Raw genomic sequence first — 54,485 nt, 5'->3', positions numbered from 1 at the left:
GGGAGACCGTGGCGACCTTGCGGTCCTGGTCGATGGTGGTGACCCGGCCGGTGAGAACCTCCGCCTTGGGCAGCACACGTCGCAGCGGGACGACGACGTGGCGCGGGGAGATGTTGCCGGCGGCGGCTTCGGGGAGGAAGGGCTGGTAGGTCATGTACGACCGGGGGTCGACGACCGTGACGGTCGCCTCGCCGTAGCGCATCTTCTTCTGGATGCGCCGAGCTGCGTACAGGCCTACGTACCCACCGCCTACTACGAGGATCCTGGGACGCTCCGTGGTGCTCATGCCATCGAGTATCCACCCGTCTCAGGGGGGTGGCTCGTGCGCCCCTTCACAAGCTCTTGCAGGGTGTGTGCTATCCTCCGCGGCCCGCGTGATCCACGTCATGGTGACAACCGGGCTCCTTTATGCACCCCGGAGCGTTGTCAATGCCGCGTGAGCTGCCTCTCTGTACCCGAGAGGCCTCCGTGAGGGACGTCCCGCGCGCCGTTCCGGACACCTTCCCGGACCCCTCCATACCATGCTTCTGAACATGTTCAAAGGACTGTTCAGCCCCCGGACGGGTCAACGGGACCCTTCTCATCGCCCGGGAGGGCCGAATTCCTTGTGAAGAACTTCACGAACTTTTCCGACGGGCGGTCTCCGGGGAGTTCGTCCGAGCCCCCGGAGACGCTCATTCGTGATCCATGCCTGCTCAGAAGCGGGCTACGCGACCGACCACGCGATGCCGTCGAGCATTGCTCACATACGCGCATCGCTCCCCCACCTGCCATCGTCCGGCGGGTCCCAGACAAACAGCACGTCGGCGCGGGTCTCGTACCTGCTCGGCCGCGGGTAGACGCGCACGCAACGGATGATCTGTTTCAAGATCAGATTCCGCTGAATGTTGGTGAACGTCTTCCACTCTGGGAGCATGCCGACGATCAGCGGGCGCACCTCTTCGCGCGTCGGTTGTTCGTCCTCTTCGGCCTCGAGTTCGCCCTCGCCGCCGAGTTCGGCGATCCTGGCCGCGACCTTGTCACGGTCGTCTGTGAGCGTCGCGCACGCTTTGTCGTACGCGTCTGCCGGGTATCTCTGTGGGTTTCGTGCGTAATCCATGATGAGCCGCGACAGTGCGTCTTGCGCCTGTTCGTGCTCGAGGCGCAGCTGTGCGAGTTCCTGCTCGACGGTCGGCTCGAGGGCGGGCGCGTCCTCTTCCGTGGCGGGTAGGGCGTCGATGTCGTCGGCGACCTCTTGCAGCTTCTCCAACACGATGCGTTCGAGCTCGCTACCGGTGCCGCTTGTGCCTTCACAGCCGTCGCTTTGGTCGTGGAGGGCGCACCTCCAGATGACGTCCTTTTCGTTGCCGTGCCCGCTGCTTGAGCCGCGGCATAGTTGGCACCGCACCAGGGAGGTAAGGGCGTGCGCCACTGCGCGGGCCCGGATCGGTGTCCGGGCGACTGACGCGCGGCGGGTCCGGTACTCCTGCCACAGTTCGCCGGCCCTGCGGATGATCTGTTCCCGCCCGGTGTCGTCGAGGTTGGCGTAATCGATGTCCGGGTCGTATCCGATGATCGGCAGCTGTGCGCCGAGGAAGTATCGCCAGTGCCCGCAGCTCTTGTACGACTTGCCGTCTCCGACTTTGGGACAGTCGCACTCGTCGCGTACGCGGAGGTATCCGGCGGCGAACCCTGAGTCGAGGTACCGAAGCAGGGAGTCTTGCCGCCACAGGCCGCCGCGCATGGTGCGTAAACCGGCCGCGTTGAGCTGCTGAACGAGCCTCTTCGCGCCCGTGCCTGCTATGTACTGCGCGTAGCAGCTCGCCACGTGCGGGGCGACTTTCGGATCGATCTCGTACCGCTCCTCTTGGAGCCGGAATCCGCCGGGGGCGTTCGCGTCGGGCACGCGTCGTGGGAACCACGTGTACCCGAACCGGGGCCGGCCGCCGGACGGGAGTTGAGCGGCGAGCCTGTGTTCGTGAACCTCTTTCCACTGCTCGCCTGTCCGGTCACTCTCGAACGCCCCGAATTCGAGGATCATCCCGCGCTGAAAGCGGCCGATCGCGGTTGTGGCGTCGACGGGTTCCGTGGCTGACTCGAGCCGGCCGCCGATCGCCTCGAGCCGGGCGAGGTTGATCGCGTTGCCTACGCGGTCGCGGCCGAATCGGGAGTAGCGCCATACGGCGATCCCCTTTGCCTCGCGCTTCTCGACGCGCTCGATGGCGCCCATGATCTTGCGTTGGAAGTTCCTGCCGGTGGCGTCGAGGTCGACCACCCATGCGACGATCCGGCGCCCGTGCCGGCGTGCCCATTCGAGGATGGACGCTTTCTGGATGTCTGGGCTGATCTTCTCCTCTCGCCATGTGGAGACGCGTACGTAACCGATGTACGGGTCGCCGTCGAGGGCGGTTGTGCTGCGGAACGTGTCGGGTGCCTGAGTCATCCGGCGGCCCGCCCGTCGTCGGCGCGGTAGGTGTGAAGGTGGTGGATGTTCCGTGCGCCCTGGTCGTCGAGGCCGGTTCCGTCGGGTGCTGGGGCGCGGTGCTGGTCGAGCAGGCCGCGCGCTACGTGGTCGAGGGCGAGCGCGTAGCCGGCCGCGTGCGCGGCGGCGAGCTGGTCGTCGGTGACGTTCTGCTGTTTGCGCATGGCGCCGATGACGACGCCGGCCGCGGCGGGCACGGTGGCGAGGATGGCGCCCCGCATGATGTCGTCCCGGTCGACGATGAGTCCTATCCCCCCGATCAGGGTTGCAGCGATGAGCAGGGCGAGGCCGACGGCGATAATGGAACTAGCGTTCGAACGCCAAGACATGGGCTGGTGCCTCCGTACGTCGTCACTTCTGGTTTCGCTGTTCGTGGGGGGGTGGCGTTCGTTGCAGTGTCTCAACCATGGAGACGAACAGGCGTCGGGCCTGTGGATCTTGAATGCCTAGTTCGTCCGCGGCCTGCTCGGGCGTGATGGGCCGAGGGCCCGGGTCCGGGTTGGCGATCCTGCCGAGTTCTTCGTCGGTGGCAACGCCGGCCCGCACCAGGACTTCACCGAGCGGAACACGCAGGGCCGCGGCGAGTTGACCGAGGATGCGCGTGTCGTGCTGGGTGCCTTGGCCGCCAAGCATGCGGCTTACTGTGGCGCGCCCGATGCCGGACTCTTCGGCAAAGCGGGTCTGGCCGCCGCCGCGTGCGCTGAGGTCGTAGCCGCGCCGGGTGAGTTGTTCGCGGAGCCAGTCCGCGAAGGTCTGCGCTTCGTTTCGTTCCATGGATGGAACATACCGTCGCTGGAACAAGCGGGGCGGGTTCCCCCCTGTTCGTGACCGAAACGCATAGCCAGCACGTCAGTTCGACCCCCTTACTGCTGGTGCCCGAGTTACACGGGTGACCGATTGTTGTTACCCGCATGCACGCTGTCAACGGCAATGACGTGCTGCAACAGTTCGTTGATCTTCCCAAATGCGCACGACGACATATGCCGAACGCCCGTGCTATGTTCCATCCATGGACGGAAGCTATCCGGCCATGGAAGGAAAGAGCGCCGCCATGTATGACCGTTCTGCACTCGTCACGGCTGCCCGTAAAGCCGGAGACCTCACCCCCTCCGATGCAGCACGAACCCTCAAGGTCGCCCGCAATACCGCGTGGCGCCTGTGGCACGGCCGCACCGCGCCAAGTGCCCGAGTAGCCGCGGCTGTTGAGTCCGCCTACGGGCTCCCCGCCTCGCAGCTGATCACCCCCAACGTCGAGGCCGCGGCATGACCGACGCCGACGTGATCCCTCGCGAGCAGGCCCTCGCCAGCGCCCGCCGCGCCCTCGACCGGGCCCGCGCCGAACGCGACCACGCCCGGGCCGCCGGCCGACTTCCCGCCGAGCTCGAGCTCGCATGCCGCCGCCTCGAGCGCCAGCGCCCCCGCCCCGCCGCGCACCGCGCCGCGGCCTGAAAACAGGTGGGCCGCCCCGGATCGCACCCGGAACGGCCCCCACGCCACCACTCGAAAGGCACTGGACGTGTCCCCCGATCGTAAGACCCCGCACCGCCCCGACGGCCTCGCCGACGGCCTCGACGCCCTCGCCGACACGCTCGACGACCTCGCCGTCGCCTTCAACCAGGACCCGGACACCGTGGCCCGCCTGCTCACCACGCACGCCGCCCACGTGGCCGCCCTCGACCTCGCCGCCGTCAACTACGACGCCACCGACGCCACCCGCGCCATGCGCGCCGCGGAGGTCGCCAGCAGCCGCGAGGCCCTGCTCGAGCAGATCACCAGCGACCAGCTCGCCGACGTGATCCCCCTCGCCGCCGCCCGCACCGCCCAGAACGGACACAGCGCATGACCACGCCCACCCCTCACCTCGCCGCCGTCCCCAACACCGCGCCGCGCATCGAGACGGCCTACGTGCCCGCACCCGAGGGCGCGCCGGCCGACGCCCCCCGCGTGTTCGCCGTCGTCGCCGCAGTCATGGCCGACGCAATGCCCGTGGGGAAGGACCAGCGCAACCAGCAGCAGAACTACAACTTCCGCGGCATCGATGACGTCATGTCGGCCATGGCGGGCCCGATGCGCAGGCACGGCCTGTTCATCCTGCCGAGCATCGCCGAGCACCGGCAGGAACGTGACGGGAAGATGACCCGGACCCTGATCACGATGCGATACCGCATCTACGGGCCCGCGGGTGACTGCCTGCTCGCCGACGTGCCGGGCGAAGCATTCGACTTCGCCGACAAGGCCACCAACAAAGCACAGTCGGCCGCGCTCAAGTACCTGTTGTTCACGCTGTTCATGCTGCCTGTGGACGCCCGCAGCATCGACGACGGCGACCGCCACCACCCGGAGCCGCCGGCCGAGCAGGCGCAGCGCCAGCAGCGCCGTGGAGGCAACCAGCAGCGCGGGCGCCAGCAGGGCGAGGGCGGGCAGCAGCCGCGCCGCAGCAACCGCGCCGAGTCCGGCCCGTGGGAGCAGGAACCGCCGCAGCAGCAACGCCCGCCGCGCCGCGATTTCCTCGCCGAAGCGCGCCAGGCGCCCAACCGTGCCGCGTTCGACAAGGTGCGCGCCGCCGCCGTCAAGGCCGGCGCACCGGCCGACTACCTCGACCAGCTCGACGCGATCGCCCGCGACAAGGAGCAGGCCGGCCAGAAGTCGCAGCAGGGCAAGCAGCCGCCCGCCGAGCAGCAGCAGGGCACCGCGCCGCAGCAGGGCGAGCAGGCCGCGCCGCCGTCGAGTGTCGACCGCGCCGCCACCCTCGCCGCCATGTACGCCGCCGCCGCCGAGGCCGGAGTCGCCGACCGCGCCGAGGCCGACCAGCTGTTCACCTCCCGCCACAACGTGACGCCGGCCGAGGCCACCCTCGAGCAGCTGCGCGAGATGCGTACCGACCTGCTCGACGCCGCCAAGGGGGCCGCAGCGTGAGCACCAACGACACCACCGCGCCGACCGCCGAACAGGCCGAGCAGGTCGTCGAGTCGCTGCGCGACCTCGCCACGCAAGAGGCCGTGTTGAAGCTGCTCGCCGAGCGCGTCGCCGCCGCGCAGAAGGACGTGAAGGCCCGTACACAGCGCGCCCTCGACGCCGCCGCAGAGCGCGACGGAACCGAACGCGTCGTCGCGTCCCTGCCCACCGGCGAGCAGGTCGCCACGATCTCACTACGCCGCGGCGAGTCCGGGCCCGTCGTCGTCGACGAGGAAGCCCTCGCCCGATGGATACGCCAGACGTGGCCCGACGAGCAGTTCACCGAGACCCGTCTCGTGCGCACCGTCAAGCCGTGGAAGCTCGCCGAGCTGGTCGCCCAAATGGAAGCCGTCGGCGCCGCCAAGATCCCGGACCCAGCCACGGGCGAAGTGCTCGAGCCCCCGGGCGTCATGTGGAAGCCCACCCGCGCCCGCACGCACGCCCTCACGTGGCGTAAGGGCGGGAAGGACGCGACCGCCGAAGCGTGGCGCACGGGCGCCCTGGCCGCCGAGCTCGCCGCGATCACCGCGGGGGGTGAGGAGCAGTGACCGAGCTCGCCGTCGTCGCCGTCGCCGGACTGTCTACGCTCGCCGCCCTGGCCGTCGGCCTGTGGGCGATCGAGACCCGCCTCGCCGCCCTGTGGCGCGCCGAGCAGCGCCGCCACCGCCGCGCCAAGGGCGCCCAGTGAACGCCCGCCCCCGGGCCCGCCTCGCCGCCGCCCGGGCCCTGCTCGACACCCCGCCGACCGAGAACGTGCCCGGACAGGCCGCCCTCGAGGTCGCCACCGCGCCGGCCGTCGAGGACAAGCCGCCGCCCACGTGCGACACCGGCAACCCCCGTTGCGGCGAGCCGGCCCGTTTCTACCCCGCCGGGTGGAGATGCGACCGGCACCGCCCCAGAACCTACCGGCCCCAGTAGGCCGCCCTGATCGCCCCGGGGCGAGGACGAGCCGCGCGCCCCTCGCCCCGGGCGCCACACCCAGCAAGGAGCACCCCCCGTGCCATGGTTCAAAGTCGACGACACCGCGCACAGCCACCCGAAATTGATCAAGGCCGGTAACGCCGCCATCGGCCTATGGATGCGCGCGGGCGCCTACGCCGCCCAGCACCTCACCGAAGGCACCGTTCCGGGCGTCGTCGCCCAGCTGTACGGCACCGCGCCGCAGGCCCGGAAGTTGACCGCCGTCGGCCTGTGGCACGCCGCCGGCCACACGTGCCCGCGTTGCCCGCAGCCGGCCGCGGGTGACTTCCAGATCCACGACTATCACCAGTACAACCCGCGCCGGGCGAAGGTCGAGCGCGAGCGTGAGGCCGCCGCCGAGCGCCAGCAGCGGGCCCGCGAGCGCGCCGCCGAGCAGCGCACCGCACGCGGAAACGGCCCGCAATCGTCGACGAATCGCGCTCGAAAAGACGACGGATCGTCGCCGGAAAATCTCGAAAACGCTCCGAATCAGGGCGCGTTTGGGGAGGACTCCGCAGGTCACGGGGGTCCGTCACACCGTGACGCCCCCAACCCGTCACGGTCCCCCCGACCCGACCCGACCCCTAGTACCTCCTACGGAGGTACTACCCCCCAACCCCCCACGGACCGGCCCGGCACTCCAGGACCCGCCGAGCAGCTGCTCGCCCGATGGTGGGAGACCTACGGCCGCACGACCGCCCAGAGCCGGAACACGATCGGCCGGGCGATCGCCGACGCCCTCGCGAACGGCCTCGAGCCGGCCACCCTGTGGCCCGCCCTGGCCCGACTCGGCGACCTCAACAAGCCGATCACCGGCGGCACGTTGACGTTCGCCCTGTCCGAGCTGAAGCGCCCCGCCCCCGGCGGCGAGGTGATCCCGTTCGACCGCGCCGCCGCCCGCCCCTCGACCACCGATCAGCGCGTCGCCGCCGGTATGGACCTCGCGGCCCGACTGCGCGCACAGGAAGGCACCTCCGCATGACCCCCGCCGACGCCGCCGAGCTGTTGACCCTGTGCGCCGCGTTCGACCGCCGCACCGTCGGCGAGGCCGACGCCCGCGCATGGGCCGCCGCCCTCAACTCCGTGCCCCTCGACGACGATGCCCGGGCCGCCGTCGCCCGGCACTACGCCGAGACGGACCGATGGATTACCCCCGCGCATGTGTTGCAGCAGCGCGCCAAGATCCGCCGCGACCGCCTCGACCGGGCGAACGTGCTCTACGAGGGCCGCCCGGGCGAGACCGGCGCCGAGTCAATCGCCAGCCGCCGCGCCCTCGAGCGCGCCGTCGCCGACGGCCGGATCGCCCCGCAGTCCGCCGCACAGGCCGTCGGCCTCGCCCCGCGCACCGCGCCGCCCGAGCTCACCGGCGGGCCCGCCCCGGAGGTCGAGGCCGCCCTCGAGGGCATCGGCCGGCGCATCCCCGACGAGGCCGCCGTGTTGCTGCACGACTACCGGCCCGTTCGGGCCCAGCGCGAAGCCCTCGCCGCCTCGAGACTGCCCGACCCCCTCGCCGTGGCGTGCACGTGGTGCCAGGCCGCCCCCGGCAAGCCGTGCCGCATGGGCAAGAACAACGCCCGCGTACGCCAGGACCCCCACCCCTCCCGCCTCGACGACGCCCGCGCCCGCCACAACACCCGCCAGGAGCAGAGCGCATGAACCGCAGCAGCAAGCACCCCGACCGCCCGTACCGCCGCCGCGCCGTCCCGGGCGACCACACCCCCAACAGCCGCGGATTCCGCGTCACCGCGTCATGGGACGCCCGCCCCGACCGGCCGGCCATCCGCAACACCAGCGACAAGGCCAAGGCCCGCCGGATCGCCCGCGAGTACGCCGAACAGGGCGCGTACGTGATCCTCGAGGAGCACCGCGGGCGCGACCAGTGGCGCACGCTGCGCGAGCTCGACGGCCCCGCGATCGTCGCCGCCGCCCGCGCCGCCGCCGACGCCGAGCGCCGCGCCGCCGACCGCGCCGAGGCCGAGCGCGTCGAGCAGCTGCTCGCCGTCCGCCGCCGGCACCGCCTCGCCGCCGAGGCTGCCACGCACGCCCGCGCGCTCATGAGCCCGCCCGCGATCGTCCGGCCCGAACACCGCCAGCGCGCCCGCCACATCACGGGGGCCCAGCGATGACCCCGCCGCCGGCCGCCCTCGCCGTACTGCGCGCCGCACTGGTCGACACCCAACAGGCACCCCTCGAGCACGCCCAGGAAGCGGCACAGCGCGTCGTCGACGCCCTCGCCGCCGACGGGTGGACCCTCGCGCCGATCGAGGCCGAGAACGGCCGCGAGACGCTCGCACAAACGTTCGTCACGAACCGATAACGACCAGTCCGGGGGGTGCCCTCGATGAGACCAGCGCACCCTCTTAAGCGATATCGTCCACTCTTGGACGGAACAAGTCCGCACATGAACGGAACGGTACGGGGGCCCGGATGCCGAGCAGTAGCGCCGAACGGTTCGCCGCCAAGGTCGACCGCAACGGGCCCGCCAGCCTCTACCGCGACGCCCCCGGGCCCTGCCACCTGTGGACCGGCGGAGCCCGCAGCAAGCGCGAGCACGACCGCGGGCAATTCGGCGAGTTCTACGGGGCGTTCTGGGACGGCGAACGCATGGTTCGCGCCCACACCCACGCATGGGAGCAGGAACACGGCCCCGTGCCCGACGGCCTCGAGCTCGACCACAAGTGCCGGCGCCGCAACTGCGTCAACACCGCACACCTCGAGGTCGTCGACCACCGCACCAACACCCTGCGCTCGACCGCGCCGACGGCCATCAACGCCCGCAAGACGCACTGCGCCAACGGCCACCCGTTCGACGCCGCCAACACCTACCGCGCCCCCAACGGACACCGGCACTGCCGCGCATGCCGCCGCGCCCGCCAGGCAGCCCCCGTCATCGCACTCCCCACCACCACACCCACCACCGAAAGGCAGGCCGCCTAAATGGCAGGCGAGACCGTAATTACCGTCGTCGGCAACCTCGTTGACGATCCCGAGCTCAAGTTCACCCCGTCCGGCGCCGCCGTCGCCAAATTCCGCGTCGCCTCGACGCCCCGCACGTTCGACCGCCAGACGAACGAATGGAAAGACGGCGACGCCCTGTTCCTGACCTGCTCGGTATGGCGCCAGGCCGCCGAGAACGTCGCCGAGTCCCTGCAACGCGGCATGCGCGTGATCGTTCAGGGCCGCCTCAAGCAGCGCAGCTACGAAGACCGCGAGGGCGTAAAGCGCACGGTCTACGAGCTCGACGTCGAGGAGGTCGGGCCCAGCCTCGCCCGCGCCACCGCCACCGTCACCAAGACCACCGGCCAGCGCAACAACGGCCAGCAGCAGGGCGCACAGGGCGGATGGAACGGCCAGCAGGCCGGCGGCGACCCGTGGGCGACCAACGGCCAGCAGAACCGCGGATACAGCGACGAACCCCCGTTCTGACCGCCCGCGGCCGGCGACCGGTCGCACCCCGCCCCGCGCGCACGCGCGACCCCCTCGAACCCGAACAGGAGCAACCCCCATGCCCCGCATCCCCGACGCGGTGAACGTCGTCAGCCTCGACACTCACGCCCTGATCGTCGCCGTGCCCCTCGACGGCCCCGCCGACGTGTCGTCGTCCCTGCCCCGTCCGGTCGCCGCCGACGTGCTGCGCCAGATAGCCGACCAGCTCGCCGCCCAGCCGTGCCCGACCGCCGCCGCCACCGGCCAGCCCTGCCCCATCCACGACGAGCCGACCGCGCCGGCCAACGAGGAGCAGCCGGCCGCGGATTGGGTGGCCGACGTACGCGCCGCCCTCGCGTTCAACCTCCCCGAGCCCGAGCCCACCCTCGCCAGTCTCCGCGACATCCTGCTCGACACCGCGCCGCGCACCCCCGCCCAAGCCCTCGCCGCCGCCCGGATCGTCCTCGCCGCGCACGGACACGAACTGTCGACCGTCGTCCGCAAGCACGCCGACGACTACCGCGCCGAGAACGGCGTAACTCGAGGCACCCGCGGCCTGCTCACCGGCATGCACAGCATCCGCCGCCTGCTCGACGAGCGCGCCGACCGCCTCGCCGCCGAGGCCGAGCAGCAGTGAGCACCCTCGCCCGCGCCCGTGCCGCCCTCGCCCGCAGGGCGGCACGGCGCCGCGCCGACCGCGCCCTGTTGCGCCTCGCCCGCGAGAACTGCGGCGACTGGACCTGTCCCACGTGCCGCGCCCTCGACCACCTCGCCCACCACGGCGACACCACCCACCGCGCCCCGGAGGCCGACCAGTGAACTACGCCCCGCACCCCGCCGCCCAGGCCGCCGCGACCGCGCCGCCGGCCGTCGACGACGACCACCTCGAGGCCGCCGAGTGCACCGAATGCGGCCGACCGCTCAAGCGCCCCAGCGACGACGGACTCGGCCCCGTGTGCCGCCGCAAGCTGCGCGCCGCCCGCGCCGAGCGCGAGCAGGAGGTCGCCGCGTAGTGGCCCGCAACATCGGAGCCGACGGCCGCACCGTGTTCCGCGCCGTGATCACGTTCGGCAACAGCACGACGCCCCGCTACGAGGGCCCCTACAGCAGCGCAGGCGGCGCCCGGGCCCGCGTGTCGTTCTGGCGTAACCACCTCGCCCGCAGCGAGGGCAGCGCCACGGGGCGCGTCGAGCAGGCGCACACCGTGTGGACCCCCGTGGGCGAGCAGGCCGACCCGATCGCCGCCGCGATCGCCCGGGCGTACCGGGCCGTCGCCGACGAGATCAACGCACTCCCCCAGGACTACGAGTGCGACCCGGGCCGCGGCGACGCCGCCGAGTACCTGCGCCGCCGCGCCGACGAGATCCACCCCGCCGCCGAGGAGCCGAACCAGTGAGCCGCCCCCAGCACCGCGCCCCCAAGGGCCGCACCCTCGACCGCCTCGACCGCCGCGCCGTCGTCGACAACCTGCTCGCCCGCACACACCGCGCACGGCTCACGTCCGCCGAGGCCGCCCTACTCGGCGACTACGTGCGCGAGGAGCGCCGCCAGGCCGACGAGAACCGCAGGGCCATGGCCGGCACGACGCAGGCCCTCGAGCGGCACCGCGAGGCCGCCGACGCCGCCATACGCGAGCTCGAGCAGCGCGCCGGACAGGCCGACGCGCTGTCGCAGGCCGCGCACCAGTGCAGCAACGAGGCCGAGCAGCACCGCGCCGAGGCCGTGCAGCGCCTCGCCGCTCAACAGCAGATGCACGAGGACCGCCGCCGCGCCCTCGCCGACGCGCTCGCCGCCCCCGCTGACACCCCGTGGCCGCAGCTGGTCGACCGTGCCCAGCTGAGAGACCAGCACGCCCGAGAGAACAGCGCCGAGGCAACCGACCAGTACAAGCGTGCCCGCCGGGCAGAGGCCGCCCTCGACCGCGTGCGCCAGGCCGACAGTCTCGGCGCCGCCCTCGCCGCGGTCGCCGAGTTCGACGGACTCACCCCGCAGGCCGCCGCCGCACACGGCGCACTCACCGACCGCGCCGACACCACCGCGGCCCGCCTCGCCGAACAGCAGCGCGAGCACGAGGTCGCCCTCGCCACCGAGCGCCGCACCGGCGAGCGCGCCGTCGAGGCGTGGCAGAAGCGCGCCCGAGAGGCCGAGGAGGAGGTCGCCCAGCAGCGGGCCCGCGCCAACGGGTGGCGCGCGCACGCCATCGAGGCCGACGACCGCGCCGACCGCCACCTCGCCGCATGGCGCAACGCCCGCCGACGCGCCCGCGAGCACGCCGCCGAGGAGGAGCGCGTACGCGGCTGGTGCGCGCACTGGCACGACCGCGCCGACACGTTCCGCGCCGCGTGGCAGTCCGCCCGCGACCGCGCCCGGACCCGCACCGAGGAGCGCGACCGCGCCCTCGCCCATGCCGCCGCCCGCGGCGACGCCCTCGCCGCCCACCTCGCCAGCACGGAGGCACCCCGATGACCCTCGCCGGCCGCACCATCGTTGCCACCCTCGCCGCCGCCGCAGCGATCGCCGCCGTAGCCGTGGCGTGCGACTCCCCGAGCGCATGCGCCGCGACCAGCCCCCGCCCCGCGCCGGCACCGCGCGTCGCCCCGCCGAAGCCGGCCCCCGCCCCGGCACCGCGCCCGCCGGCCAACAGCACGCCGAGCAAGCCGAAGACGCCGGCCAAGCCGCGCCACAACAGCCCCGACCTGTTGCCCCTGCCCGTGTTCGTCGACCACGGCCAGTGCCAGTAACCCCCCGCACCTCGAGCACCAGGAGCAACCCGCCATGAGCAGCACCGCCCGCACCCTCGCGCGCCCCGCCGCGCAGGCCGTCGCCGATCTGCGCGCCGTCCGTGAACAGTGGGGCGACCTGCTCGCCGCGATCGAGCGCCCGCCGGCCGCCCAGTGGCCGCCCCGCGAGTGCGCCGGATTCCTCGACCAGCTCGCCGCCGCCGACCGCGCCGACGACGACCTCGAGCCGGCCGCGCCGCGCGTCGGTCGACTCCCGCTCACCCTCCGCGAGCACCCCGCCCCGCTCAACCTCGACGCCCTCGACGCCGCCCTCGAGGTCGAGGCCGACCTGTTCGACCTCGCCGACCAGATAGCCGAGCAGGTACAGCGGCCCGTGCGCCGCGTGCCCAAGCCGCACCGCAGCGGGCGCACAGTCGCCGCCGTCGACGCCCGCGACCGCGACAACCCGGCACGGTGGCACTACGCCGGCCAGGGCAACCCCGGATCACGCGCGTACGGCCTCCATTGGGCCGCCGTATGGGTCGAGGGCCGCGTATGCGACGAAGACCTCGACGGCGACCTGTTCGCCCCCCTGTCGCCGCGCCTGTTCGACCACGCCGCCGCGGTCGCCGCCCGGGCCCGACGCACGGTCGAGCGCGCCCTCGAGCGCGACGGCCGCACGACGCACCTCGACACCCCGTGCCCATGGTGCGGCGGGCAGCTGGTCGGCCAGACCCGCCCGGGCGGCGAACCGGTGGTGACCTGCTCGACGGGCGAGGGGTGCGGGGCGCCTGTCGTGCTCGACCGCGGCCGGCGCAAGTGGCGGGGCGCCGAGCTGGTCGGCCTGTGGGAAGCGATGGACGCCGCCCGGAACCGCACGGAAGACTCGACGCCATGAGCACCCGCGACCTGATCGAGTTCTACCGGGCCCGCCTCGACGAAGAGGAGGCAGGCGTACGCGACTGCATCGAGTCAGCAGAGCCCAACGTCGGCCAAACCGACCTCGACGAGCTCGCCACCCGGCGCACCGTCCTGGACATGTACGAGATCGCCGCGAAGCACGACGACGAGCGGGCCCCAGGTCTACGCCTCGCCGTGCAGTACCTCGCCGCCCACTACGACAAGCACGCCGACTATCGCGAGGGGTACCGCCCAGGGCAGTGACCCAACTCCCGGAAGGGGCGCCGGAATTGCCAGGCGCCCCTTTTCTTGACCCGCTTGTGTAGTCGCTACACAAGCCGCTACAGTCAGAGTCCTGCCGTACTCCACACGGCGCCGCCGGACTCCACCCGGCACCACCGACCAGCCAAGGGAGCAACCCCCGATGAGCGTCACCATCCCCGGAGCCCTCGCCGACCACCTCACCGCCGAGCGCCCGTTCGACCTCGACACCCGCGCCGCCCTCGACGACGCCCGCCGCGGACGCGGCCGAACCCTGGTGCTCGAGCCCCGCAGCATGACCGCCCTGCACGTGATCAGCCGCCGCGCCGAGCAGCTGCTCGCCGACTCCTACGCCACCGACGCCCAGAAGCGCGCCGCCCGTAAGTGGATCGCCGCCGCCGGCCACGCCCCGCAGATCATCACCGTGCGTTTCGCCTCGACCGAAGAGGCTTACGACGCGAGCCAGTGCGCCGCCGAAATCCGTAACGGCGATGTGCTGGTCGTCGAGGACGAGCAGGCCGTCGCGTTCATGCACGACGCATGGCCCGTCGCCGTCACCACCGCGCACGGCGAGTTTCACGGCGACGGCACCGCGCCGACCGTCGAGGCCGCCCGCGGCGCGTCCGCCCGTGCCGCCGCCGACGCCGCGTACGCCATCGGCGCGCCCCTCGCCAGCGCCGAGCTCCAGCAGGACGCCGAGCAGGCCGTCGCCGAGGCCGCCGCCGACGACGCCCCGGAGGCCACGCCGACCGTCGAGGAGGTCGAGGCCAGCTACGCCGCCCAGCTGGTCACCGAAGCCGACGCCACCGCCGGCACGTGGCGGGGCGCGTGGATCGGCGAGCACAGCGTCGCCGCCCTGCCCGCCCTGTTCGACCTCGACACGGAACAGGGCGCCCTGTTCGACGACCGCGCCGCCGTCGAGGAGGCCCCGCCGGCCGCCGTCGAGGCCGCCCCCGAGCCGTTCGTCGCCCCAGAGGTCACCCGCGCATCCGTCGACGCCTACCTCGCCCGCGAATACCCCGCCCTGTACGCCCCGGAGCAGCCGCGCCCGCTCGAGCTCGAGCCCGCGTTCATGTGGGCAGTAACGCACCGCGTCGTGATCCGGGGGGAATGGGTCGGCCTGATCATGTGCGGACTCGGCCGCCGCGAGGCCGACGACCGCGCGGGCGCCCTGCTCTACACCGGCAGCAAGGCCGTTGAAGTCGTGCTGTGCGAGCACGGCCCCAACGCGCACCGCGACGCCCGCCTCGCCGCACGCTGCGAGGGATGCGGGTACGCGATCCCCCGCGGCGAGCAGTGGCACGACGCGTGCCGCCCCCGCCCGCGCCTTACGCCCCTCGAGCGCGCCCGCCGCGCCGCCGCGCGCGACGCCGGATACGCCCGCGCCCTCGACGCGTCCGACGCCGTGACCGCCGCCGGCGGCGAGCCCCCGTTCTAACCGACCCGACCGGCCCGCCCTCGCCCGAGGGCGGGCCCGACCCATACCGACAGGAGCAGCACACGTGAACCCCACCGACCAGCCCGACGAGCAGCGCGACGACGAGCCGACCGTCGCCCACTACCAGCGCGCCGACGCCGACAAGATGCCGACGACGCCAGCCGGGCAACTGGCCGCCGTCGAGGGAATGGCCGCCGCCGCGGGATTCCTCCCCGCCGATAACCCGAAGCTCGCCAAGCACAACCGCAAGATGTTGCGCCGCCAGTTCGGGACGGTCGACGACAGCACGCCCGCCGGACGATTCCAACAGCAGATGCTCGAGGCAATCGAGCAGTTCGAACGCGAGCGCCGCTCCGAGATCATCGCGGCCGGCGGAGACCCCGACGAGGACCGCGACCCGCTCGAATACGCCGAGTGGATCGCTTCCCAGTGGGACGCGACCGCCGAGGAGCCCAACGAGCGGGCAGCGCTGCTACTCCAGCTTGCTGACGAACTGACCCTCGAGGACCTGCGCACGCTCCGCCTCGCCGCCGAGGCCGCCGCCGCCGTCACGCCCCGCATGGTGGTAGACGCCGCAGGCCGCGGCATGAAGCCGAACCGAATCGCCGAGGCAAGCGGACTCACCCCGTCGCGCATCTACAGCCTGTTGCGCGAGGCACGCGAAGAGGCTCGCGCCATCGAGGAAGCAGACCGCGCCAACACCGAGGACCTGAACAGGTTCGCGCCCCCGCAAGAGCCCTAACCCAGACAGCAGCGCGGGCCCGTACGCGGCGACTCCACCGCCGGACGGGCCCGACTAACCACGATCGGAGCAACCCCGACATGGCCACCGCCAAGCCTACCGACCCCCAGCTCGCCGCCCGACGCGCCAGTGTGCGCCACCTCGCCGACGAAGAGGGCATGTCCCACCGCGCCATAGCGCGCCAGCTAGGTATCCATCACCGCACCGTGGCGCGCGACCTCGATGCCACCGCGCCGGCCGCCACCGCGGCACCCGCGCCACAGACCGCGCCACCCGCCCCCACCAGCGGCGCACCCCGCGCGCCGTTCCTACTGCACGAGCTCGAGCCAAGCCTCATCCAAGATCTCAACGTATTGACCGACCACCGCACCGGCACCCTGTACGCGCCGATCCGGCAATACCTCCGCGCCGCCGCCGACGCCCGCCGCGCCGCCATGCGCGCATGGATCGAGCGCCAGTGCGCCACCGAGGACGCGCCGCCGCGCCGACCGGACGCGACCGCCCCCGCGCGCGAGTTGCGCCGTGATCATTCCGTGACCTAACCTTGGGCCCGTCTTCGGCGTGCCCGAAAACGGAACGCCCCACCGCTCACCGAACGCCCCGCCGGCCACCCGCCCGCGGGGCGTTTCGCATGCCCGACGCGAGGAGGTGACGACCTATGGCTCGACCGATCACCGACCACGACCGCGAGCAGGTGCGCACCCTCCACGCCCAGGACAAGAGCCGCAACGAAATCGCCCGGATCATCAAGCGGTCGCCCTCGACCGTTTCGAAGATCGCCGCATCGTTCGAGCCGCCCCTCGAGTTCAACCGGGCCGCCGAGGTCGCCGTCGCCACCGAGGTACGCCGCGCAGACCTCGCCGCCCGCCGCTCCGCCCTCGCGCTCGGCCTCCAGGACGACGCCGAGCAGCTGCGCGCCCAACTGTTCGCCCCGTGCACCGTCGGCGAGTTCGCCGGCCGCGACGGCGATTGGCACACGGCCAACCTCGACCGCCCCAGGTTCGGCGACCAACGGCAGATCATCGGAGCCGTGCAGACGGCCGTATCTACGTCCCTACGCCTCGCACCCGCCGAGGGCGGCGAGGGCGCCGAGCAGGTTCGTTCGATGCTCGGAGCGCTCGGCGAGGCATTGCAGCAGGCCGCCGCCGACGACCTCGCCGACGGAGGCGCCGACGGGGGGTGAGCAGTGCTCGACCTCGACCGTCTGCCCCTGTCCCGTAAGCAGTTGCGTTCGATCGGCCAGGCCACCGCGCGCGTCAACATCTGGCACGGTTCCGTTCGGTCCGGCAAGACGATTGCGAGCCTGCTCGCGTTCGTGATCGCCGTCGCCACGGCGGGCCCGTCCGGGCTCATCATCATCTGTGGCAGGAGCTTGCAGACCATCGAGCGCAACGTGTTCGAGCCCTTGCAAGACGCCGCCCTGTTCGGGCCCCTCGCACGGCACGTACACCACACCCGCGGCGCCACCACGGCAACGATCCTGGGGCGCACCGTCCACCTGATCGGCGCCGCGGACACCCGCGCCGAGGGCCGCCTACGAGGACTCACGGCGCAGCTCGCCTACGTCGACGAAGCCACGTTGCTCCCCGAGGGTTTCTGGACGCAGCTACTCGCCAGGTTGAGCGTGCCGGGCGCCCGCCTGTACGCCACGACCAACCCGGACAGCCCGCGGCACTGGCTCAAGACCGGGTATCTCGACCGCGCCGGCGAGCTCAACCTCAGAGCGTGGCACTTCCGCCTCGCCGACAACCCGTCGTTGTCGCCCGAGTACATAGCCGACCTCACCGCCGAGTATGTCGGCCTGTGGCGACGCCGCATGATCGATGGGGCGTGGGTGGTCGCAGAGGGCGCCATCTACGACATGTGGGATGAGGGCGCGCACGTCGTCGACTCCCTGCCCGACATGCGCCGCTACTGGTGCGGTATCGACTACGGGACCACGAACCCGTTCTCGGCGATCCTGCTCGGCGAGGGCACCGACGGCCGCCTCTACGTGTGCGGCGAGTGGCGGCACGACTCCCGCGCCGCGCACCGCAGCATGACCGACGCGCAGTACAGCGCCGCACTGCGCACGTGGCTCGACCAGTGGCGACCACCGGGCGCCGACGCGGACAGCCCCGCGGGCGTCACGCCCGAGTGGACGTTCATAGACCCGAGCGCAGCGTCGTTCAGTACGCAGCTATGGACCGACGGACACCCGGGCCTCGCCCGCGCCACCAACGACGTAGCCGACGGCATCCGCAGCGTGTCGAGCCTGCTCGCCGCCGGCCGCCTACTGGTGCACCGCTCATGCGACGGCCTGCTCGGCGAGCTCCCCGGTTACAGCTGGGACCCCAAAGCCACCGAACGCGGCGAAGACGCCCCGCTGAAAGTCGACGACCACAGCGCCGACGCGTTGCGCTACGTCGTGCACTCGACCGCGCACGAGTGGCGGCACCTGCTTACCGCGCCACGCCCCACCGACGAGGAGGCCGCCGCATGATCCTGCCCCGCGTTCACGTACAGCTGGACCGGCGAACGCCAGGCCGCGGGCGCGTTGTCGTCGACGGCCGCCGGCTCCCCGGAGTGCGCGCCGTCGAGACCCGCCACGAAGCCGGCCGGCCGCCCCGCGTCGTCGTCGAGTTCAACGCGGCCGAGGCAACCGTCGAGTACGTCGACGCCCTCGACGACGCCCAGGAGGTGAGCCCCGATGGCACTGCCCAGTGACGGCGCCCAGTGGCCGCCCCCGGCATGGGCCCCGTTCTACCGCGCCATGCGCGTTGACGACGCTTGGTACAGCGGCGACCGGGCCCGCCTCGAGCGCATCTACGGGTACGCCCCGGAGGCCCGCGAGCGCCGGAAGTTGTGGGGACGCCGCTCGACCGAGCACCGCATGCGTAAGAGGGAGACGCGCCTACACGTGCCCCTCGCGGGTGATATCGCCCGCACGTCCGCCGACATGTTGTTCGCCGACATGCCGGCGATCCGAGTCGAGGACGCCCCGACACAGGCCCGCCTCGAGCAGCTGCTCGACGAGGGCAGCGTGCAAGAGACCCTGCTCGGCGCCGCGGAGCAGGCCGCCGCCCTGTCGGGCGTGTTCCTGCGCGTGACGTACGACCGCGACCTCGCCGCACGGCCGTTGCTCACCGTCATGCAGCCGGACGCCGCGGCGCCCGAGTTCAGGTTCGGGATGTTGCGTGCGGTGAACTTCTGGCAGGAGTTGACCGGCAGCACCGAACACACCGTGTGGCGGCACATCGAGCGGCACGAACCCGGGCGCGTCGTGCACGCGCTGTACGAGGGCGGGCCCGACACCATCGGCCGCCGCGTGCCCCTCGCCGAGCACCCCGACACGGCCGACCTCGCCGAACAGGCCACCCTCGACGACGACGGCGAAACGGCAATCCCGACCGGAATCACGCAGCTCACCGCGGCCTACGTGCCCAACATGCTGCCCAACAGGCTGCACCGCTCGAGCCCCGTCGGGCGCAGCGACTACGCCGCCGTACACGACCTGTTCGACGGCCTCGACACCACATGGACAAGTTGGATGCGCGATATCCGCCTCGCCCGCGCGAGGCTGATCGTGCCCGACGGGTACCTCGAGAGTCAGGGCCCCGGGCAGGGCGCATCGTTCGACGACGACCGCGAAGTGTGGGCAGGTCTGCGGATGCCGCCCAACGAGGGCGCCGGGATCACCCTCGCTCAGTTCGAAATCAGGGTCGAGGAGCACCGCGCCACCGCACAGAGCATCGTGCAACAGGCCGTGCAGACCGCCGGATACGACGCCCACAGTTTCGGCCTCGAGGGCAGCGACGGCCAGCCCGTCACCGCGACGCAGGTCGACGACCGCCGCGCCCGCGGACTGATCACCCGGAAGAAGAAGGCCGGGTATTGGCGGCGAGCCGTCGCCGACATGCTGCACGTTCTGTTGCAGGTCGACGCCGCCCAGTTCACCCCGGGTATCGCGCCCGCGCGCCCGCGCGTTGAGTTCGGTTCCGGGGTCGCCGAGTCCGAGCAGCAGACGGCGACCACGCTCGACCTGCTCGCCCGGGCGGGCGCAGTGTCGACCGCGACGAAGGTGAAGATCCTTCATCCGGATTGGGACGACACCGCCGTAAAGCGCGAGGTCGCCGCGATCCTGGCCGAGACCGGAGCAGGAGCGCCGGACCCGGGCGACCCGGGCGGCACGTACCCGCTCGCCGCATGAGCCGACGGGGGGTGAGCCCATGCCGATCCATCCGGGCATGGTCGAGCCCCTCGCCGAGCGCACCCGCGACCTGTACGCCGATGCCGAGTTGCGCCTGTTGCAGATCATCGCGCGTCAGTTGGCCGACGGCCTCGAGGCGCCCGGTTGGGCCGAGCGCAAGCTCGCCGCCGTCCAGGCACTCAGGCGCAGCGCACAGAGTGTCGTCGACGAGCTCGGTAAGGCCGTCCGCCTCGACGTGTTCGACGCCGTAGCGGAGTCCTACAACCGCGGGCACCGCGCCGCGGTCGCCGAGCTCGGCGCCCTGTCCGACCGGGCCCGGCAGCTGGTCGACGACGTGACGCCGAACGCACAGGCCGTCGACCGCCTCGCCGTCGAGGCCGTACAGCTGGTCACGGCGACGCACCGCTCGATTCTGCGCGCCGTCGTCGACGGGTTCCGGGCAATCGTTGCGGAAGTCACCGCCACGCCCCTACTCGGCACCGGCACCCGCCGCCACGCCGCACAGGACGCCATGCGCCGGTTTGCCGACCAGGGCATCACGTCGTTTGTCGACCGCGCCGGCCGCCGCTGGTCGCTCCCTGTCTACGCCGAAATGGCCGTACGCACGTCCGTCGCCCGGGCCGCCACGGAAGCGCACGCGCGCACGCTCACCGACGCCGGTATCGAGCTAGTCGTCGTGAGCGATTCCCCGCGCGAGTGCCACCTCTGCCGGCCCTGGGAGGGCCGCGTGTTGACGCTCACCGGCCCGGACGGCGAGCGCACGGTCGAGGTCGAGCACGCCCTCGAGGACGGCCGCATGGTCCCCGTACGCGTCGCCGGATCGCTCGAGGCCGCCCGCGTTGCAGGGCTGCAACACCCCAACTGCCGACACAGCGTGTCCGCGTACACGCCCGGATTGACCACCGTCGAGCAGGCCAGCAGCGACCCGGACGGGTACGAGGCCGGCCAGCGACAGCGCGAGATCGAGCGGCACATCAGGAAGTACAAGCGCCGCGCCGCCGCCGCGACCAACGCGCAGGAGAAGCGCGCGGCCGAGGGCAAGGTGAGGCAGTGGCAGAAGGCCATGCGCGACCACCTCGCCGCACACCCCGACCTACGCCGCAACCGCACCCGCGAGCAGGACGGCGCCGGCAACCTCCCGCCCGAGCAGCGCACCCGCGCCCGCGGGCAGGACACGCCCCCGCCCACCGCGCCGACGGCCGAGCAGGTCGAGCGGGCCCGCGTGTGGTCCGGCGACGAGCAGACCGTACGCGAGATGAGCGACGACCAGCTCGCCGCCGCCCTGCGTACCCCGCTCGACGACCGCGCCCGCGCCCGCATCGAGGCCGAGCTCGACCGCCGCGACCTCGAGCAGCTGCTCGACCGTGCCGCCCCCGGCGGGCAGCTGGTCGACGACCTGCTCGCCCTGTCCGACGACGACCTCGCCCGCGTGTGGCCGCACGTCGACGAGGCCGACCAGCTGCGCATCATGGCGGAGACCGACCGACGCGACCGCGCCGGCCAACTCCCCGCCGCGCGCCCCGATCTGGTCGGCCTGTCCGACGACCAGCTCGCCGCCCGCTACCGCGACGCCGGCCACGGCCCGGAGGCCGCCGCGATCGCCGCGGAGGCCGCCCGCCGCGACCTGCTCGCCCGGTTCTTCCCCGGCGGGCAGCTGCTCGACGACCTCGCCGAGCTCGGCGAGGATGACCTCGCATGGTGCATGCAGTACGCCACCGCGGCCGAGCTCGACCGGATCGCCGCCGAGTTCGACCGCCGCGAGGCCGTCGAGCTACCGGCGCCGGCCGACACCGGTAACGCGGTCGACGACCTGCTCGCCGACCGCGACGCCCTCGCCGACGCCATGGCGCCGGCCCCCGACCCCGAGCAGTGGGGAGCGCTCGCCGAGGACGACGAGTTTTGGGGAGGCGTGCAGGAGGCCGCCGCCAAGCTGCACCGCGGCGACGACGACGGCGACCAGGAGCAGGACGAGCGGCGACTCATCACTCGCCGCGAGGCCCGCGCCCTGTACGACGAGTACGTGTATCGGCAGTACCTCGCCGCCGAGGACGCCTGTAACGGCTACCTGCTCAACGCCAAGGCCAAGGCCGCCAAGATCAACCCGGCAACCCTGTTCAGCGGGCCCGCGCGCATTGCGTATGCGCGCGCGTCGGATGAGCTGAAAGAGTGGTGGGCCGAACATGGGCGACTTACTCAGGCCGAGTTCATCGAGCAAGTAACCGGCCAGGCCCAACGTTGGGCCGCGGGCGCCCGCAAGAACGAGGCCGACGAGCAGAACAAGAGGTGACGGTATGGGCGCGCGCGAGGAGATCACCCGGGCAGTCACGGCCGGCCGCGAGGCAGGCGACCGCGGCGACCCGCCGACCGCGTGCCCGTACCCCGCGTCGTCGACGCTGCGTACCGCGTGGATCAGGGGATACGCCGAGCGGCGCCCCTTGTCCGCGCAGCCCGAGCGCACCGACTAGCACGCACCACTGACAACGGCGCACCGCGCCGACATACAGACCTCGAGGGCCCGCCCAGTGCGGGCCCTCGCGCATGCCCGCGCATGGTCCGCCAGGAGCGGCCCGCGGGCGTGCAGGGACGGCCGCCAGGAGCGGCGCCCGCCAGCAGTGCCACAGGCCCGCCAGGAGCGGGCCCCGACCAGCCCCAGGAGGGCGACCCCATGAGCGACGACAACGGCACCGGCCAGCAGGGCAACCAGGGCGAGCAGGGCACCGGCCAGCAGGCCGGGCAGCAGGGCGGGCAGCAGGGCGGGCAGGACCCCGCCGGCACCGCGCCCCCGAACGGCCAGCAGGCCCCGCAGCAGAACGGCCAGCAGGCCGGCCAGCAGGGCGGCGAGGGCGACGACCCCGCGGCCCGTATCGCGCGGCTCGAGGCCGAGCTCGCCGACGCCCGCAAGGAGGCCGGTAAGAGCCGGACCACCGCCAAGCAGCGCGCCGCCGAGGAGGCCCGGACCGAGCTCGCGCAGCAGATTGGGCGAGCGCTCGGTTTGGTCGAGGACGACACCCCGCCGGACCCCGACCAGCTCGCGCAGCAGCTCGCCGCCGAGCAGGCCAAGGCGAAGGCGACCGCCGTCGAGCTCGCCGTGTTCCGCACCGCGCCGGCCGCGGGCGCCGATGCCGACGCCCTGCTCGACTCCCGCCAGTTCGCCGATTCGGTCGCCAACCTCGACCCGTCCGACGCCGAAGGCATCAAGGCCGCCATCAAGGCCGCCGTGAATGCAAACCCTCGCCTCGCCGCCCAACAGCAGGCCCCCGGAGCGACGCGCAGCGGCGCCGAGTTCACCGGTGGTGGAGGCAGCGAGGTCACGCCCGCTCAGTTCGCCGCCATGAACTACGCGCAGCGGGTCGAGCTCATGACCAACGACCCCGACACGTACCGGCGCCTCGCCGGATCGTGATGCCCGGCGCCCGCCGGGCGACTCCCACATACCGCCCGGCAACCGCGCCGGCACACCCGTAAGGAGGGCCCATCGTGGCCGAGACCACCGCCGCCAATCTGATCGTTCCCGAGGTCTGGGGCGATCTGTCGCAGGCCCGTTTCACCGGAGCCGTGCGTGTGCTCACGTCCGGCGCCGTGCAGCAGGACGACACCCTTGTCGGCCAGCCGGGCGACACGATCAACTTCCCCAAGTGGGGCCGACTGGGGGAGCTCGACGAGCTCTCCGAGGGCGTGCCCATGACGCCCGAGGCCATGACGCAGGACGCCAGCCGGGCGACGATCAAGGAGGCCGGTAAGGCCGTCGAGATCACCGACAAGGCCCTGTTGACCGGACTCGGCGACCCGCGCGACGAGGCACAGCGACAGTTCGGTCTACTGGCCGCGCGCAAGGTCGACGCCGACCTCATCGCGCAGGCGCAGGCCGACGAGACCGCGCAGGGTGGCGGGAACCCGTACCGGTTCACCACGGCCGCGGGGAAGACCGTGTTCACGTGGGGTGACGCCGTCGTGCCCGCCCTCGCGCAGTTCGGCGACGAATGGGACCCGGCGGAGTTCGCCGGGATCTACCTCAACTCCGCGCAGCAGGCGCAGGCATTCGCCGACCCGCAGTTCATCGACGCGAGCAAGCTCGGAGGCGAGTCCCCCGTGCGCACCGGCCAGGTCGGCGCCATCGCTGGTCTGCCCGTGTTCATCACGAACCGGATCGCCGCCGGGAAGTTTCTGATCATGAAGCGGAACGCGCTCGGCGCCCTCTACAAGCGGCGCCCGATCGTCGAGACGGACCGCGACATCCTCAAGCGCACGACCGTGGTCACCACGAACGTGCACTACGCCGTCAAGCGCCTCGATGACAAGGGCGTCGTCGTCGGCACCCTCGCCACCGCCTGAGCAGGAAGGAGGGCGCCGCCGTGATGCTGCGCCGCTACCACGACACCGCGCCGGACGACACCGGGCCGGACGGCGACAAGCCGGCCGGCACCGAGCCGGACGGCACCGACGACGCCCCGCAGGCCGACAAGCCCGCGGGGCGTTCCCGTTCCCGGAAGACCAAGAGCGGGGGGTGACCGATGGCCGCCCGCGTCTACGCCACCCCCGAGCAGTTGACCGCGTGGACCGGGCAGCCGGCCCCGCCGGACGCCGACCGCCTGCTCGCCCGCGCCAGTGAGGACGTAGACGACGCGCTTGTCACGGCCGTCTACGACACCGACGCACTCGGCATGCCGACCGACCCGCGCATCGTGCAGGCCCTCGCCGAAGCGACGTGCGCACAGGTCGAGTACCAGCAGGAGACCGGCGACACCGGCACCGGCGCCGCCGGCCGGTGGGACTCCGTATCCATCGGCCCTGTGTCCCTGTCCGGCCGGAAGGACGGACCGACGGCCGCGGGTGACGTGGACCTCGCCCCGCGGGCGCACCGCGCCCTGCGCCGCGCCGGACTGGTGCCGGGGGTGATCTGGTGAAGGTCCCCGCGTGGCTACTGCGCCACCGCGTCACCGTCGAGCCGTACGCGGGTGACTCCGCGTACGGGCCGACGTACGGGCCGCCCGTCGAGGGCGTGCCCGCCCTGGTGACCCTCACCGTCAAGACCGTGCGCGACCGCGAGGGCCGCGAGGTCACCAGCAGCGCAACCGTGATCGCCGGCCCGGACCTCGACTGTCCGGCCGAGTCTCGCCTCACCCTGCCCGACGGCCGCACCACCCGGGCGATCGCCGTCGCCAAGCACACCGCGCCGGGCCTACCCGTGCCGGAATCCACGGAGGTGAGTTGCGAGTGACCCAACGCGCCCGCCTCAACTGGAACGGCGCCGCCGCCCTACGCGGCACCCGGGCCGGCGCCCTGCGCGGCCTACGCGTCGCGGCCGAACACGTGCTCACCGAGTCCCGCAAGGTCGTGCCGATCGAAGAGGCCACCCTCGAGCGATCCGGAGTGGCCACCGTCGACGAGTCGTCGCTCACGGCCGCAGTCAGCTATGACACCCCGTACGCCGTGCGTCAGCACGAGGAGTTGAACTACCGGCACGACCCGGGCCGAACGGCGAAGTACCTCGAGCGTCCGCTCACCGAGGAGGCCGCCACCGTGGCCGCGATCATCGCGGCCGAGCTGCGGAGGTCGCTCCGTGGCTGATCTGCTCGACGGCCTCGCCCGGTACCTCGCCGCCGCCGGCCACGTCACCTACCGGCCCGACGGCACCGGCGGCGACCTGTTCATCGAGGACATGCCGCCCACCCCCGATACCGCGGTCGGCCTGTGGCTGTACGACGGGCCCGCCCCCGACGCGCTCAACGCCTACGACACCCCGCGCCTACAGGTACGCGCCCGCGGCGGGCCCGACCCGCGCACCTCGCGGGCCCGCGCATGGGCGATCTACAGCGAACTGCACGGCCTCGCGGGCGTCGAGCTCCCAGACGGGACGTGGCTCACCCTCGCCGCCGCGCGCGGCACACCGGCCCCCATGGGCCGCGACTCATCCGGCCGGCACGAACACGTCGTGAATTTCGACCTCGACGTGTCGGCCCCCACCAAGCACCGAACCGAGTAAGGAGGCGCCCCCATGGGACGGCCCATCGATGCGCGCGGCTGGATTTTCGAGGTCGAGGACCACACCGCGCCGAACACGTTCATACCCCTGCGCAACCTCAACAGCTGGACGCACAATCCCGGCGAAAACGAAGAGACCGCGGACACGACCAATTTCGACTCGAACGGCTACTACGAACAGGACGTGATGCAGCGCGGCGCCACGATCCAGGTTTCCGGCCAGTACGCCGCGACGAACGGCACCCGCGACCCCGGACAGCTCTACATCGACGAGACATGGGCGTATCTGCTCGGCGAGGAGTCCCGCGGGCGCATGCGCTACCGGCACACCTCACAGACCGAGTGGACCCTGTGGGACTGCACCGTCACGCCGGGCGAGCAGGGCGGCGAGACGAACGCAAAGACCAGCTGGGCCGCGACGTTCACGCGGTGCGGCGCCCCGACGACGGCCCCCGTGGTGGTGACGCCGTGACCAACCTCGACGACGACGGCGACCTCGAGGGCGTGCGCGAGGTCGCCGACTTTGACGCGTTCTTCGCAGAGCAGGGCGAGCAGGAACCCGAGGGCGTACCGCTCAAGCTGTACGGCCGCACCTACACCCTGCCCGCCACCCTGCCCGCCCTGTTCACGCTCCAGCTGCACCGCGTGCAGCACTCGGCGCGCCCGGAGGACATCCGCCGCCTGCTCGCCTCCCTGTTCGGCCCGGATGCGGTCGACCACTGGACCGAGCGCGGCATGTCCGACCGGCAACTCGGAATCGTCCTGCTCTGGGCGACGGCGAACGTCGCCGACCCGGGCACGGTTTCGATGGAGCGCGCCGCGCAGCTGTACGACGAGCGCGAGCAGGCCAAGGCACAGGGAAAAGCCCGACCGCGGCCGGCCAAGCCCAAGAGCAGCAAGGGCAACGGCAGCAAGAAGCCGCGGAGTTCTGGCAAGCGGTAGTCGGCCACTGGGCCGCCGTCGAGGCTGACCTCGCCCGCGCGTACGGCCTCGACGCCGAGCAGGTCGCCGCCCTGTCCACGCGCCGCATGGTCGTGCTGCTCGGCGGCCTACCGGGCGATGCCCGATTCCCCGACCTGTGGCGCCGGACGCCGCGCACGGTCACCGACCCGGCAGAGATCGCCCGACTCACCGGGCGTTGACCAGCAACCACAACTGAACACGCGCCCGGTCGGGCGCCGATGGGGGGTGCACAGTGGCCCTCACAATCGGCGAGCTGGTCGGTTTTATCGACCTCGACGACACCGGGGCGCAGCAGGGCGTAGCCCGCACTGAGGCCGCGATGGCAGGGCTGCAACGGGACGCCGACGGCCGCCTGAGGGACATGCGTGGTCGGTTCGCCGCGGCGGGCGCAGAGATGGGGGGTGCGCTCGGCGACGGCATCGGCGGGGGCGCCGAGGAGGCCGGCCGCGGCCTCGCGGGTATCGGGCCGATGCTCGGCGCCGCGGCGACCTCAACGAAGCTGCTCGCCGGTGGTGCGGTCGTCGCGGCCGGCGCCCTGGCCGCCGTGCCGCTCGCCGTGATCGGACTCGGCGCGAAGGTCCTCGCCGAAAACGAGCAGGTCAAGGGCGCATTTTCTGATCTGGGCGAGCACGTCAAAGGCCAGATGCAGGAGCTCGCGCAGCCTCTTGTGAAGCCGTTCGTTGCTGCGGCCGATCAGCTCGGCGGCATCTTTGACGACCTCGCCCCACAGATCGGACAACTGTTCGAGGGCGTGGCGCCGCTGGTCGAGCCGCTCGTGTCCGGCATCGGCGCGCTTGCCAAGGGCGCCATGCCCGGGTTGGTGGCCGCGGTCGAGGCTGCCGGACCCGTGATCGATGCCCTGTCCACTGGACTCGGCGCGGTCGGCGAGGGCATCGGGGGAGCCCTCGAGGGGATCGCGTCCGGGGCCGGTGGCGCCGCGGAAGGACTCGGCGGCCTGCTCGGCGCGGTCGGCGAGATCCTGCCCGCGGTCGGCCAACTGATCGGCACACTCGCCGAGGCCGGCGGGCCCGTGCTCGCCGCCGTGGCGAAGGCCCTCGCGCCGGTGGTCACCGGACTGGCCGACGCGCTCGGCCCCGCGCTCGCCGCCCTGGGCCCGCCGCTTGAGACGTTCATCGGCGCCCTAGGTGACGCCCTGGTGCCGATCATTGGCGAGCTCGGCCCCGTCCTCGCCGCGCTCGCGCAGACGTTCGGCCTGGTGCTCGAGGGCGTGTCACCGATCCTGCCCGTGCTGGGGCAGCTGATCGCCGCCGTACTGCCCGTGTTCGCTGAGCTGCTGACCGCCCTACAGCCGCTCTTGATCACGCTGGGCGACGCATTCGCGCAGATCATGACGGCCCTGGCGCCGCTCATGCCGATCATCGGCCAACTGCTGATCGCGGCCCTGAGCGCCCTTATGCCGATCCTCACGCCGTTGATTGATCTGGTGGGCAAGCTCGCGCAGGTCTTCGCGGGCGTGCTCGCCGAGGTGATCACCAGCGTGGTGATTCCGGTGGTGCAAGCCATCGTTGCGTTGCTCCGCGGTGATTTCGGTAAGGCGTGGGAGCTCGCCAAGCAGGCCGTCACGAACGCCGGCGAGCTGATCGGCGAGATAGCGAACAAGATCGGCGAATGGGTCGGTAAGGGGATCTCCGCCGCCGTCGCGTGGCTGCAAGGTCTGCCCGGGCGGGCGTATGAGGCACTCGCCCCGCTCGCCGGCCGGATGCTCGAGCGGGCAACGACCGCCCTTAACCGCTTCAAGGAAGGCGTCGTCAACAAGGCGACAGAGGCTATCTCGTGGATGCGAGGTCTGCCCGGGCGCCTGTCGTCCGCGCTCGGCAACCTGGGATCACTGCTGGTCAGTAAGGGTCAGGACGTGGTCCGCGGCCTGTGGAACGGCATCAAGTCCATGGGTAGCTGGTTGCGCTCAACCCTGATGAGCTGGGCGAAGGATTTGATCCCCGGGCCGATCGCCAAGGCACTCGGGATCGCCAGCCCTTCCAAGGTCATGGCGCGCGAGGTCGGCCGCTGGATTCCCGCGGGTGTCGTCAAGGGCATCCACAGCGGCGAAGCCGCGGTCGCCCGCGCCATGTCGTCTCTGGTCACCCCGCCGGCCCTGCCCACGCTCACGCCCGCCTACGCGGGCCCGGGCGCGGATGCCTCGCCGTTCGCCGCCGCCGGCCCGGCCGGCGCCCTGGTGCACGTCGAGCACTGGCACGCCGCAGAGAACGGCGGCCCCGATGACAACGCGCGGGCCCTCGAGTGGCTCGCCAAGGCAAGGGGGTGAGCCGGTGGCAATCGGCGACCGGGTGACCATCCCCGGGCACGTGCAATACGGCGACCTGTTGCTCGGCCCGGGCACCCCCTACCGGTGGCGCCGGATCACCGGATGGGGCGACCTCCCCGCCCTCGACTCCGGCACGACTCCCCGCGCGGGCGCACACGGGGCGTTCCCCGGGCAGCTGCTCGCACAGGCCCGCACGATCGGCCTCGACGGGTTGACCGTGCGGGCGCCGGCCGCCCGTATCGGCGAGGTCGTCGGCGCCCTCGAGGACGCCACAGGGCCCGTCGTCGACGAGCTGCCGTTCGTCGCATGGCTCGACGAGCGCGGGCCCCTGCTCGCGTACGCGCGCGTCGTGCGGCGCGCCGTGCCGGCCGACAAGGGGTACCGAGTCGGCACGATCACCGGCGGGGCGCTGGAGTTCGAGGCGACCGACCCGCGCCGCTACGAGATCACTGAGCGCACCGCGTCGACGACCCTTCCTACGTCCGAGCAGGGCCTCGACTGGAACGACGACGAGGGCGCCGGGCAGGGCCTCGACTGGCCCCTCGCGTTCGGCGAGGTCGGTTCCACCGGCGCCCTGTCCGTGACGAACGCCGGCCGCGCCGAGACACACCCCGTGATCGTCTTCCGCGGGCCCGTGGTGCGACCGTCCCTGATCAACGTCGCCACGGGCGACACGCTCGAGTACGACCTACCCCTCGCCGCGGGTGACGTGCTCGAGGTCGACACCCGCGCCGGCACGGTCACCCTCAACGCGACCGCCTCGCGCCTGGACCGCGCCACCTCGCGCAGCGTGCCCGAGCAGACGTTCACGCTCGCCCCCGGCACGACGAGCCTCGCCTTCCGCGCCGCGCCCGAGTCCGACCCCGCCGCTTCCGTCGTCGTGCGCTTCCGCTCGGCCTACTGGTAAGGAGAACCCCCCGTGACCGTGCGCCCCGCATGGCTGCTGCTCGGCGGCACCGCCGCCGGGCAGACCCGAGAAGACACCCGCCTTGCCCCCGTCGGGACGTACACCCCCGAGTCGCCCATGCGCACCCGCGACGGAGTGATCCCCGGCGGGAACCCGTTCGCCGCCACCGGTGCGGGTGCCATGTCGGTACAGGTCGGTATCGGCCGCGCCGTCGTGCAGGGCACCGACGCGCAGGGCGCCTACCCGATCGCCGTCGACGCCCCCGAAGTGCTGTCGTTCACCGACGGCGACGCCCTGTTCGACCGCATCGACTCCGTGATCCTGCGCGTCTATGACCAACTGTTCGACCAGGGCGGGCAGAACCTCGCGCGCCTCGAGGTCGTCGTCGGCACCGCCGCCGGCACCCCCACCGCGCCGACCCTGCCCGCGTCGTCGCTGCGCCTGTGGGACGTGCGCGTACCCGCGGGCGCGTCCGCGGGCGTGGGCGGTATCAACTGGGCGAGCGCGCTTACCGACCGGCGCCGGTACACCGTCGCCGTGGGCGGCATCATCCCGCGCGCCGCGGCCGGCGAGGCCGGCGCCTACGACGGCCAGTACCGCGACAACGGCGGCACCCTCGAGCGCTGGGACGCAACCGACGCAGTATGGGAGACCTACCGGCCGCCCGAGCTCGCCGCGCAGACGATCACGACCGGCGCCGTCACCGCCACCGGATGGACCCTGAGCAGCTTCGAGGCCCGCCGCCGTAACGGCGTCGTGCAGGTACTCGGCTACTGGACACGCAGCGGGGCGACGCTGCTCGCGAACCCCAACATCGCCGACACCCTGATCGCCACCCTGCCCACCGGGTGGCGCCCCGTCGTGCTGGTCGAGGCCACCGCATCGAACGGCTACGGGTCCGGCGCCGCTGCCATCGGCGGCGACGGGAAGATCACGCTTCGCGCATGGGCCGGTGGCGGCCCGGACCGCACCGACAACGCGCTCGAGAAAGACACGAACCTGCGCGTATCCGCGACGTTCGTGCAGTAGAGGGGGCGTGCCTGTGGCTACCGCGCCGCCCTATCGCATGGTCTTCACCGACCTGCGCAGCGACACCGTGCTCGACGCCCTGCCGGTCGCCTCTGTCGCCCTCGACGACTACATAGGCAAGACCGGCAGCATGCGCGGCACCGTGCCGATCCCGAACCGCGAGATCGCCGACCGGGCCCGCCGCGCCCTGGTGCCCGGACGTACGGGCGTATGGGTCGAGCGCGGGCGCGAAGTCTGGTGGGGCGGCATCCTGTGGACGCTCGCCCTGGCATCCGACCGCCGCGGATTCCTCTCCGCTCAAGTGCAGTGCGGAGGCTGGGAAAGCTACCTGTACCGCCGCCTGTTGTTCGACACCCTCACCGCGACCGGAGTCGACCAGTTCGACGTAGCGCGCGAGCTGGTCGACTACGCGCAGAACACCGAGGGCGGGAACATCGGGATCACCTACGACCCCGGTGTGTCGGGCGTGACCCGCGACCGTACGTTCCTGCGCTACGACCTCCCCAGCATCGGCGACCTGCTCGACGACCTCGCCGCCATCGAGCAGGGTTTCGAATGGCGCATCGCCAGCTACCGCGACAGCGACGGCCGGCGCGTCAAGCGTCTCCAGCTGGGGCATCCGGTCATCCGCACCGGCACGGCCGAGATCGTGCTCGACCACCCCGGGCCGGTCCTGTCCTACTCGTGGCCGACCGACGCCACCCGTAAGGCGAACGCGTGGCAGTCCCGCGGCGCCAGCGTCAACACCAACCAGGCCGCCGGCTCTTACCCGCTCATGTCTGGCCTGCTGGTCGACGACGCCAATATCGCCGCCGGGTGGCCGCGCCTCGACGGCACCAGCGATTACACGACCGTCGAGAAACAGGGCACCCTCGACGCCCACGCCCGCGCCGACTGGACCGCCGCCCGCGACCCCGTGCAGATACCGGAGGTCGAGGTACTGCTCGGCGGGAACATCACGCCGGCCCTGCTCGGCGCCACCGTGCGCCTACGCATCCGCGACCTGTGGCACCCGACCGCGCTCGACGCCCGGTATCGCGTCGTCGGCCTGTCCATCTCCCCGCCCGAACGAGGCCGCCCCGAAACGGCCCGCCTGTTTCTGGAGGTCCCCTAGTGCCGTACGTCCCACAGGATGTACTCGACCGCCTCGCCGCCCTCGAGCGTCAGGTAAGACAGCTCGCCGGCCGCGCGAACATCCGCCCCGCCATGAACCAGATTTTGAACGGCGACGTGCGGATCGGCGAGGGCGGGCAACTGTTCGTTGCCGCGCCCGGGGGCGTGCAACACCTGCTGGTCGGCCACCTCAGCACCGGCTACGGCGAGCGCGAATACGGCGTCGTCGTCCGCCGCCGCGACGGTTCCCTCGCCCTGTCCATCTGGAACGGCGAAGACCCGGACCAGCCGCAGGTTTTCCGCGTGAAGGACGCGCAGGGGCACGACCTGTTGACCGAGGACGTAGAAAAGGGCGGCCTCTATCGGCCGTGGCTGCCACTCCCGGAACTGGCCAACGACGACGTAACCAAGTGGCCGAACACGTCGAGCACTTCATACACGGTGGTCGAGCAGGGCAACGCATATACGCAGCACCCGCGCATAGAGGCCCTGATCTCCGCGGCCGGAAATGGCACGGTGCGTCTGCTGATCGATGATCAGGCCGTCGCCACGGTCACGAACAACACCATCGACACCACCGTTTCCGTGCCGAATTACGAATTCGGCAAGCGCGTAAATATCAAGGTCGAGGCCCGTGCAGCCACGGCCGGAACCCCGATCTACGTCAAAACCCGTTATCTGTACGGCGTCGGTTCGGCCGGATAACCAGAAAGGAGGGCCGCCGTAGTGCTGCCTGAGGGAATCCCCACCGTGACCGTCACCGGCCGCTATCTGACTCCCGACGGCCGGCCCCTGTCCGGTCAAGTCGTATGGCGAGCGCCCGCGCTGCTCACGTTCGCTGATCACGACGTGATACTCGGCGGGCCCGTTACGGTTCCGCTCGACGAGCAGGGCCGTTTCGAGGTCGAGCTACCGGCCACCGACGCCCCCGGCATGAACCCTGCCGGATGGTCGTACAGCGTCGCCGAGCAGTTCGCGGGCGTGCCTCAGAACCGCGTCTTCAACGTGCTGTTGCCGGCCGCGGCGCCCCAGGTCGACATAGCCGACCTCGCCCCGACCGACCCGACCACCCCGAACTACGTTGCCGTACACGGCGACAGCGCGTACGAAATCGCCGTCGCCCACGGCTACACCGGCACCGAGACGGAATGGCTCGCCTCCCTGGTCGGCCCGACCGGGCCCGCCGGATCGGTCGACACCGTGAACGGCAAGACCGGGCCGGCCGTGCAGCTCACCGCGCCGGACGTGGGCGCCGTGGCCGCCACGAACGGCACCGCTACCGGCTCACTCGCCCTCGACGGCCCCACGGCCACCTACCGGCCGTTGCGTCTCCAGACAGCAGGTGTCGACCGGTGGCAGATCCAGACGGACGGCATAGCCGAGACCGGAGGCAACGCCGGATCGAACCTGCGCATCAGCTCACGGACCGATGCCGGCGCCGATAACGGCGTCGCGTTCTACCTGCGCCGCAGCGACCGGCGGGCAGGGTTCGGCACCACCTCGCTACTCGGCGGCGCCGCAGTCACCGTGACCGGCTCCGTAGGCGTGACCGACCTCGCCACCGACCCCGCCACCGGAGCGAACGGCGCGCAGTTCTACAGCAAGGCCGGCAAGGCGTACATCCGCCAGGGCGACGGCGCGATCGTGCCGATTACCGCCGCCAGCACATCCCCGGGCGTGTTCAACGTCGCCAACTATGGAGCGGTCGGCAACGGCACCACCGATGACACCGCCGCGATACAGGCCGCCCTCGACGCCGCGTACGCCGCCGGTGGCGGCACCGTCGTGTTCCCCGGGGGGAAGACGTACGCGATATCGACGTTCCTCGCCGTGCGGGCGCGTACGACGATTTGGGCATACGGCGCGACGATCAAGGCCATTGGCACCGTCGGCCTGTTGCGGAATTTCCTCACCACGGAAACGTTCGCCGCCTACAACGGGCACTCCCAAATTCGTGTCCTGGGCGGCACATGGGACGCGAACGCGAACGACGGGACCACGGGCACCGTCACGGGCATGACGAACGCACTCAACTTCGTGCACGCCCGCGATATCACCGTTCGAGACGCCACGATCCGCAACGTGTCCAGCGCGCACGCCCTCGAATTTAACGCGGTCGACGGCGGGCGCGCCCTCTACTGCCGATTCGAGGGATTCCGCGACAACTCCGGTAACGGATCACGCAGCTTCGCCGAGGCAGTGCAGATCGACATTTCCGTATCCGGCAGCAGCAGCATCGGCGATTTCGACGGCACGGCGAGCAAAAACATTCTCGTCGAGGGGTGCTACTTCGGCGCCTCCGACCGGTGCGGCCCGTGGGGGCGTGCGGTCGGTTCCCACACCACCCGCGCCGCCACCTACTACGACAACGTGCAGGTGATCGGGTGCCGCATCGACGGCACGCTCCAGGAGGGCATCCGCGGGTACGCGTGGCGCCGCGTTGTGATCAGCGACAACATCATCACCGGTACGGGCCTGTCCGGGATCAAGCTCACCGTTCCCGACCCCGCGACGGCCGGCTACACGCTCACCCCCCGCACGGCCACGATCGCCGACAACGTGATCGAGAACAACGCCAATGAGGGCGCGATCAGGGTCGAGGGCATCGGCGCCGCGACCGTCGCCGCAACATCGATCACCGGCAACACGACCCGCAACAGTGGATCGGTCGGCATTCACTGTGACTACGCCCCACACGTCACGATCACCGGCAACACCGTGGATACGACCAGCGGCACGGGCATCCTCGCGCAGAACGGCGACTTCCCGACGATCACCGGCAACACCGTGCGCGCCGCGGGAAGTAACGCCATCAACGCATCCGGCGCTGTAGGCGGCACGATCTCGGGCAACACCGTCGACACCACGGGCTCGAACTTCGGCATCTTCGCCGGCCCGTCCGGCGCGAACATCAACTCTTCCGGGCTGCACATCACCGGCAACAACATCACCGCCGCGTCGTCCGCCGGTATCCGTCTGTCGACGAACACGACCGGTTGCACCGTCACCGGCAACAAGGTGCGCAAGGGCAACGGCACCACGGCCAACGGGATCAGCCTCGCCGCGTCCGCCACGGGCGCAGTGATCGCCGGTAACGACTTCTCCGGAAACGGATGGTCCGCGAGCGTGGCCCTGTCTGTGTCGACCGCGGCGCCCGTCCTCGACTGGGCCGGCGGCACTACCGCGCCGGGACACAACCGCATCTGACCGCGCCGCACCCCTCGAACCGCACGCCCCGGCACCGCGCCGCGGGCGTTTTCTCATTCCCAGGAGACACCCGACATGGCACGCATGCCGGGCGCCAAGTGGCGCCCCATCCCCACCAACTACACCGACGGCGGGCAGGAGTCCGTACGGGGCGTCGTCGTCCACATCATGGCCGGCACCTACAACGGCACCGACTCATGGTTCAGGAACCCCCGCGCACAGGCGTCGTCCCACTTCGGCACCAGCAAGGCCGGCGCCCTGTGCCAGTGGGTAGACACCGCCGACCGCGCATGGGCACAGGCCGCCGGCAACCCGGACTGGCTCAGCGTCGAGAACGAGGGCCGCGGCGGCGACGAGCTCACCGACGCCCAACTCGACCGATGCGCCGAGGTCCTCGCATGGGCGCACGACAAGTACGGCGTACCGCTCAAGGTCGCCGACGGCCCCGGCGACCGCGGACTCGGCTACCACGCCATGGGAGGGAAGGCGTGGGGAAACCACCCGTCGTGCCCCGGCTCGAAGATCGTCAAGCAGCTCCCACAGATCGTCACCCGCGCGAAGAAGATCGCCGGCACCGGGAACAGCAGTGGCGGCACCGCGCCGAACGCGCCGTCGCTCGCCCGCTACACCGTGACGATCAACGGACTCACCTACGGGTACGGCGCCCACGGCGCGCACGTGACCCGCGTGGGTGAGGCCCTCGTGAAGCGCGGGCACGGCGAGCACTACAAGTCCGGCCCGGGCCCGGAGTGGACCGACGCCGACACCCGCGCCTACGCCGAGTTTCAGAAGGCACTCGGCTACAAGGGCGACGACGCCGACGGAGTGCCCGGGGCGGCGAGTCTGCGCGCCCTGCTCGGCACCCTGCCCGCCAAGGCAACGCCCGTCGTCGACCTGTCCAAGCTGGTCACCGCGGCCCGCACCGACCCGCCGAAGAAGGGCCGCCCCGTGAGCTACGCGGGCGCCCGGACCGTCGAGGCCGCCCTCGCCGCCGAGGATCTGCTCGCCGAGCGCTACGTCGACGGCCATTTCGGGGGCGAGGCCGTCGAGGGGTACGCCGCGTGGCAGCGCCGATGCGGGTACAGCGGCGCCGCCGCCGACGGCATCCCGGGCCGCTCGACCCTCGCCGCACTCGGCCGCCGCCACGGGTTCCGCGTCGTGGCGTAGCCACCGCGCCGCCCTCGAGCAGCTGCTCGACCCCGCCCCGCCGGCACCGCGCCGCGGGGCGGGCCCCCTTCCCCCTCACGAGAGGCACCCATCATGAGCGACAAGACCAAGCGCGCCATCCGCACCGGATTGCAGACCCTCGCCGCCGTCGCCGCCGTCCTGCCCGCCCTCGCCGCCGTCGTCGCCGACTCCAGCGAGCTCGCCGTCGCCGCGCCGTGGCTGGTCGCCGCCGCCGCATCGGCCGCCGTCGTCGCGGGCGTCGTGGCCCGCGTCATGGCCGCCCCCGCGTTCGAGGTCGTGCTCGACCGGTTCGGCATCGGCATGCGAGACGACCGGCCCGGAGGCACCCGCGCATGACGACCAACCCGTCGCCGTCCGATCCGGCCGCGGTCGCCCTCGAGCTCGAGCGCATCCGAGGATCGATCGAGCTCGGGTTCACAAGGACGGCCGGCGACCTCGCCCTACTCGTGCAGCGCCACGACCACACGGACCAGACCTTGAAGGAACACGCGCGGCACCTCGACTCCCACGACGCCCGACTCGACACCCTCGAGCGCGGCGAGACGGAAGCGCAGAAGCGCGACACCGAGCGCCTCGCCGCCCTCGAGCGCGGCCGATGGCCCCTGCCTTCCGTGGCCGCCCTGATCGCCCTGTGCGGCCTACTGCTGTCCCTCTACCAGTTCGCCACCAAGTGACACAGCAACGCCCCCCGTACGGCCACCTACGGCCGTAACGGGGGGCGCTTTCGTGCGTTCAGGGGCGAGCGTTGAACGTGCCCACCTTGAGGCCAGCGACGAGGCCGGCGAACTGGTCACGAGTGAAGAGCAGGGCGGGTCCGGTCGGGTTCTTGCTGTCCCGGACCGCGATCCGCTCAGGGCCGACGACGCCGCACTCGACACAGTCAGACTGAGCGCCAGACGCCGAGGACTTCCACCACGCCACGGGGAGCGTCGACGCGTCTTCGATGTGGTTCATTCCGTCTTATCCCTTATCTCTGCGATGCGTTGTGCGGACAGCTCGGGCGACAGCGCAGCAGCGCGCAACCGCTCGAACGCGTCCCGGTAGACGCCCACTTGTTCCGATTCCTCGACGTACAGGGCCGAAGTCAACGACTCGACGTGCACGACGTCGAGGTCTGCCTGTTCCTCGAACGACAAGATCGAGTAACTGCCCATCTGCCCAACATGCGGCGGGGCGTCCGACGGGAGAACCTGAATCGTCACATTAGGCCGCCGACTCCGTTCGAGCAGCCGCGACAACTGGTCACGCATGACGCCCTCGCCAACGCACGTCGTACGCAACGCGCCCTCCGCAACGATCGCCCACAGGCCGACCGGCGACTCACGGGTGAGGACAGACTGACGCGCGAGGCGAACCTCGACCAACGGATCGATGCGCCCCTCGACGGCCGCAGACATGGCGGTAGCCGTGATGATCTCCCGGGCGTATTCGCCAGTCTGGAGCAGGCCCGGAATCACACCCATCTGCCACGACCGGACCGATGACGCCTCATGTTCGAGACTGATCAGGTCCTCATACACAGGCGACAGTACGCCGCGGTAGCTGTGCCACCACCCGCGTTGCGCGCCCTCACGAGCCAGCGACAACAACGCGCCGCGCAACTCCGCATCGTCAACGCTGAACAGGTCGAGCAACGTGTCGACGTCCGTAGGCTTTGCGGCACTTCGGGCAGTCTCCAGCCTCGACAGCTTGGCCACCGTGAAGGCGCCGTCACTCTTGGCGGCGACCTCCTCGAGGGTGAGGCCCTGGGTGTCGCGGAGCGCCCGCAACTTCTTACCGAGCCTGCGCCGGCGCACTGTTGGCCCGCTCAACTTCGCCTCCCCTCCGTAGTCCTGCCCGACAGTCTGCCGCTTCGCCTCTAACCATGTCACCTGCGTCGGACCTCTCGTGAGCTGCCCCTATCGCGGGCATATGCAAATTCTCATTCCACCCTTGAGAGGGTTGCACGTCTAGGGGGACTAGGTGCACTCTCGTGTCACGAAAAGTGACAGTGCCACCGACGGGCGTTACGAAATGCGCGCCAACTGGCACCACGGGCGTAGGGAGTTTGCATGGTGCACATGCAGCCGGACGCGTTACGCAAGTGCTCTGATCCCCCGGCCGGGCCTCCACCGGCACTCCCGGCACGGAAGGTGTTCCGGTCCGGCCCGCAGGCCGTCAAGCTGGCCCGCGCATTCGTACGTGAGCAGCTGGTCAAGGAAGACCCGCCCCTCACCGACGACCAGCTCGACGATCTGTGCCTCATCACGTCCGAGCTCGCCACGAACGCCGTTCGCTACGGCACCGAGCCGGGCGACTCATTCGCCGTTGCTCTCCTGCCGGCCCTCGAGCGCGTGCGCATCGAGGTAAGCGACCCCGTGCGACGCATGCCGCAGATGCGTAACGAGTCGGGAGAGCGCGCCCGCGGGCGCGGCCTCCATATCGTCGACCGCCTCGCGGTGCGGTGGGCCGTGGACGAGCGGCCGTTCGGGAAAGCGGTCTGGGCGGAGGTCGCGAGGTGAGCGACAACAACCTCACGTTTCGAGCAGTGCCCGGCCCGGGCTTCGTCGCCGGCTGCACCGTGTCGACGTGGCTGCACCGCGGCGCCCTCGCCGAACCCATTGCACACGTACTGATCGGCCACGCGCCCCCGCGGCGCCCGCACGAGGATGCCCTATCGGTCGAGCTCGGCCTACTGGGCATGGTCGACGCGATGCGCTTACGGCCGGCCGCCGAGCGCGTGCCGTATGTCGGTGCCCGCCTGATCATGCGCGGCCCGTACGTCGCCCTCGACTACGGGCACCCCAAGTTCGTCATGCGACTACCGGCCCCCGGGCAGGAGTGGCGCGCCCACGTCAACACGGGCGGGCAAGTGTGCCTGACGATCGTTCTCGACTCCATACCGCCCGGCGCGGGCCCCGACGCTATCGACGCGCACCTCGAGCGCGTCGTCGCCATCGGCCGCGCGTACATGGGCGCAACAGACCTCCGGCACCGGTGATGGTTGAGGAGTCGGGCGAGGCCGTAGAACTGCCCATGCCGCCGCCGTTCATGTGGGGGTGCCAGGAGTGCACGTGGTTACTGCTCCGGCTCGGCCAGATGTGGGACGACCCTGCGGGGTGCTTCTGGGAACAGTTGCAGGTAGCGCGACACGTCGCCGCGGCGCACCCTGCGGAGGTACCGGCGCAGCACCTCGAGGGCTGCGAGCTGTGCCCGACGTACGCCGGCCGGCAGGACGACGACGCGGCCGGAGTGTGGGCGCAGCATCGCGCACGGGACCTGTTCATGCCGTCCTCAATCGCCCGCCTGTTGTGAGCCGCCCGTGACGCACGCTCGCCGGCGCGTGCGTCCTCCCTCCCCGCTACACCGGTAGCGGGAAGGGCCCGCCGCCGCCACCCTCCCCCGAGTGGCGCGCTGGGCCGAACGGCCCCGGTACCTACCGCGAGGTACCGGGGCCGTTCCATGCCGAGAGGGCCCGCCCCAGTGCCGGGGCGGGCCCTCTTTTGCGCGTTGTCGCAGGTCACGGCCATTGATCATCTGAGGCGCAACTGTGAGCTATTCCATCGAGGATGTCGTGCTCGCTCACCACGACCTCCCGCGCGCCGATCCGCTCCATGATCGACAGGAGCACGAGGGCGCCCGCCCCGATCACGTCGACCCGGCCCGGATGCATGGAGGGCACGGCCGCGCGCTCGGCGTGGGTGGAGCGCAGCAGCCACTCGGCGATCTCGCGGACCTTCTCGTAGGAGACGCGGGAGTGGTGGATGGCCTCGGAGTCGTACTCCGGCAGCTCCTGCGCGATCGCCGACACGGTCGTCACGGAGCCGGCCAGGCCCACCAGCGTGCGCGCCTCGCGCAGCGGGACCGTCCGCTCGGCGAGGTCGAGCGCGGCCTCGATGTCGGCCCGCATCGCCGCGATCTGCTCCTGCGAGGGCGGGTCGCTCACGACCCCGTCCCGGACCAGGTGCCGCTCGGTCATGCGGACACAGCCGACGTCCACGGAGCGGGCCGCCCGGACCCGGTCGTCGCCCACGACGAACTCGGTCGAGCCGCCGCCGATGTCCACGACCAGGTAGGGCCTGAGCAGGTGGTCGCTCCCGGCGAGCTCCTTGGTGGCGCCGGTGAAGGAGAACTCGGCCTCCTGGTCACCGGTGATCACCTCGGGCTCGACGCCCAGGATGTCCAGCACACCGCGCACGAACTCGTCCCGGTTCTCGGCGTCCCGGGAGGCGGACGTCGCCACGAACCGCAGCCGCTCCGCTCCGTGCTCCTTGATGATCGCGGCGTACTCACGGCACGCCGCGAAGGTCCGCTGAAGTGCCTCGGGGGCGAGCCGGCCGGTGCGGTCGACGCCCTGCCCGAGTCGCACGATGGTCATCCGGCGGTCCAGGTCGACCAGCTCACCGGTGGCCGGGTCGGCGTCGGCGACCAGGAGCCGGATGGAGTTCGTACCGCAGTCCACGGCGGCGACACGGGTCACTGGGCGTCCTCCTCGGCGGTCGTCACACAGGCGCCCTTGCGCCACCACTCGGGCAGCAGGGCCAGAGCCTCGTCGCCCAGCGGGTTCACGCCGGGTCCCGCGGCCAGCGAGTGGGCCACCAGGACGTGCAGGCACTTCACCCGGTCCGGCATGCCGCCCGCGCTCGGGAAGTTCTTCAGCTCCTCGATCTCGTCACGGCGCCGGATGTAGTCCTCGTGCGCGGCCCGGTACGCCGCCGCCAGCTCCGGGTCCGAGGCCAGCCGCTCGGTCATCTCCTTCATCACGCCGTTGGCCTCCAGCGTGCCGATGGCCGAGTTCGCCTTCGGGCACGTCAGGTAGTACAGCGTGGGGAACGGCGTGCCGTCCGGCAGCCGCGGGGCCGTCTCGACGACGTCGGGCTGTCCGCACGGGCAGCGGTGCGCGATCGCGCGCAGGCCGCGCGGGGGCCGACCGAGCTGCTGCTTGAAGGCCTCGACGTCGGCGTCGGTCGGCTCGGTGCGCGGGGTGGTCGGCGGGGGCGTTTCCATGACTGTCTTCAGGCTGTCTTTCTCTGGGTTCAGGTCACTGGCTGGGGCTGGGTCACCGGTCGGCGGCGTCGGCCTTGTCGACCCCGTCCCAGACGTTCGAGTACCAGGGGCGGTCGGCCGCCCCCAGGTCGGTGCGCGACTGCTTCGCCGCGTGCGGGTCGACGACGATGAAACCCGTCTCCCCCGGCATCACGTAGTGCAACCGCTGCCGGATCTGCTGCTCGGCGTACGCGTCGTCCTGCCAGCGCGCCTTCAGGTCGCGCAGCCGTTCGACGCGCTCGCGGGCCTGCTGCTGCTCACGCCGGAGGTCGTCGATCTCCGCGCGCTGTGAGACGTACTCCCGCATCGGGTAGGCCAGGGCCACGATCAGCGAGCACATCACCAGGGCGAGCAGGGCGGCCCGGCCGGTGAGCCGCGAGCGGCGGGCCTGGCGCCTGGTCTGGGAGCGGTAGACCCGGGCCGCGGTCTGCTCGCCGAGCAACCGGATCCTGGTCGCGGTGGAGAACCGGTCCCGGTCCTTCACGGCCATCTGTCCGCCTCCCGCTCCACCGTCATACGCGCGTACGTCCCCGGACACGGTACGGGACCGAGTACGGGGACGTACGTACGACGCTGCTACTTGGGCGTGGGTCAGCCCTTGAAGCGCGGGAAGGCGCTGCGGCCGGCGTACACCGCGGCGTCGTCGAGGATCTCCTCGATGCGCAGCAGCTGGTTGTACTTGGCGACGCGCTCGGAGCGGGCCGGGGCGCCGGTCTTGATCTGGCCGCAGTTGGTGGCGACGGCCAGGTCGGCGATGGTGACGTCCTCGGTCTCGCCGGAGCGGTGGGACATCATGCACTTGAAGCCGTTGCGCTGGGCCAGCTCGACGGCGTCCAGGGTCTCGGTGAGCGAACCGATCTGGTTGACCTTGACCAGGAGCGCGTTGGCCGCGCCCTCCTCGATGCCGCGGGCGAGGCGCTCGGGGTTGGTGACGAACAGGTCGTCGCCGACGAGCTGGACCTTGTCACCGAGCTTGTCGGTGATGGTCTTCCAGCCCTCCCAGTCGTCCTCGAACAGCGGGTCCTCGATGGAGACGAGCGGGTACGCGTCGACGAGCTCCGCGTAGTACTCGGTCATCTCGGCGGCCGAGCGGCCCTTGCCCTCGAAGGTGTAGACGCCGTCCTTGTAGAACTCGGAGGCGGCGACGTCGAGCGCGAGGGCGATCTGCTCGCCGGGGGTGTAGCCGGCCTCCTTGATCGCCTCGAGGATGAGGTCGAGGGCCTCGCGGTTGGAGCCGAGGTCCGGGGCGAAGCCGCCCTCGTCGCCGAGGCCGGTGGCCAGGCCCTTGCTCTTCAGGACCTTCTTCAGGGTGTGGTAGACCTCGGCGCCCCAGCGCAGGGCCTCGGAGAAGGACTCCGCGCCGATCGGGGCGATCATGAACTCCTGGATGTCCACGTTGGAGTCGGCGTGCGAGCCGCCGTTCAGGATGTTCATCATCGGCACCGGCAGCAGGTGCGCGTTGGGGCCGCCCAGGTAGCGGAAGAGGGGGAGGTCGCTGGCCTCGGAGGCGGCGTGGGCCACGGCGAGGGAGACGCCGAGGATGGCGTTGGCGCCGAGCGAGCCCTTGTTGTCGGTGGCGTCCAGGTCGAACATGGCCTGGTCGATCAGGCGCTGCTCGGTGGCGTCGTAGCCGACCAGCTCCGGGCCGATCTGCTCGATGACCGCGAGCACGGCCTTCTCCACACCCTTGCCGAGGTAGCGGTTCGAGTCGCCGTCGCGGAGCTCGATGGCCTCGAAGGCGCCCGTGGAGGCGCCGGACGGGACGGCGGCACGACCGGTGCTGCCGTCGTCGAGGCCGACCTCGACCTCGACCGTGGGGTTGCCTCGGGAGTCCAGGATTTCCCGGGCTACGACGACGTCGATGGACGGCACGAGCATCTCCTTCTTCATGTGACGCGGTGACGCGGGTCGCGCGGACCCTGCGAGGTGCGGGCCCGGTGGCTCGCGACATGAGCCTAACCGGCTCCGGGCGATCGGCCACCGGGTCGCCCACCCCATGGACAGAACCGAGAGTAAATTGTTTCTGAACGGAACAAAGCCGGTCGCCGAAAAAACCCCGCCCCGGCGCGTACGGGGGATGACGCACCGGGGCGGGGAGCACGGGGACCCTGGGCGGGTCCGGGTGGGCCGCTGCTTACTTCAGGTGCAGCTGCTGGCCCGGGTAGATGAGGTTGGCATCGTCGACGATGTCCTTGTTCAGCTCGAAGAGCTTCTCCCAGCCGCCCTTGACCTTCTTGTCCGCGGCGATCGAGCTGAGGGTGTCACCCTTGACGACCTTGTACTCGCCGTCGCCCTTCTTGACCTTCTTGCCGGTCGGGGTGGTGACGGTCTTCTTGGCCGCCGGGCGCTCGTCGGAGCGGGAGGCCGGCTGCTGCTCGGTCTGACGGGACTCGGTGCTCTGCTGGCTCTGCTGGCTCTGCGAGGAGCTGCCGGAGTCGCTCGAGGAGCCGCCGCCGGTGGAGGCGCCGGACAGGCCCTTGCCGCAGACCGGCCAGGCGCCCTTGCCCTGGCTCGCCAGGACCTTCTCGGCGACCTGGATCTGCTGGTCCTTGCCGGCCTTGTCGGCGGTGGAGGCGTACTGGGTGCCGCCGTACGCGGCCCAGGTGGAGGCGGAGAACTGCAGACCGCCGTAGTAGCCGTTGCCGGTGTTGATGGACCAGTCGCCGCCGGACTCGCACTGGGCGACCGTGTCCCACTCGGAGGTGGTGGCGGCGGAGGCGTTGCCGGCCGCCATCAGCGGGGCGGCGACGGCGACACCGGCGACACCGGCGAGCGCGGCGGCGCGGGTGGCCTTGGACGGACGACGGTGCTTGCCCTTGCCGGAAAACAGCATGGATGGATCCCCTCACCGACGCCTGCGAGGTGAGCTGTCGGGTTCGGGCCGGTTGAGTTGCCCGGCCGCGTCCCTGAAACGGGACGCGGCTTCACCCCAAGCCCTTCCGGCACAACCGGCCGGTCGGGCACCTACCTTGGGTCCCCCGCTCCTGCCTACGGCGCTTGACGCGACGACTGTTCCCGTACGGCCGCTGGCAGGATTCGGCGTTGCGGCAGCCGGGGCTCGCGGTGGCGAGCGGTCACGACCGTAGACACGTGATCCGGAGAATTTCAAAGACGATCAGGGCTTCTGAGATCTATCTCTCACGGGCCCCAAACGGGACATCAGCCACGAAACAGGGCGCGAACTCACCCGGTTTCGGGGTGAGTTCGACCGCCGTTTCCGCACTGCCCGAACAGCTACTTCTCGTCCGCTTCGCCCTCGACCGTGAGCGTCTGACCGGGGAGGATGAGGTTCGGGTCGGCGCCGACCTCCTTCTCGTTGCCCTCGTAGAGCGCGTGCCATCCGCCGCTGACCCGAAGGGCGTCGGCGATGGACCAGAGGCTGTCGCCGATGCCCACGATGTAGGCGCCTTCGGAATCGCCGGAACTCTCCTCGGCGGGCGCGGAGTGACGCCCCGTCGCCTTCCCCTCGGGGCCACCGTCGGACGCGCCGGTCTCGTCGGCACTGGGGCCGCGGTGGCGGCCGGAACCGGTGTCGCCCGGCCGCGAGGAGTCGTCGCCCTGCCGGGCGCTGTCGGCCTTGTCGCTCTTCGAGGCGCCCGACGAGGAGTCGTCGGACTGCTGCTTCTGCGACGAACCAGTGGGTTCGGTCGACTTGTCCGGCTTGGCGGTTTCGTCCTTCGAGGCCGACGCGTCAGGCGATGACGAGGGAGAGGAGGAAGGGCCGTCCGAGGGGGACGAACCGAGCGAGTCGAGCAGGCCGGGCGAGTCGACCTCGCCGGACGAGTCGGACGCCCCGGACGAGTCCGACCCCTTGCCCTGCTCGAGGCCGGAGAGCAGTCCGCAGGTGCGCCAAGCGCCCACGCCCTGGTCGGCGAGGATTCTCTCGGCCACGGCTATCTGCTGGGAGCGGCTGGCCAGGTCGGCACTCGCGGCGTAGTCCAGACCGCCGTGACTCTCCCAGTCCTCCTGGGACAACTGCAGGCCGCCGTAGTAGCCGTTGCCGCTGTTCTCGCTCCATGCGCCGCCGGTCTCGCAGTCCGCGACCCGGTCCCAGGTCGTGCCGTCGGCCGCACTGGCGCCGGAGGCCCCGAGGAGGGGGATCGCGATGGCGGAGCCGGTCACTCCGGCCGCGACGAGGAGAGCCGGAGCCTGGCGGGGGCGACGGTGCCGACCGTTCCCGGAGAGCATACGGAGACCTTTCACGCGACAGCAGTGACCGACGCGGCGTGAATCCCTCCGCGTTGATGGGTGAACGTATCGGCAGACGATCACTTGTCACAAGTTCATGCCGCGCAGATCACGTGAAGATCACAGGTCTGATGTTTCGTCACCTTCAGCGGGGGCTACCGGAGCGAACTCCACCGGCAGTGTGCGCAGCCCCCGCATGATGAGGCCGCCGCGCCATCTCAGCTCGGCCGGATCCGCGGCCAGCCGGAGGTCCGGGAGGCGGGTCAGCAGGGTGGAGAGGGCGGTCTGGCCCTCCAGGCGGGCGAGCGGGGCGCCGAGGCAGTAGTGGATGCCGTGGCCGTATCCGAGGTGCTGGTTGTCGAGGCGGGAGAGGTCCAGTACGTCCGGATCGGCGAACCGCTCCGGGTCCCGGTCCGCGGCGGCCAGCACGACGAGGACGGGGTCACCCGCCTCGATGTGCTGCCCGCCGAGGGTGAGCGGCTGCGTGGCGAAACGCCAGGTGGCGAGTTCGACGGGGCCGTCGAAGCGGAGGAGTTCCTCGACGCCGGTCTCCAGGAGGCCGCTCTCCCCGGCGGCGAGGGACGCCTGGAGCCGGGCACGCTGCCCGGGGTGGGTGAGCAGCGCGTAGGTGCCGTTCCCTATGAGGTTGACGGTTGTCTCGAAACCGGCGAACAGCAGGATGAAGGCCATGGCCGCCGCCTCGTTCTCGGTGAGGTGCTCGCCGTGGTCGGAGGCGCGGATCAGACCGGAGATGAGGTCCTCACCGGGGGCGGGTTCGGCGGGCAGCGCCTCACGCTTGCGGTGGATGAGGTCGGCGAGGTAGCCGCGCATCTTCTTCACCGACCGCGCCACACCGCCCCTGGGGCCGCCCTGGTGACGGATCATCATGCCCGCCCAGTCACGGAAGTCGTCCTGGTCCTCGCGCGGGACGCCGAGCAGGTCGCAGATGGCGTAGATGGGGAGCGGGAAGGCGAACTCGTGGATCAGGTCGGCGGATCCCTTCGCCGCGAAACCGTCGATCAGAGTGTCGGTGAGCTCCTGCACCCGCGGCGCGAACTCGGCGACCCGGCGGGGTGTGAACGCCTTGGAGACCAGCCGCCGCAGCCGGGTGTGGTCCGGCGGGTCGATGTTCAGCAGATGCGTCATCAAGTCGGCCTTGCGCTCGCCGGGGATGCCCGTCTTCCCCTTGGCGTGCGCCGGTTCGTCGTGATGCGCCGGGTTCTTGGAGAGCCGGTTGTCGGCGAGCGTCTGCTTGGCGTCGGCGTACCGCGTGACCAGCCAGGCCTCCACTCCGCTGGGGAGCCGGGTCTTGTGGACGGGGCTGTGCTCGCGGAGCCAGGCGTAGGCGGGGTAGGGGTCGCTCGCGAACTCCCAGGTGAAGAGGTCGGGAGCGGTCGCGGGTGTGCTGGGCTGGGGCTGGTCGGTCACGCCTCGACCGTATCCGGCTTCCGGCGGCGGCTCTCCACCGTCGAGGCTCGACCGTGTCCGGCTTGCGGTGGCGGCCCTCTACCGTCGAGGCTCGACGCTGTCCGGCTTCCGGCGGCGGCCCTGCACCGTGTACGCGGCGCTCAGCCCTCGGCCTGACGGATCGCGTCGCGGTACGCGCGGGCCGCCGCTCTGAGTGCAGCCTCCGGGTCGACGCCCTCCGACTCGGCTCGGACGGCCAGGGCCAGCAGCTCGTAGCCGATGCCCTCGACGGGCGGGAGCGGTATCTCCAGCTGTGCCGTGCGGACACGGGAGGCCAGCTTGGCGGCGAGGGCCAGGCCGGGCTGGCCGAGGGGAATGCCCTCGGTGATCGAGGTGCGCTGTTTCTCGACCGCCTTGGTGCGCAGCCAGTGCTCCTTGACCTCCTCGGGGGTGGTGGCCGTCGCGTCGCCGAAGACATGCGGGTGGCGGTGGATCAGCTTGGCGACGATGCCGCCGGCCACGTCGTCGATGGAGAAGGACTCCGCCCCGTCCTCCGGCCGCCCCTCCTCGGCGATGCGGGCGTGGAAGACGACCTGGAGGAGGACGTCGCCGAGCTCCTCGCGCAGTTCGTCCCGGTCGCCCTCCTCGATCGCCTCGACGAGCTCGTACGCCTCCTCGATGCCGTACTTCGCCAGACCCTCGTGGGTCTGCCGGGAGGACCAGGGGCATTCGACGCGGATGCGGTCCATGACCTGGACGAGGTCGAGGAGGCGGGCTCCGGGGAGGTCGTAGGAGGCCGGCAGCAGCTCCAGCTCGGGCATGGCGATACGGCCGGTGCCGGCCAGGCGGGCCAGGCCGTCCGTGAGGGCCGGTTCGCCCTCGCCGGTCGCCACCACGACCACCGTGTGTCCGCCGGCGCAGGCGTCGAGCAGCTCCTGCGCGCTCGGGGACGCCTCGGCGACGGTGATCCCCGCCTCTCGCAGATACGGCAGCTGCGGATGCGTGCCGTCCGCGCACAGCACCTGGTCGGCCTCGTGCAGGGCCTGCCAGGCGGGCCAGGAGAGCAGGCCGGGGGCGACGCGGTGGCTGGTGGTGAGCAGGACGATGCGGCCGGGGGCGACGGCCGCGTCGGGAGCGGTCCGCTCGGGGCCCGGGGTGGCTTCGGGGCTGTTGGCGTTCACGGTTCGAAGCTATCCCACGCCGCCGACCGCGCCCGAAGTTGTCCACAGGCCCGGAGGCCGGTGCCCTCCACAGGCCCGGAGGCCGGTGCCCGACGACGGGGCCCTCCACAGGCCCGGAGGGCGGGGCCCACGGGGCGGGGCCCACGGGCCGGGCCGTCCCTTCCTTCCCCGGGGCCGTCCGCAGCTGCCCTACATCCCCTGCTGCTGCGTCTGCGCCGCCGTGACGTCCCGTACCCACGGCGTCTTGGCCTCGGCAGGCCTGCTCTTCTGGACGTCCCAGGTGCCGTAGCGCGGGTTGAGGTCGACGTTCAGTTCCTTGGAGGCGTCGGAGAGCGCCTTCCAGAACTCGGGACGGTCGGTGTTCGTGCCCAGCTTCTCGGCGAGTTTCTGGGCCTCCAGCTGGAGGCGGAGGTTGTCGTCGAGGCGCTCCGGCGGGACGCCGTACTGCTGGAGCCAGGTCGTCTCCAGCCCCTTGGCGCCGCCGGCCTGCTGTTCCAGGCCGGACCGCATCGCCTGGACCTCCTTGCGGGAGACGGTCACCCCGGCGTCCTCGGCGGCGCGGTGCAGCACCCGGTCCAGGACCATGGTGTGCAGGGTGTCGCGGGTGAGGGTGCCGGTCCTGGCGATGGCCTGCTGGTACTGGGCCTCGTCCTGGACGGCCGCCCGCTGGGCCGCGCGTACCTCGCCGACCCGCTCTTCCAGCTGGGAGACGGTGATCCGCTGGCCGCCCACCACGGCTGCCGCGCCGGGATGCGCGTCGTTGCCGCAGGCGGTGAGCAGGGGCGCCGCGGCGGCGATCGCGGCGGTGAGGAGGAGCGCGGTGCGACGGCGGCGGTGCAAGGAAACCTCCCGAGGAGATTGTGCGACGGTGCACAAAGTCTTGCGATGATCGATGGTAGGCAGTGGCCCGGCTCTGGCCAACCCATTCGACCAACGATTCACGGGGACATCCGGCACCGCCGCGCCCCGCTCCGGGCCGGTCGTCAGCCGCGGACCTGCCCCAGCCACTGCAGGGTCCTGCGGATCTCCGCCCCGAGCGGGTGCCCGGGGCCGTGGGTGCGCTCCACGTCGTGCAGCAGCCGGGCCAGGGTGTCGTGGGCGGCGCCGCGGTCGCCGAGGGCGAGCTGGAGGTGCCCGATCCGGCGCCGGACGTCGTGCGCGAGCTCGGGTCCGCCGGCGGCGACGTACTGGTTCTCGTAGTAGGGCAGCACCGCCCGGTACTCGGCGAGCGCCGCGGCCGGCTCGCCCAGCTGTTCGAGGCATTGGGCGGCCTCGTAGCGGAAGCGCAGGGCCTGCGGGTCGGCCTGGCCCGCCTCGGCGGCGCGCTCGTCGGCGAGGCGACGCAGCTCGGGCAGCGCGCGCCGGTACTGGCCGTCGTCCAGGAGCGTCGCGGCGTACTGCTTGCGCAGGGTGCGCACGACCGGGGAGTTGGTGCCGTGCTGTTCGGCTGCGGCGGGCAGGATTCCCCCCAGGATGTCGACGGCCTGGGTGACACGGCCCTCGCCGAGGAGCCGTTTGACCTCGTCGACGGCGCGGGCGATGCCCGTCTGCCCCGGAGCCTCCATGACGGGTGTGGCCGGCGTGGGCCGGGGCGCGGGGGTGCGCGCACGGTCGGGCCAGGGGGCGTGCGGGCGCAGGAAGGGGCGGGTGGGATCGAGGGCCGCTCCGGTGGGCGTGCCGCGCGCCGGCAGGAGCAGTTCCAGGTGCTCGTAGACCTCCTGCGCGGAGGCGGGCCGGTGCTGCGGGTCCTTGGCCAGGAGGCGCAGCACGAGGGCCTCCAGGGCCTCGGGGACTTCGGGCCGGATGCGGCGTACGGGCAGCGGGGGCTCGTACAGGTGCCGGTGCAGGACGCCGAGGGCCGTGGAGCCGGAGAAGGGCACGTCGCCGCTGAGCAGTTCGTGCAGGACCACGCCGAGCGCGTACAGGTCGGTGTAGGGGCCGACGGCGCCGCCCATCGCCTGCTCCGGTGCCATGTAGGCGGGCGAGCCGATCGGTGTGCCGGTGTGGGTGAGGCGGGTGGTGTCCGCGTCCATCACGGAGGCGACGCCGAGGTCGAGGACGGTGACGGTGCCGTCCTGCTTCACCATCACGTTGCGCGGCTTGAGGTCGCGGTGGACGATCGGCACGGCGTGCACGGCGCTCAGCACGGCGCACAACTGCGCGGCGACCGCGACCGCCCACTGCCAGGGGTACGGGGAGTGCTCGGCGAGGTGGCCGGCGAGGTCGGCGCCGTCGATGTACTGCATGACGAGGAACAGTTCCTCGCCCTCACTGCCCGCGTCGTGCACGGTGACCAGACCGGGGTGGTCGACCTGCGCGGTCACCCGGCACTCACGCACGAAGCGGCGGCGCAGTTCCTCCGCGTCCTGGCCGGCGACCTTGTCGGGGCGCAGCAGCTTCACCGCCACACGCCGGTCGAGCCGCTGGTCGTACGCCGTCCAGACCTGGCCCATGCCGCCCTGCCCGAGGACGGTGGCCAGTTCGTAGCGGCCGGCGACGACTCGTCCTGCCGCCGCGGTCACCTTCCGTCCTCGTGCCGGCCGTCCCTGTGGCCCTCGGCCTCGTGCCGGCGCAGGTAGTCGCTGAGCTCGTCGAGTTCGGCGCGGACCTGGTCGATGCGGGCGGGGGCGGGGCGCTGGGGGGACGGGGGCGGCTGCACCGGGGCCGGGGGCGTGTCGTGCGGGGCGGGCGCGTGAGCTGCGGGGGGCTGCGGGACGGGGGTGGGCGTCGGGGCGTAGGGCGGCGCGGGGTGCGGGTAGCCGTACGGGGTGTGCGCCCCGGTCGGGACGGTCGGAGCGTGGGGAGACGCGTGGCCGGCGAACGTCCGCCGCTCGCCGTGGTGGCCGATGTCCACGACCAGGAAGTAGATGGCGGCACCCGCGCCGAGCAGCAGGATCATGGCCAGCGCGATGTCGGTGCGGACGTCGTTCTCCGGCAGCGAGCCGATCACGGCGAAGCAGGCGATGGACAGCGGCAGGCTCACCCAGGCCAGCACCCAGTCGAGGGCCCGGCCGCGCAGGGCGGCCACCCGGAACAGCGGGACGCAGGCCAGGACGCCGCACGTGAGGAAACCGGCTGCGGCGAACAGCACACGCAGGGAGATGACCGTTGCCGCGCTGCGGGGAGGCGGCGCCGCGCCGTGGCCGTACATGACTGCTCCTGGACCGGTGGGGCCGTCGGGGACGGACCTGCGAGTGACAGAGACCCTGTCGGGATTCCGAGCGTATAGCCAGACAGGGACAACCGGTCACGGGTTGTACCGAACCGTTGTCATGCTGATCACTTCGTGTGAACAGCCCGCCCCCGAGCCGGTCGTGGGCCGTGCGGTCGTGCGGTCGTGCGGCCGTCCTGCGCGTCATGCCCTACGTCGGATGTCACGTACGACGGATGTCGCCTACGGCGGATCAGCTACAGCGGGTGCCGCATCCACACGTTGGGCTCGACGTACACCGCGTACCCGCGCTCCACCTCGCAGCGCACCGGCACCAGTCCGCCCGGCACTTCGATGTCGCCGTCGGTGTCGAACGGCAGGCCCGTCCAGCGGCGCCAGTCCGCGAGCGGGGCGGCCACCGTCATGGATGCCGGTGCCACGGAGTCGATCGTGGCTCCGGCCCGGGCGTGGACGCGCAGCCACGGGTCCTGGGGCAGGCCGTCGGGCCGCACACGGCGGGCGTACTCCTCCATCGGCGTGTGCGGTTCCAGGTGTTTGGCGTTGGGACGGACCGGGGCGACGACCTCGCGGAAGCCGCGGGCCCGGGCGTTGTCGCGCATGGCCGAGAGCATCACCGCGGACAGGCCGCGGCCCTGTGCCTGCGGGGCGATGGAGACCGAGATCGCGCTGACGGTGTCCGGCCGGACTCCGCGCCGAAGGTCGGAGAACGCCCACACCAGTACCGCGTCCCAGCCGTTGGCAGGCAGCCGGCCACCGCGGTGCTCGGTGCCGAGGGCGAAGGGCACGCTGTAGGCGTTCGCCACGATCTCGCCCTGCTCGTCCTCGGCGAACAGGACGTACTCCGGGAGTTCGGCGGCGATCCGCGGGAAGTGGGCGGCGCCCACGAGGTCCTGGATCACGAACTCCGGCCAGCTGTCCGCCATCCCCACGACCCGCTCCAGCGTGTCCGGGCGGTCGGCGAGGCTCGATATCTTCGGTTCCATGTGATCACGGTAGGCGGCGGTGGCGAACACCCGGAACCGAATTACCGGGCCGGCACCGGATCCGCTGCCTCCTGGGAGGACCCGGCTCGCCGAGCGGCCACCACCATCACGGCCAGGGACATCAGGACGAGCCCGGCGCCCACGTAGAGCGGCGCCGTGTACCCGAGACCCGCGGAGACGGCCACGCCCCCGAGCCACGCGCCCAGCGCGTTGCCGACGTTGGACGCGGACACGTTGGCGCTCGCCGCCAGTGCCGCCCCGTGGGCGAAGTCGGTGACGCGGGTGATCATGCCGGGCACGCCGGCGAATCCGGTCACCCCCATGAGGAAGACCAGGACCACCGAGGCGGTGGCGCTCTCCGCCAGCAGCCCGAACAGGACCAGGGTGAGGGCGAGTCCGAGCAGGGCGAGGATCAGGGCCCGGTCCCGGTCGCGGTCGGCCGCGCGCCCTCCCAGCAGGTTCCCGACGACCAGGCCGACCCCGTAGACCATCAGCAGCCAGGCGACATCGGCCGGGGCGAAGCCACTGACCTCCGTGAACGTGTACGCGATGTAGCTGAACGCGCCGAACATCCCGCCGTAGCCCAGGGCGGTGGCCACCAGCGTCAGCCAGACCTGCCAGGACCGGAAGGCCCGCAGTTGCCGCGCCAGGCCGCTGGGCGGTGTTCGACCCGACTCCGGCTCGGGCGCCCCTGTCGCAGGCGTCCCCGTCGCAGGCGTCCCCACCCCTGGTGTCACCACCCCGGGCGTCACCGCCCCTGGCGTCCTCACCTCGGGCGCCCCCACCCCGGGCGTCACCGCCCCTGGCGTCCTCACCTCGGGCGCCCCCACCCCGGGCGTCACCGCCCCTGGCGTCCCCACCGCGGCTTTCCCCGCCGCGGTCGGCTGCGCCCCTGCCCCCGGCCGCACCCGGCCCGCCCCGGCGGGGACCAGCGCCGCGATTCCCGCCAGTGCCAGCAGGCCGATCGCCGTGACCGCCCAGAAGGCCGCTCGCCAGCCCCACCGCTCACCGACGAGGGCGCCGAAGGGCACGCCCAGCACGTTCGCGACCGTCAGCCCGGCGAACATGACCGCCACGGCCTGCGACTTCTTCTCCGGCGCGGCCAGACCGCGCGCGACCAGGGACCCGATCCCGAAGAACGAGCCGTGGCACAACGCTGCCACGATCCGCCCGAGCAGCATCACCTGATAGTTCGGCGCGGCGGCGGACAGCAGGTTGCCGATGACGAACAGCGCCACGAGGCCGACCAGTACGTGCTTGTGGGGCAGCCGCGTCGTCGCCGCGGTCAGGACGATCGCGCCGACCGCGACGCTCAGCGCGTACCCCGAGATCAGCCAGCCGGCGGCCGCCTCGGACACCGCGAAGCTCGATGCCACCTGCGGCAGCAGCCCGGCGATGAGGAACTCGGTCAGACCGATACCGAACCCGCCGAGCGCCAGCGCGATGAGTCCGCCCGGCATCCGTCCTCCTCCGATCGGCACCAAGGGCCCACAGGACAGGGCCCTACCCACCGCACTGCTTCAGCATCATCTCCTTGTCGGGCGCCGTGACGGGGAGTTCGTACTTCAGCGACACCTGGGCGAAGCGCACCGAGTAGGCGCAGCGGATCCGCTTGTCCGGGGGCAGCCAGGACGCCGGGCCGGAGTCGCCCTTCGAGCCGTTGGTCGGCCCGTCCACCGGGACAAGGTTGAGCGGGTCGTTTATGTCGGCACCCGTAACTGTCTCACCGACCCCTCCGTTATGTGCGCGTACAGCTTGTCTCACACCGGGGAGGGTGGCTCGCGCGTGATGGAGTCAGAAGAGG

Annotated in this window: 71 protein-coding genes, 1 pseudogene and 1 riboswitch (2 of these 73 cut by a window edge); of the genes and pseudogenes, 51 read left to right on the top strand and 21 right to left on the bottom strand. The window is 71.8% G+C overall.

The window, feature by feature from the left end:
- From ACFCXS_RS15475 to ACFCXS_RS15460, 4 genes are all read right to left on the bottom strand, one after another.
- Positions 1-286 carry the start of an NAD(P)/FAD-dependent oxidoreductase gene (locus tag ACFCXS_RS15475; protein WP_376643757.1) on the bottom strand. The gene continues 1,103 nt to the left of window position 1, outside the view, so the window shows 286 of its 1,389 coding nt (coding positions 1-286); it begins with the start codon at positions 284-286; its stop codon lies beyond the left edge, outside the window.
- Between the two features lie 456 nt (positions 287-742).
- Positions 743-2,422: a recombinase family protein gene (locus ACFCXS_RS15470; RefSeq protein WP_376643756.1), complete on the bottom strand. Its 1,680-nt coding sequence runs from the start codon at positions 2,420-2,422 to the stop codon at positions 743-745.
- The gene (locus ACFCXS_RS15465) at positions 2,419-2,790 is read right to left on the bottom strand and encodes a hypothetical protein (protein ID WP_376643755.1); all 372 of its coding nucleotides are present in this window, start codon (positions 2,788-2,790) and stop codon (positions 2,419-2,421) included. Before ACFCXS_RS15465 ends, ACFCXS_RS15470 begins: the two co-directional genes overlap by 4 nt.
- A 22-nt stretch (positions 2,791-2,812) precedes the next feature.
- On the bottom strand, positions 2,813-3,235 hold the full coding sequence (locus ACFCXS_RS15460; protein WP_376643754.1) for a helix-turn-helix domain-containing protein: 423 nt from the start codon (positions 3,233-3,235) through the stop codon (positions 2,813-2,815).
- A 235-nt stretch (positions 3,236-3,470) separates the two neighbouring features.
- Between ACFCXS_RS15460 and ACFCXS_RS15455 the strand changes: the two genes are divergently transcribed.
- The 48 genes from ACFCXS_RS15455 (at position 3,471) to ACFCXS_RS15220 (ending at position 37,399) form a co-directional block, all read left to right on the top strand.
- Positions 3,471-3,728: a helix-turn-helix domain-containing protein gene (locus tag ACFCXS_RS15455; RefSeq protein WP_376643753.1), complete on the top strand. Its 258-nt coding sequence runs from the start codon at positions 3,471-3,473 to the stop codon at positions 3,726-3,728.
- On the top strand, positions 3,725-3,910 hold the full coding sequence (locus ACFCXS_RS15450) for a hypothetical protein (protein ID WP_376643752.1): 186 nt from the start codon (positions 3,725-3,727) through the stop codon (positions 3,908-3,910). Before ACFCXS_RS15455 ends, ACFCXS_RS15450 begins: the two co-directional genes overlap by 4 nt.
- 67 nt (positions 3,911-3,977) lie before the next feature.
- Positions 3,978-4,304, top strand: a complete 327-nt coding sequence (locus ACFCXS_RS15445) for a hypothetical protein (protein ID WP_376643751.1) — start codon at positions 3,978-3,980, stop codon at positions 4,302-4,304.
- A complete protein-coding gene (locus ACFCXS_RS15440) occupies positions 4,301-5,377 on the top strand; it encodes an ERF family protein (RefSeq protein WP_376643750.1) in 1,077 nt (358 codons plus the stop codon). The genes ACFCXS_RS15445 and ACFCXS_RS15440 overlap by 4 nt, the downstream gene beginning before the upstream one ends.
- The gene (locus ACFCXS_RS15435; protein WP_376643749.1) at positions 5,374-5,964 is read left to right on the top strand and encodes a hypothetical protein; all 591 of its coding nucleotides are present in this window, start codon (positions 5,374-5,376) and stop codon (positions 5,962-5,964) included. The genes ACFCXS_RS15440 and ACFCXS_RS15435 overlap by 4 nt, the downstream gene beginning before the upstream one ends.
- A complete protein-coding gene (locus tag ACFCXS_RS15430) occupies positions 5,961-6,104 on the top strand; it encodes a hypothetical protein (protein WP_376643747.1) in 144 nt (47 codons plus the stop codon). The genes ACFCXS_RS15435 and ACFCXS_RS15430 overlap by 4 nt, the downstream gene beginning before the upstream one ends.
- Positions 6,101-6,334: an aromatic ring-opening dioxygenase LigA gene (locus ACFCXS_RS15425; RefSeq protein ID WP_376643745.1), complete on the top strand. Its 234-nt coding sequence runs from the start codon at positions 6,101-6,103 to the stop codon at positions 6,332-6,334. Before ACFCXS_RS15430 ends, ACFCXS_RS15425 begins: the two co-directional genes overlap by 4 nt.
- A gap of 79 nt (positions 6,335-6,413) precedes the next feature.
- Positions 6,414-7,358, top strand: coding sequence for a mucin-2 (locus tag ACFCXS_RS15420; RefSeq protein WP_376643744.1), 945 nt, complete (start codon positions 6,414-6,416; stop codon positions 7,356-7,358).
- Positions 7,355-8,032 carry a hypothetical protein gene (locus ACFCXS_RS15415; RefSeq protein WP_376643743.1) on the top strand — a complete coding sequence of 226 codons (678 nt, stop codon included), beginning with the start codon at positions 7,355-7,357 and terminating at the stop codon, positions 8,030-8,032. Before ACFCXS_RS15420 ends, ACFCXS_RS15415 begins: the two co-directional genes overlap by 4 nt.
- Positions 8,029-8,502 carry a hypothetical protein gene (locus tag ACFCXS_RS15410; protein ID WP_376643741.1) on the top strand — a complete coding sequence of 158 codons (474 nt, stop codon included), beginning with the start codon at positions 8,029-8,031 and terminating at the stop codon, positions 8,500-8,502. Before ACFCXS_RS15415 ends, ACFCXS_RS15410 begins: the two co-directional genes overlap by 4 nt.
- Positions 8,499-8,693 carry a hypothetical protein gene (locus ACFCXS_RS15405; RefSeq protein ID WP_376643740.1) on the top strand — a complete coding sequence of 65 codons (195 nt, stop codon included), beginning with the start codon at positions 8,499-8,501 and terminating at the stop codon, positions 8,691-8,693. The genes ACFCXS_RS15410 and ACFCXS_RS15405 overlap by 4 nt, the downstream gene beginning before the upstream one ends.
- Before the next feature lie 110 nt (positions 8,694-8,803).
- On the top strand, positions 8,804-9,313 hold the full coding sequence (locus ACFCXS_RS15400; RefSeq protein WP_376643739.1) for an HNH endonuclease signature motif containing protein: 510 nt from the start codon (positions 8,804-8,806) through the stop codon (positions 9,311-9,313).
- On the top strand, positions 9,314-9,802 hold the full coding sequence (locus ACFCXS_RS15395; RefSeq protein WP_376643738.1) for a single-stranded DNA-binding protein: 489 nt from the start codon (positions 9,314-9,316) through the stop codon (positions 9,800-9,802).
- A 79-nt stretch (positions 9,803-9,881) separates the two neighbouring features.
- Positions 9,882-10,439, top strand: a complete 558-nt coding sequence (locus ACFCXS_RS15390) for a hypothetical protein (protein WP_376643737.1) — start codon at positions 9,882-9,884, stop codon at positions 10,437-10,439.
- Positions 10,436-10,621, top strand: coding sequence for a hypothetical protein (locus tag ACFCXS_RS15385; protein ID WP_376643736.1), 186 nt, complete (start codon positions 10,436-10,438; stop codon positions 10,619-10,621). Before ACFCXS_RS15390 ends, ACFCXS_RS15385 begins: the two co-directional genes overlap by 4 nt.
- A complete protein-coding gene (locus ACFCXS_RS15380) occupies positions 10,618-10,815 on the top strand; it encodes a hypothetical protein (protein ID WP_376643735.1) in 198 nt (65 codons plus the stop codon). Before ACFCXS_RS15385 ends, ACFCXS_RS15380 begins: the two co-directional genes overlap by 4 nt.
- Positions 10,815-11,198, top strand: coding sequence for a hypothetical protein (locus tag ACFCXS_RS15375; RefSeq protein ID WP_376643733.1), 384 nt, complete (start codon positions 10,815-10,817; stop codon positions 11,196-11,198). Before ACFCXS_RS15380 ends, ACFCXS_RS15375 begins: the two co-directional genes overlap by 1 nt.
- The gene (locus ACFCXS_RS15370; protein WP_376643731.1) at positions 11,195-12,268 is read left to right on the top strand and encodes a hypothetical protein; all 1,074 of its coding nucleotides are present in this window, start codon (positions 11,195-11,197) and stop codon (positions 12,266-12,268) included. Before ACFCXS_RS15375 ends, ACFCXS_RS15370 begins: the two co-directional genes overlap by 4 nt.
- Entirely contained in the window at positions 12,265-12,543 is a 279-nt protein-coding gene (locus ACFCXS_RS15365) for a hypothetical protein (protein ID WP_376643730.1), read from the top strand. The genes ACFCXS_RS15370 and ACFCXS_RS15365 overlap by 4 nt, the downstream gene beginning before the upstream one ends.
- A 34-nt stretch (positions 12,544-12,577) precedes the next feature.
- Complete coding sequence (locus ACFCXS_RS15360; protein ID WP_376643729.1) at positions 12,578-13,420, top strand: hypothetical protein; 843 nt, start codon at positions 12,578-12,580, stop codon at positions 13,418-13,420.
- A complete protein-coding gene (locus ACFCXS_RS15355; RefSeq protein ID WP_376643727.1) occupies positions 13,417-13,686 on the top strand; it encodes a hypothetical protein in 270 nt (89 codons plus the stop codon). Before ACFCXS_RS15360 ends, ACFCXS_RS15355 begins: the two co-directional genes overlap by 4 nt.
- A gap of 160 nt (positions 13,687-13,846) precedes the next feature.
- Positions 13,847-15,121, top strand: a complete 1,275-nt coding sequence (locus tag ACFCXS_RS15350; RefSeq protein ID WP_376643726.1) for a hypothetical protein — start codon at positions 13,847-13,849, stop codon at positions 15,119-15,121.
- Positions 15,122-15,185: 64 nt separating this feature from the next.
- The gene (locus ACFCXS_RS15345; protein WP_376643725.1) at positions 15,186-15,863 is read left to right on the top strand and encodes a hypothetical protein; all 678 of its coding nucleotides are present in this window, start codon (positions 15,186-15,188) and stop codon (positions 15,861-15,863) included.
- A gap of 80 nt (positions 15,864-15,943) precedes the next feature.
- The gene (locus ACFCXS_RS15340) at positions 15,944-16,405 is read left to right on the top strand and encodes a helix-turn-helix domain-containing protein (protein ID WP_376643724.1); all 462 of its coding nucleotides are present in this window, start codon (positions 15,944-15,946) and stop codon (positions 16,403-16,405) included.
- 116 nt (positions 16,406-16,521) lie between these two features.
- Positions 16,522-17,046, top strand: coding sequence for a helix-turn-helix domain-containing protein (locus ACFCXS_RS15335; RefSeq protein ID WP_376643722.1), 525 nt, complete (start codon positions 16,522-16,524; stop codon positions 17,044-17,046).
- A 3-nt stretch (positions 17,047-17,049) separates the two neighbouring features.
- The gene (locus ACFCXS_RS15330) at positions 17,050-18,345 is read left to right on the top strand and encodes a PBSX family phage terminase large subunit (RefSeq protein ID WP_376643721.1); all 1,296 of its coding nucleotides are present in this window, start codon (positions 17,050-17,052) and stop codon (positions 18,343-18,345) included.
- Complete coding sequence (locus tag ACFCXS_RS15325; RefSeq protein ID WP_376643720.1) at positions 18,342-18,569, top strand: hypothetical protein; 228 nt, start codon at positions 18,342-18,344, stop codon at positions 18,567-18,569. Before ACFCXS_RS15330 ends, ACFCXS_RS15325 begins: the two co-directional genes overlap by 4 nt.
- Positions 18,553-20,052: a phage portal protein gene (locus tag ACFCXS_RS15320; protein WP_376643719.1), complete on the top strand. Its 1,500-nt coding sequence runs from the start codon at positions 18,553-18,555 to the stop codon at positions 20,050-20,052. The genes ACFCXS_RS15325 and ACFCXS_RS15320 overlap by 17 nt, the downstream gene beginning before the upstream one ends.
- A 19-nt stretch (positions 20,053-20,071) precedes the next feature.
- Positions 20,072-22,339 (top strand): phage minor capsid protein, encoded by a 2,268-nt coding sequence (locus tag ACFCXS_RS15315; protein WP_376643718.1) that lies wholly within the window; start codon positions 20,072-20,074, stop codon positions 22,337-22,339.
- 4 nt (positions 22,340-22,343) lie between these two features.
- Positions 22,344-22,517: an Rmf/CrpP fold protein gene (locus ACFCXS_RS15310; protein WP_376643717.1), complete on the top strand. Its 174-nt coding sequence runs from the start codon at positions 22,344-22,346 to the stop codon at positions 22,515-22,517.
- Between the two features lie 200 nt (positions 22,518-22,717).
- Positions 22,718-23,455 (top strand): hypothetical protein, encoded by a 738-nt coding sequence (locus tag ACFCXS_RS15305; RefSeq protein WP_376643716.1) that lies wholly within the window; start codon positions 22,718-22,720, stop codon positions 23,453-23,455.
- Positions 23,456-23,529: 74 nt separating this feature from the next.
- The gene (locus ACFCXS_RS15300; RefSeq protein WP_376643715.1) at positions 23,530-24,384 is read left to right on the top strand and encodes a N4-gp56 family major capsid protein; all 855 of its coding nucleotides are present in this window, start codon (positions 23,530-23,532) and stop codon (positions 24,382-24,384) included.
- 20 nt (positions 24,385-24,404) lie between these two features.
- Positions 24,405-24,560 carry a hypothetical protein gene (locus ACFCXS_RS15295; RefSeq protein WP_376643714.1) on the top strand — a complete coding sequence of 52 codons (156 nt, stop codon included), beginning with the start codon at positions 24,405-24,407 and terminating at the stop codon, positions 24,558-24,560.
- A gap of 3 nt (positions 24,561-24,563) precedes the next feature.
- Positions 24,564-24,956 (top strand): hypothetical protein, encoded by a 393-nt coding sequence (locus ACFCXS_RS15290; protein ID WP_376643713.1) that lies wholly within the window; start codon positions 24,564-24,566, stop codon positions 24,954-24,956.
- Positions 24,953-25,270: a hypothetical protein gene (locus ACFCXS_RS15285; protein ID WP_376643712.1), complete on the top strand. Its 318-nt coding sequence runs from the start codon at positions 24,953-24,955 to the stop codon at positions 25,268-25,270. The genes ACFCXS_RS15290 and ACFCXS_RS15285 overlap by 4 nt, the downstream gene beginning before the upstream one ends.
- A complete protein-coding gene (locus tag ACFCXS_RS15280; protein ID WP_376643711.1) occupies positions 25,267-25,620 on the top strand; it encodes a hypothetical protein in 354 nt (117 codons plus the stop codon). The genes ACFCXS_RS15285 and ACFCXS_RS15280 overlap by 4 nt, the downstream gene beginning before the upstream one ends.
- Positions 25,613-26,035, top strand: coding sequence for a minor capsid protein (locus ACFCXS_RS15275; protein ID WP_376643710.1), 423 nt, complete (start codon positions 25,613-25,615; stop codon positions 26,033-26,035). The genes ACFCXS_RS15280 and ACFCXS_RS15275 overlap by 8 nt, the downstream gene beginning before the upstream one ends.
- A gap of 12 nt (positions 26,036-26,047) precedes the next feature.
- Entirely contained in the window at positions 26,048-26,506 is a 459-nt protein-coding gene (locus tag ACFCXS_RS15270; RefSeq protein ID WP_376643708.1) for a phage tail tube protein, read from the top strand.
- Positions 26,503-26,976 (top strand): hypothetical protein, encoded by a 474-nt coding sequence (locus ACFCXS_RS15265; protein WP_376643707.1) that lies wholly within the window; start codon positions 26,503-26,505, stop codon positions 26,974-26,976. The genes ACFCXS_RS15270 and ACFCXS_RS15265 overlap by 4 nt, the downstream gene beginning before the upstream one ends.
- A gap of 253 nt (positions 26,977-27,229) precedes the next feature.
- On the top strand, positions 27,230-29,281 hold the full coding sequence (locus tag ACFCXS_RS15260; protein ID WP_376643706.1) for a hypothetical protein: 2,052 nt from the start codon (positions 27,230-27,232) through the stop codon (positions 29,279-29,281).
- A gap of 4 nt (positions 29,282-29,285) precedes the next feature.
- Positions 29,286-30,188, top strand: coding sequence for a hypothetical protein (locus tag ACFCXS_RS15255; protein WP_376643705.1), 903 nt, complete (start codon positions 29,286-29,288; stop codon positions 30,186-30,188).
- A 12-nt stretch (positions 30,189-30,200) separates the two neighbouring features.
- Complete coding sequence (locus ACFCXS_RS15250; protein ID WP_376643704.1) at positions 30,201-31,217, top strand: hypothetical protein; 1,017 nt, start codon at positions 30,201-30,203, stop codon at positions 31,215-31,217.
- A 13-nt stretch (positions 31,218-31,230) separates the two neighbouring features.
- Positions 31,231-32,331, top strand: a complete 1,101-nt coding sequence (locus ACFCXS_RS15245; protein ID WP_376643703.1) for a hypothetical protein — start codon at positions 31,231-31,233, stop codon at positions 32,329-32,331.
- Positions 32,331-33,035, top strand: a complete 705-nt coding sequence (locus ACFCXS_RS15240; RefSeq protein ID WP_376643702.1) for a hypothetical protein — start codon at positions 32,331-32,333, stop codon at positions 33,033-33,035. The genes ACFCXS_RS15245 and ACFCXS_RS15240 overlap by 1 nt, the downstream gene beginning before the upstream one ends.
- Positions 33,036-33,080: 45 nt before the next feature.
- Positions 33,081-35,537 carry a right-handed parallel beta-helix repeat-containing protein gene (locus ACFCXS_RS15235; protein ID WP_376643701.1) on the top strand — a complete coding sequence of 819 codons (2,457 nt, stop codon included), beginning with the start codon at positions 33,081-33,083 and terminating at the stop codon, positions 35,535-35,537.
- 75 nt (positions 35,538-35,612) lie between these two features.
- Positions 35,613-36,704: a peptidoglycan-binding protein gene (locus ACFCXS_RS15230; protein ID WP_376643700.1), complete on the top strand. Its 1,092-nt coding sequence runs from the start codon at positions 35,613-35,615 to the stop codon at positions 36,702-36,704.
- A 93-nt stretch (positions 36,705-36,797) separates the two neighbouring features.
- A complete protein-coding gene (locus tag ACFCXS_RS15225; protein ID WP_376643699.1) occupies positions 36,798-37,061 on the top strand; it encodes a hypothetical protein in 264 nt (87 codons plus the stop codon).
- Entirely contained in the window at positions 37,058-37,399 is a 342-nt protein-coding gene (locus tag ACFCXS_RS15220) for a hypothetical protein (protein WP_376643698.1), read from the top strand. The genes ACFCXS_RS15225 and ACFCXS_RS15220 overlap by 4 nt, the downstream gene beginning before the upstream one ends.
- Before the next feature lie 58 nt (positions 37,400-37,457).
- Here the strand turns inward: ACFCXS_RS15220 and ACFCXS_RS15215 are convergent, their stop codons facing one another.
- Together ACFCXS_RS15215 and ACFCXS_RS15210 are read right to left on the bottom strand one after the other, a co-directional pair.
- A complete protein-coding gene (locus tag ACFCXS_RS15215; protein WP_376643697.1) occupies positions 37,458-37,679 on the bottom strand; it encodes a DUF397 domain-containing protein in 222 nt (73 codons plus the stop codon).
- The gene (locus tag ACFCXS_RS15210) at positions 37,676-38,536 is read right to left on the bottom strand and encodes a helix-turn-helix transcriptional regulator (RefSeq protein WP_376643841.1); all 861 of its coding nucleotides are present in this window, start codon (positions 38,534-38,536) and stop codon (positions 37,676-37,678) included. The genes ACFCXS_RS15215 and ACFCXS_RS15210 overlap by 4 nt, the downstream gene beginning before the upstream one ends.
- Positions 38,537-38,776: 240 nt before the next feature.
- On the opposite strand from ACFCXS_RS15210, the gene ACFCXS_RS15205 reads away from it, so the two are divergent.
- Entirely contained in the window at positions 38,777-39,226 is a 450-nt protein-coding gene (locus ACFCXS_RS15205; protein ID WP_376643696.1) for an ATP-binding protein, read from the top strand.
- Positions 39,223-39,705 carry a hypothetical protein gene (locus tag ACFCXS_RS15200; protein WP_376643695.1) on the top strand — a complete coding sequence of 161 codons (483 nt, stop codon included), beginning with the start codon at positions 39,223-39,225 and terminating at the stop codon, positions 39,703-39,705. Before ACFCXS_RS15205 ends, ACFCXS_RS15200 begins: the two co-directional genes overlap by 4 nt.
- A gap of 77 nt (positions 39,706-39,782) precedes the next feature.
- Here ACFCXS_RS15200 and ACFCXS_RS15195 read toward each other — a convergent pair whose 3' ends face one another.
- From ACFCXS_RS15195 to ACFCXS_RS15125, 15 genes and pseudogenes are all read right to left on the bottom strand, one after another.
- Complete coding sequence (locus ACFCXS_RS15195) at positions 39,783-39,971, bottom strand: hypothetical protein (protein ID WP_376643694.1); 189 nt, start codon at positions 39,969-39,971, stop codon at positions 39,783-39,785.
- A 253-nt stretch (positions 39,972-40,224) separates the two neighbouring features.
- Complete coding sequence (locus tag ACFCXS_RS15190; RefSeq protein WP_376643693.1) at positions 40,225-41,184, bottom strand: exopolyphosphatase; 960 nt, start codon at positions 41,182-41,184, stop codon at positions 40,225-40,227.
- Positions 41,181-41,711, bottom strand: coding sequence for a DUF501 domain-containing protein (locus ACFCXS_RS15185; RefSeq protein WP_358326804.1), 531 nt, complete (start codon positions 41,709-41,711; stop codon positions 41,181-41,183). The genes ACFCXS_RS15190 and ACFCXS_RS15185 overlap by 4 nt, the downstream gene beginning before the upstream one ends.
- Positions 41,712-41,763: 52 nt before the next feature.
- Positions 41,764-42,240 carry a septum formation initiator family protein gene (locus ACFCXS_RS15180; protein WP_376643692.1) on the bottom strand — a complete coding sequence of 159 codons (477 nt, stop codon included), beginning with the start codon at positions 42,238-42,240 and terminating at the stop codon, positions 41,764-41,766.
- Between the two features lie 101 nt (positions 42,241-42,341).
- On the bottom strand, positions 42,342-43,622 hold the full coding sequence (gene eno / locus ACFCXS_RS15175) for a phosphopyruvate hydratase (RefSeq protein ID WP_376643691.1): 1,281 nt from the start codon (positions 43,620-43,622) through the stop codon (positions 42,342-42,344).
- 262 nt (positions 43,623-43,884) lie between these two features.
- Positions 43,885-44,583, bottom strand: a complete 699-nt coding sequence (locus ACFCXS_RS15170; RefSeq protein ID WP_376643690.1) for a transglycosylase family protein — start codon at positions 44,581-44,583, stop codon at positions 43,885-43,887.
- A 4-nt stretch (positions 44,584-44,587) separates the two neighbouring features.
- Positions 44,588-44,756, bottom strand: a riboswitch (cyclic di-AMP (ydaO/yuaA leader).
- A gap of 228 nt (positions 44,757-44,984) precedes the next feature.
- Entirely contained in the window at positions 44,985-45,938 is a 954-nt protein-coding gene (locus ACFCXS_RS15165) for a transglycosylase family protein (protein ID WP_376643689.1), read from the bottom strand.
- 120 nt (positions 45,939-46,058) lie between these two features.
- The gene (locus ACFCXS_RS15160; RefSeq protein ID WP_376643688.1) at positions 46,059-47,366 is read right to left on the bottom strand and encodes a cytochrome P450; all 1,308 of its coding nucleotides are present in this window, start codon (positions 47,364-47,366) and stop codon (positions 46,059-46,061) included.
- Positions 47,367-47,506: 140 nt separating this feature from the next.
- Entirely contained in the window at positions 47,507-48,526 is a 1,020-nt protein-coding gene (locus ACFCXS_RS15155) for a nucleoside triphosphate pyrophosphohydrolase (protein ID WP_376643687.1), read from the bottom strand.
- Between the two features lie 189 nt (positions 48,527-48,715).
- A complete protein-coding gene (locus tag ACFCXS_RS15150) occupies positions 48,716-49,366 on the bottom strand; it encodes a SurA N-terminal domain-containing protein (protein WP_376643686.1) in 651 nt (216 codons plus the stop codon).
- A gap of 143 nt (positions 49,367-49,509) precedes the next feature.
- Positions 49,510-51,006 carry a protein kinase gene (locus tag ACFCXS_RS15145; protein ID WP_376643840.1) on the bottom strand — a complete coding sequence of 499 codons (1,497 nt, stop codon included), beginning with the start codon at positions 51,004-51,006 and terminating at the stop codon, positions 49,510-49,512.
- Positions 51,007-51,044: 38 nt separating this feature from the next.
- The gene (locus tag ACFCXS_RS15140; RefSeq protein WP_376643685.1) at positions 51,045-51,677 is read right to left on the bottom strand and encodes a hypothetical protein; all 633 of its coding nucleotides are present in this window, start codon (positions 51,675-51,677) and stop codon (positions 51,045-51,047) included.
- Between the two features lie 257 nt (positions 51,678-51,934).
- Entirely contained in the window at positions 51,935-52,681 is a 747-nt protein-coding gene (locus tag ACFCXS_RS15135; protein ID WP_376643684.1) for an N-acetyltransferase, read from the bottom strand.
- Between the two features lie 41 nt (positions 52,682-52,722).
- Positions 52,723-54,141: an MFS transporter gene (locus ACFCXS_RS15130; protein WP_376643683.1), complete on the bottom strand. Its 1,419-nt coding sequence runs from the start codon at positions 54,139-54,141 to the stop codon at positions 52,723-52,725.
- Between the two features lie 43 nt (positions 54,142-54,184).
- Positions 54,185-54,382 (bottom strand): annotated as a pseudogene (locus ACFCXS_RS15125) (HNH endonuclease); the annotation flags it as partial.
- Positions 54,383-54,469: 87 nt separating this feature from the next.
- On the opposite strand from ACFCXS_RS15125, the gene ACFCXS_RS15120 reads away from it, so the two are divergent.
- On the top strand, positions 54,470-54,485 hold the start of the coding sequence (locus ACFCXS_RS15120; RefSeq protein WP_376643839.1) for a tyrosine-type recombinase/integrase. 1,469 nt of this gene lie beyond the right edge of the window; the window shows 16 of its 1,485 coding nt (coding positions 1-16); it begins with the start codon at positions 54,470-54,472; the stop codon falls past the right edge of the window.

Source organism: Streptomyces sp. NPDC056373 (assembly GCF_042262425.1).
Classification (GTDB): domain Bacteria; phylum Actinomycetota; class Actinomycetes; order Streptomycetales; family Streptomycetaceae; genus Streptomyces.
The sequence above is the reverse complement of the archived record's forward strand: the minus strand, read 5'-3'. Positions and strand labels throughout refer to the sequence as shown.

Excerpts from the sequence above, each read along its gene's own strand:
- ACFCXS_RS15470 (WP_376643756.1), bottom strand. The coding sequence starts at position 2,422 with ATGACTCAGGCACCCGACACGTTCCGCAGCACAACCGCCCTCGACGGC.
- ACFCXS_RS15465 (WP_376643755.1), bottom strand. The coding sequence starts at position 2,790 with ATGTCTTGGCGTTCGAACGCTAGTTCCATTATCGCCGTCGGCCTCGCC.
- ACFCXS_RS15460 (WP_376643754.1), bottom strand. The coding sequence starts at position 3,235 with ATGGAACGAAACGAAGCGCAGACCTTCGCGGACTGGCTCCGCGAACAA.
- ACFCXS_RS15455 (WP_376643753.1), top strand. The coding sequence starts at position 3,471 with ATGGACGGAAGCTATCCGGCCATGGAAGGAAAGAGCGCCGCCATGTAT.
- ACFCXS_RS15450 (WP_376643752.1), top strand. The coding sequence starts at position 3,725 with ATGACCGACGCCGACGTGATCCCTCGCGAGCAGGCCCTCGCCAGCGCC.
- ACFCXS_RS15440 (WP_376643750.1), top strand. The coding sequence starts at position 4,301 with ATGACCACGCCCACCCCTCACCTCGCCGCCGTCCCCAACACCGCGCCG.
- ACFCXS_RS15415 (WP_376643743.1), top strand. The coding sequence starts at position 7,355 with ATGACCCCCGCCGACGCCGCCGAGCTGTTGACCCTGTGCGCCGCGTTC.
- ACFCXS_RS15410 (WP_376643741.1), top strand. The coding sequence starts at position 8,029 with ATGAACCGCAGCAGCAAGCACCCCGACCGCCCGTACCGCCGCCGCGCC.
- ACFCXS_RS15405 (WP_376643740.1), top strand. The coding sequence starts at position 8,499 with ATGACCCCGCCGCCGGCCGCCCTCGCCGTACTGCGCGCCGCACTGGTC.
- ACFCXS_RS15400 (WP_376643739.1), top strand. The coding sequence starts at position 8,804 with ATGCCGAGCAGTAGCGCCGAACGGTTCGCCGCCAAGGTCGACCGCAAC.
- ACFCXS_RS15395 (WP_376643738.1), top strand. The coding sequence starts at position 9,314 with ATGGCAGGCGAGACCGTAATTACCGTCGTCGGCAACCTCGTTGACGAT.
- ACFCXS_RS15390 (WP_376643737.1), top strand. The coding sequence starts at position 9,882 with ATGCCCCGCATCCCCGACGCGGTGAACGTCGTCAGCCTCGACACTCAC.
- ACFCXS_RS15365 (WP_376643730.1), top strand. The coding sequence starts at position 12,265 with ATGACCCTCGCCGGCCGCACCATCGTTGCCACCCTCGCCGCCGCCGCA.
- ACFCXS_RS15360 (WP_376643729.1), top strand. The coding sequence starts at position 12,578 with ATGAGCAGCACCGCCCGCACCCTCGCGCGCCCCGCCGCGCAGGCCGTC.
- ACFCXS_RS15355 (WP_376643727.1), top strand. The coding sequence starts at position 13,417 with ATGAGCACCCGCGACCTGATCGAGTTCTACCGGGCCCGCCTCGACGAA.
- ACFCXS_RS15350 (WP_376643726.1), top strand. The coding sequence starts at position 13,847 with ATGAGCGTCACCATCCCCGGAGCCCTCGCCGACCACCTCACCGCCGAG.
- ACFCXS_RS15340 (WP_376643724.1), top strand. The coding sequence starts at position 15,944 with ATGGCCACCGCCAAGCCTACCGACCCCCAGCTCGCCGCCCGACGCGCC.
- ACFCXS_RS15335 (WP_376643722.1), top strand. The coding sequence starts at position 16,522 with ATGGCTCGACCGATCACCGACCACGACCGCGAGCAGGTGCGCACCCTC.
- ACFCXS_RS15325 (WP_376643720.1), top strand. The coding sequence starts at position 18,342 with ATGATCCTGCCCCGCGTTCACGTACAGCTGGACCGGCGAACGCCAGGC.
- ACFCXS_RS15320 (WP_376643719.1), top strand. The coding sequence starts at position 18,553 with ATGGCACTGCCCAGTGACGGCGCCCAGTGGCCGCCCCCGGCATGGGCC.
- ACFCXS_RS15315 (WP_376643718.1), top strand. The coding sequence starts at position 20,072 with ATGCCGATCCATCCGGGCATGGTCGAGCCCCTCGCCGAGCGCACCCGC.
- ACFCXS_RS15310 (WP_376643717.1), top strand. The coding sequence starts at position 22,344 with ATGGGCGCGCGCGAGGAGATCACCCGGGCAGTCACGGCCGGCCGCGAG.
- ACFCXS_RS15305 (WP_376643716.1), top strand. The coding sequence starts at position 22,718 with ATGAGCGACGACAACGGCACCGGCCAGCAGGGCAACCAGGGCGAGCAG.
- ACFCXS_RS15290 (WP_376643713.1), top strand. The coding sequence starts at position 24,564 with ATGGCCGCCCGCGTCTACGCCACCCCCGAGCAGTTGACCGCGTGGACC.
- ACFCXS_RS15270 (WP_376643708.1), top strand. The coding sequence starts at position 26,048 with ATGGGACGGCCCATCGATGCGCGCGGCTGGATTTTCGAGGTCGAGGAC.
- ACFCXS_RS15230 (WP_376643700.1), top strand. The coding sequence starts at position 35,613 with ATGGCACGCATGCCGGGCGCCAAGTGGCGCCCCATCCCCACCAACTAC.
- ACFCXS_RS15225 (WP_376643699.1), top strand. The coding sequence starts at position 36,798 with ATGAGCGACAAGACCAAGCGCGCCATCCGCACCGGATTGCAGACCCTC.
- ACFCXS_RS15220 (WP_376643698.1), top strand. The coding sequence starts at position 37,058 with ATGACGACCAACCCGTCGCCGTCCGATCCGGCCGCGGTCGCCCTCGAG.
- ACFCXS_RS15215 (WP_376643697.1), bottom strand. The coding sequence starts at position 37,679 with ATGAACCACATCGAAGACGCGTCGACGCTCCCCGTGGCGTGGTGGAAG.
- ACFCXS_RS15205 (WP_376643696.1), top strand. The coding sequence starts at position 38,777 with ATGGTGCACATGCAGCCGGACGCGTTACGCAAGTGCTCTGATCCCCCG.
- ACFCXS_RS15195 (WP_376643694.1), bottom strand. The coding sequence starts at position 39,971 with ATGCTGCGCCCACACTCCGGCCGCGTCGTCGTCCTGCCGGCCGGCGTA.
- ACFCXS_RS15185 (WP_358326804.1), bottom strand. The coding sequence starts at position 41,711 with ATGGAAACGCCCCCGCCGACCACCCCGCGCACCGAGCCGACCGACGCC.
- ACFCXS_RS15180 (WP_376643692.1), bottom strand. The coding sequence starts at position 42,240 with ATGGCCGTGAAGGACCGGGACCGGTTCTCCACCGCGACCAGGATCCGG.
- ACFCXS_RS15170 (WP_376643690.1), bottom strand. The coding sequence starts at position 44,583 with ATGCTGTTTTCCGGCAAGGGCAAGCACCGTCGTCCGTCCAAGGCCACC.
- ACFCXS_RS15165 (WP_376643689.1), bottom strand. The coding sequence starts at position 45,938 with ATGCTCTCCGGGAACGGTCGGCACCGTCGCCCCCGCCAGGCTCCGGCT.
- ACFCXS_RS15140 (WP_376643685.1), bottom strand. The coding sequence starts at position 51,677 with ATGTACGGCCACGGCGCGGCGCCGCCTCCCCGCAGCGCGGCAACGGTC.
- ACFCXS_RS15135 (WP_376643684.1), bottom strand. The coding sequence starts at position 52,681 with ATGGAACCGAAGATATCGAGCCTCGCCGACCGCCCGGACACGCTGGAG.
- ACFCXS_RS15130 (WP_376643683.1), bottom strand. The coding sequence starts at position 54,141 with ATGCCGGGCGGACTCATCGCGCTGGCGCTCGGCGGGTTCGGTATCGGT.